Raw genomic sequence first — 57,671 nt, 5'->3', positions numbered from 1 at the left:
GTTGATTTTGAAATTCCCGTACGTGAAGTTCGTCTCTCCGCAGGAGCTGGCTTTATTGTTGTCATTTGTGGAGATGTTATGACCATGCCGGGACTACCCCATTATCCCACGGCTGAAAAAATTCATCTTGACGAAAATGATCAAATACAAGGACTTTCATAAATTTATAACCGTAAATTCTATCATTCATTATAAAAAGCGTTTTATTGCAAAAAGAATAGAATTTTAAAAAGCGATATAGACAAATGTCTTATTTATATGATATAGGTGCTTGTCCTTTTGGATATGCCTTTAAAAGGATGTAGGTTTTTCCTATCATTTATGACACTGAAAAAAGCAGGATAGATAGTGCAAGTACTCGTTCGTGATAATAATGTTGACCAAGCGCTCCGTGCGTTGAAAAAAAAGATGCAGCGTGAAGGTATCTTCCGTGAAATGAAAATGCGTAGTTATTATGAAAAGCCATCTGAGAAGCGTGCTCGTGAAAAAGCTGAGGCTATTCGTCGTACACGTAAGCTTGCTCGTAAGCGTGCGCAAAGAGAAGGTTTTGTTAGTAACGGACGAACTGTTGCGGTAAAGTAATATACTTTATGTAATTGCATAAGTAGTAGATAATAAGCTTCCAGAAAATTTTATCTTCATAGGCGATTGCAATAAATTGCTTGTGTACGGTTTTTTGTGTACAATGTTATCTAATATGTTAGTTATCTGAAAATAATAAGGTTTCTGTCATAGGGGTGTTTTTTTCACTCTTATATTTCAAAAAACAGATAACAAACTACGCTTTAGATATTTAAGCGACTTATTCTTATGTGAATTGAGTGTAAGGTGTTTTATTATCACTTTTCGCTATAATTTTTCTCCTTCCGGATATCTCTTAAATAACTGTTTCTTTATGTACAAATTTCATGATGATTTTCTTTTTTTGTCATTAAATATTCTACATCTTTCGAACATCCTAGATCAGATTGCAAAACAAAAATAACTATCGCAATATGCGATTGTGTATAAAAATATGATATCAAATGCATAATCCTCTTTCCCTTCAGTTATGTAACAAAACGATATAATTCCATAACTTTTTATATCTCTTGACTCTGTCTCTCTAAACGATGACGAATTTCAACCACGGCACTACAGATTCTTTTTTCTTGATAAATTTCTTCTATTCATCACTTATGTAATGCCCCCCATAAGTGTATTGAATAAGCTCCTCTATTTCATTCAACTTTCTTCTATACTGAGTTAGAGAAAAAGAAAATTGACAATAAACAGAGAAAACACTGTATTTTAATATGGATGAATGAATGTACCTTTTATTACCATTTTTGATGGAAATATTTTTACAATTTAAATAACGAGTTAAAGTTTTTAACGCATTGATTTATCGTTATAAGTAATCGTTTTTCATATTAAGTAATAATTCTGAATAACGTGAAGTTTCTCAACACCTTCTTATATTGAATAAATCAAGATTATTTTCTTGTACATCATAAGCAGGGTTAGTATGCAAATAGAATAAAAGCTATTTAAGAAAAAAATAAAAATGCTTCTTATGAACGCCATAAATAATAAGAACTGCATAACATTGAGAGCTGGTAAATGGTATGATGGATCCAGCTTATCTGCCATACGAATAAGCATTATCATGACATAAGATTATAGTATAGCAAATTTTATAAAATGGATTATCACGAAAAACTGTCCTGTTAAAATCAGCCCTTCATATATCAATCTACTCCATAATTTTGCTCATATTTTTAAGCTTAAATGTTTTATTCATCGTATTATTTTGTCCATTCAAAACTTCTTTTCAAGCCACATGATAACCCCTTTACTGAACAGCTCTTTGTTCATAATATGCATACATGTACTTTTACTTCGAGAAACAAACTCAGAAAAGAGATGCAATACTTTAGCCCTAATTTCCTGTACAAAAAATGCTATGCTCCCAGTATACTTTACTGTTTTATCACGCGTACAGCTACATAAAAGTCCAGTGTTTATTTATATTTATCCCCTCATAAACAAGATAAGCACTAAAAAATACAAACTTTTGTTTTCCTTATTTTGCTATTCTCGTAACAATTTTTTCATTGTTTAGATCTCTTTAACGAGCGATATGTCATAATTTTTATCAGTTTCTAGTCTTATCTTTCAGATTTTAAATTTCCAATATATGACGAAATAAAGGAGTTCAGTGTGCAAAATTCTCGTTGGTTTCGCGTTTCAATACTCGCATCATGTATCTTAATAGCAACAGTCATTGTATTGGGTTCACCTCATTTGTTGCACGCACAAACATTTAATCAAAATTTAGGGCCCAGCGGTTTACCACTTCCGCGATTTGCTTCGATTAAACCCACCAGCGTTAATGTACGCGTCGGACCAGGAAGCAACTATTCTATCATTTTTACCTACAAAAAGAAGGGCTTGCCTATTGAAATCATTCAAGAATATGATCAATGGCGCAAAATTCGTGATGCAGAAGGCGATGAGGGGTGGGTGTATCAATCGCTTTTATCGGGAAAGCGAACTGCTATAACTATTCCATGGCAAAAAGATAAAACAAAAAGGCTGATGCTACGAAAAAACCCCACCGACAACGCAGAACTTGTGGCGGAAGTAGAACCTAATGTCATTGGTAATATCCGCCAATGTGATGGACAATGGTGCGAACTAAACATTAATAATACGCGCGGATGGCTTCAGCAACCCCAGTTATGGGGAATCTATCCTGATGAAAAAGTAAAAGGTTGGTGAATACTCAAACTTATCAAGTTTAACTTTTATTCCTCATTGAATATCCTCACTGCCTATCACAAGATTGATTTTTGGGTTTCAATCGTACGATCAAATCAACATGTGAAACTTCCATACCTTCTGGTGGCTTAGGCAAATTTCTAATAATGGGAGCTTCTTCCAAATTGTAAGGAATATCAAGAATACGATTTTCGCCTTCTATATAAAAATGGTAGTGATCAGAGGTATTGGTATCAAACCAAGTTTTTGAGCCTTCTACGGCAATAATCCGTAACAATCCCGCTTCCGTAAATTGATGAAGCGTATTATAAACCGTTGCTAAAGATACAGGTACACCTGCCCTCCCCGCTTCCTCATAGAGCTCTTCAGCAGTAATATGACGATTTCCTTGAGAAAAAATCATATGTGCAAGCTCCAACCGCTGACGTGTTGGACGCAGACCATTTTGACGCAAACGTTTTTCTAACATAGAAATGGAATAATATTGCACAATTTTTCCACACTCTTTTGTGAACTGTTGTTCTTCATTCATATCTAAGTCGTCTGCACTTACTGACATATTACAAACCCAAATATATTCCTGCTAAATAAGATCAAAATACAAAAAAATGGGAATAGTATGGTGTAATCTTGTATTCCATTTTTAAATAATTACCTGTGTAGAATACATAAAAAAGGGCTTTTGTCATTAAAAATGATATAAAATCATTTCCCTCTCTTTGAAATTTGCTCTAAAAGTAGGTTGGGAAAAGCGCAGAAATAAAGATATATGCAAATAAATGGAGTAACAATGACTGAACAAAAGTCTCGCTACACTTATGAAGAGCTTCTAAGCTGCGCTCGCGGCGAAATGTTTGGTAGAGGTAATGCGCAATTGCCAGCACCGCCAATGTTGATGATTCATCGAATCACTCAAATTAGTGAAACTGATGGTAAATACGATAAAGGAATGGTTCGCGCCGAATTTGACATTACACCAGACCTGTGGTTCTTTAATTGTCACTTTATAGGCGATCCCGTCATGCCGGGATGTCTCGGACTAGACGGTATGTGGCAATTAACAGGCTTTTTTCTTGGTTGGCTAGGCGAACCAGGAAAAGGAAGAGCGATATCAACAGGTGAAGTAAAGTTATCAGGGATGGTAACTCCACAAACCAAAATTCTTGAATATGAAATAGATTTTAAGCGTATTCGACGTGGAAATTTAGTCTTAGGAATAGCTGATGGGTGGCTAAAAGCAGATGGAGAGACTATTTATAAGGCGAATGATTTACGCGTTGCTTTATTCAAAGAAGATTGAACGTTATTTCCATCAGAAAGAACTTTTCATTATTCTGTATGGAACGAGGAGGTATGAATGCGTCGAGTTGTTGTAACCGGAATGGGAATTGTCTCCGCGATTGGAAATGGACCTGAAGCTGTTTTAACCAGTTTACGTGAAGCAAAATCCGGAATTTCTTACGCGCCTCAATATGCCGAATTAGGCTTTCGTAGCAGAGTTTACGGCAAACCCGATATTAATATAGAAGAACTCGTAGATCGACGTGCTCTACGTTTTCATGGGCGTGGAACAGCATGGAATCACATTGCTATGGATCAGGCAATTGCTGATGCGGGTCTAGAACCGCATGAAGTATCGAATGAACACACGGGTATTATTATGGGTTCTGGAGGTGCTTCAACTCAGTCAATCGTTGAGGCTGCTGATATTACACGCCAAAAAGGTCCAAAACGCATCGGTCCTTTTGTTGTGCCTAAAGTGATGAGTTCTACGGCATCCGCAACACTTGCAACTTTTTTTAAAATTAAAGGCGTAAACTATTCAATCTCTTCCGCGTGTGCTACATCCAATCATTGTATCGGCAATGCTTATGAAACAATACAATATGGAAAACAAGATCGCATTTTTGCTGGTGGTTGTGAAGATCTGGATTGGACATTATCTGTTTTATTCGATGCTATGGGTGCTATGTCCAGCAAATATAATGATGTACCAGAAAAAGCTTCGCGTGCTTATGACACTAATCGTGATGGATTTGTTATTGCTGGTGGCGCTGGCGTTTTGGTTCTTGAAGAACTAGAAGTCGCTAAAGCACGTGGTGCAAAAATCTATGGAGAAATTGTTGGTTATGGCGCTACATCCGATGGACACGATATGGTCTCTCCATCAGGTGAGGGAGCAGAGCGGTGCATGCGCATGGCACTTGCGACCGTCAAAAATAAGATTGATTATATCAATCCCCATGCAACAGCAACACCTGTTGGTGATCCCCCTGAAATAGAAGCGATCCGCCGTATCTTCGGAGCAGGTGATCAATGCCCACCAATTTCCGCCACAAAATCTCTGACTGGTCATTCCTTGGGTGCAGCTGGTGTTCAGGAAGCAATCTACACACTGTTAATGATGAAGCATAATTTTATTTGTGAAAGTGCTCATATTGAAGAACTTGATCCAGCTTTTGCCGATATGCCAATTGTTCGTAAACGACGCGATCATCAACAACTTAATACCGTATTGTCAAATACTTTTGGCTTTGGCGGTACCAATGCAACGCTTGTTTTCCAACGCTATGAATAAACAAAAGTTCTTAGTAATTGAAAAAAGTACGGTCTTACGGAGAATAATATGAAAGGTTTGATGGAGGGCAAACGTGGCCTTATTATGGGAATTGCAAATGACCATTCAATTGCTTGGGGCATTGCCTGTCAGCTCGCACAAGCAGGAGCTGAATTAGCATTGACTTATCAAGGAAATGCTTTTGGAAAACGTGTTCAACCTCTAGCAGATAAACTTGGCTGCAAATTAGTGCTAGAGTGTGATGTTGAAAATATTGAAAATATTGACTACGTCTTTGGGCAACTTGAAAAAGAATGGAAAACAATTGATTTTATTGTCCATGCCATTGGTTTTTCAGATAAAACTCAGCTAAAAGGGCGTTACGTTGATGTTACAACACGTGAAAACTTTCAACGCACGATGGTTATTTCAGCGTATTCCTTTACTGAAATTGCCCAACGCGCGGGTAAGCTTATGCCCAATGGAGGAACACTTTTAACTCTTACCTATGGTGCTTCACAGCAAGTTGTGCCTAATTATAACATCATGGGTGTTGCTAAAGCAGCTTTAGAAGCTATGGTACGTTATTTAGCAGCAGACTTTGGTCCTCAAAATATCCGTGTCAATGCGATTTCCGCTGGTCCTGTTAGAACTTTAGCAGGTAATGGCATTGCAGCTGCACGTGCAATATTTTCACATCAACGCCGTAATGCCCCATTACGTCGTACCGTAAATATTCATGAAATTGGAAAATCTGCTCTTTATCTACTCTCTGACTTATCATCAGGTGTTACAGGTGAAATCCATTATGTTGATTCAGGCTATAACATCATGTCTATGCCAATACTTGAAGAACTGAAAAAAAGTGACGATACTCAAGAAGAATAAAAATTATCGCACTTAGAAAATATGACGTAAGGCACGTGTGCAGGTCTTTATAAGAATAAGTATAATACAAAACAAGATGCCTTGTTTTGCGAAGTATTTTATAAAAATCCGAATATTTTTTCAATCCATGGTTGAAAAATTTTGTATTTTATGACGTTATTTACCTTACTAAAGCATACCCTTTTGCTGTTGCTTACAAATCAATCCTCAGCCCTCATGCCATCGCAGTTTGAAACAGAGATTAGAGGATTATTAAAATCCTTAGCTTCAGCTTTTGTATACCAGATTGAAAAAAATATTGCCTACCTTTTTATTTATTCTTGAAACGCAAAGACAATCTAATTTAGGAAGAATATGAAGGCGTAAAGAAATCAATCATTAATCTTACTATTATTCTTTAATGAGGCTTTACAGTTTTAAAAGCATCCACATCAATATTTTTTTAATAATGGAGATTACGCTTTACCTCACACCTTTATTTTTCTCGTTCTTTAATGAAAGCATTTCTCTGATATATCAGGTAAAACAGAACGCTCAAAAACACTACGGCTGTTGCTCCTTCATGCATTTTTTTAAAAGATATCCCTCAATACACGCAATTCCATTTCACAATGGTATCTGTAGAACAGATAAAATCCCCGTGAAGTACATAAATCCTTTTTTCTCCACCATTTTAATGTTTATACAAATGACAAATCGACACTATCATTTTACTTGCCATGTTCTAATGTTGAAACACCCCTTGATACTTGAGATGATTCATTAGAAGTATTTTTAATAATTTTTATCAACATACTAACCCGCTTGTGACAAGCAAACACATATTTTTAATTAATTCAATACAAAAATAAAATGAATTATTCATATAAATCAATTTGTTATCTTTATAATCACATTATTTTTTCAATTTAAATGACAGCCACAAACAAGTACGATAACATTTTTTCAATTTTAGATTTTCAAAAGTCATTTCTTGCATATAAAAAACAGAATTGACATGTGAGAAAATAAAAGGCGTAAACATCTCTACTGAACAGCCTCAAGTGCCAAGAGCTGTCTCAAACATTGGAGGCTGGTAGGATGTGTGATGATGCCCGGCTTCCTCCTTCGTAAAGGTAAAGATGGGGATGTGCACAATGGCTTTATCGTTACACTATTCACGGTCACCGTCGCGAATTGGGCTTGGGCGTTTTAAGAGAGGTCTCTTTAAAACAAGCGCGTGAATATACAACAGCAATAGTGTTTTATTTTGGGCGTTCTATTTTACCTGACACATCAAGGTGTGAGGTAATCTCCACTATTTAAAAGATATGCTTTAGATAGCGTAAAACTGAATTTAAAAATGATGGTAGAGATGGGAACTGGTTTTTATCTTTAAAATTTCATCTTCTTCCCAAATTAGATTGTCTTCTTGTTTTAACGAATTACACAAACAGAAACACACAATATCCCTGCCTCTATCGAGATATAAACGCTGTTACACGCAGCAAATAATATTGAAAATTGGATAATAGCAATGATATTTTTAGCTTATACGTTACATAAAAAAAATGCTTCCACCTAATGAGTCTTGTATTATTCTGTTTGCAAATATCATTGTGAGATGAATTTAAGAGAAAATCAAAATATCTTGTTCATTACATTACATAAACATGTGTAAGTGGAAACGATAATTTATTTTCAAAGAGATAGCTCTTAGACAAAAGCCAAAACTTTTATATTTCAGCCATGTTTCATAAATAATCGAATGATATGAATCTATAATTTGCTAGAATATGACTGTCTTATACAACCATCAATACAATCTATTTTATATGTCTTCATAGCATGTTTCTATTTTTTTACGATTGGAATTATTAAAAAACAGGATATCATTGTATTTCATCCTTGAGAGTACGGCTTAGTAATGTGTGCGCCGCTTCAGTTATGTTTTTACCACAATAGAGAATTTGATAAATTTGTTCTACAATGGGCATTTCTACCCCAATACGTTGCGCCAACGTATGTACTTCCTTGGTATTTAAGTACCCTTCCACAACCTGACCAATTTGTTTTTCCGCTTCTTTTATATCTATTCCTTTACCAAGAAGTATTCCAAAACGACGATTACGCGACTGATTATCAGTACATGTCAAAACCAGATCACCTAAGCCTGTCATTCCCATAAATGTGGAAAGCTCAGCACCCATAGCCCCCCCTAAACGACTGATTTCAGCTAGTCCTCGTGTGATGAGAGCTATTCGTGCATTTGCCCCAAACCCCATACCGTCTGATATTCCTGCACCAATAGCAATAACATTTTTGACTGCTCCCCCTAATTGAACACCAATCATGTCTGAACTTTTATAAACTCTAAAACTTTTGTCACAATGAAAAAATTGCTGTAATTCTTTACCAAACTCAACATCAGAAGCTGCTATCGTCATTGCAGTAGGCCAACCAATAGCTAGTTCTTGAGCAAAAGTTGGTCCAGAAAAAACTGCTAAAGGAATTTTTTCACCTAAAATCTCACGAGCAACCTCTTGTAAGAAACGTCCGGTACCATGTTCTAAACCTTTTGTTGCCCAAATAACGCGTGAATGCTGATCTAAATAAGGCTGAATATTATACAAAACTTGATGAAATACATGGCTTGGAACAGCGATTAATATATTGTGACTTGCTGCTATTGCAGTTTCAAGCGAAGCTTCAAGTAATAAATTTTCAGGAAATTGAATATCGGGTAAATATACTTGATTACAACGTTGTTCCTGTAATTCTTTGATATGTTGAGGATTATATCCCCAAAGTAAAACATTATTACCATTACGGGCAAGAGCAATCGCTAATGCAGTACCAAAAGAACCAGCACCAATAATTGTCATTGCAGCGGTTTTCATTAAGTTTTCTGATTATTCTCTAAACTTTTGATTTCAAGTGCATATTATTATCACAAATAACTTTAATGCTATCTTTAATATAAATTCTGTAAATTATAAAAACGTTACCGCTTCGTAGCTCTTATCTCACACAGCATAAAAACTTGTTTCTCACATTCTCTTTCTTTGTAGTAAATTGCATAGACATCACTTTTTGTATATTCTACAAATAGCTATTTGTCTCAAAAATTAAAGCTTGACTCAATACTCCATGGACTTTCTCTTTTAAAATAAAAGTACATTCAAAATCATGATACTCATTCCACTGATATCTTGTACTTAACCCCTCTTTAATATCCTACGAATTTTTTGTAAGAGCTGATACACGCCGCATCAGCTCCACAGGTATTTCTAACAATTACTCCACAGGAGACTGCGTACTTAACCCCTGCTCCATAGGCATTTCTGAACTAGGAACTTGATCTACAGGAGTTTGCGTACTTAGCCCCTGCCCCATGGGCATTTCTGAACTAGGAACTTGATCTACAGGAGTTTGCGTACTTAGCCCCTGCCCCATGGGCATTTCTGAACCAGGAACTTGATCTACAGGAGTTTGCGTACTTAGCCCCTGCTCCATGGGCATTTCTGAACTAGGAACTTGATCTACAGGAGTTTGCGTACTTAGTCCCTGCCCCATGGGCATTTCTGAACTAGGAACTTGATCTACAGGAGTTTGCGTACTTAACCCCTGCCCCATGGGCATTTCTGAACCAAGAACTTGATCTACAGGAGTTTGCGTACTTAACCCCTGCTCCATGGGCATTTCTGAGCCCTGTATCTTTTCTGGCTGTTTTCTTACGGATATATCTTTGTTTGATAACTGCTCAGATACTGAAGAATCATCTCTACTTGATATTTCCGGTTCAATAACACGTCCTGAGCCACCCATCATATTATAATTCAAATGAGAAATAGCCCACCAAGTTCCCCCAATAATAACAAAAACGCAAATAGCAGCAAACCACAACGCGCTTAAATTCCACTTGGCATCTGGACCAGAATTCAAGTGCAAAAAGAAAACAATTTGTACTATAATCTGAATAATCGCCATCCCAATAAGATACGCAACCTTTGTACTAACTGCCCAACTTTCCATCATTCCATACATCACAGGAACAAAAGAACCCAAAGTGAAAAATACAGCCAGAATAAAACCGACTAAATATGAACCAGTACTGGGACCATGTGTTTCATTTTGCATGCTCATCACAACGCTCCTAATAGATAAACCATGGTGAAAACACCAACCCATACAATATCAAGTAAATGCCAAAAAATGGAAAGGCATGCTAAACGTGTCTTATTGTTCTGATCCAAGCCATTACGACGAAGATGAAAAAACATCACAACCATCCAAAGAAGACCAACACTTACGTGAAGTCCATGGGTGCCAACCAAAGCAAAAAATGCTGACCAATAAGCAGAGAGAATCTCCCGACCAAAAAGCTGTAAACCTGTTGCAGAATCAATACCAGCATAAGCATTTGGATCGTAATAAAAGACCTCACCCAAAAGTTCATGAAATTCGTAAAGTTCCATACCAATGAAGCAACAGCCAAATACAAAGGTAATAGCCATCCATAAACGCACACCACTGATGTTATTTTTATGTGCTTGTACCATTGTAAAACCATAAGTGACGGATGAAAACAACAAGAAAGCAGTCTCAACCAAAACAAATTTTAAATCAATAAACTCATTGCCCGCCTTACCACCACCATAAGAAGCAGAAAAAACAGCAAAACTTGAAAAAAGTGTCGAAAACAGGATCAAATCTGAAAGAATATAGACCCAAAAACCAAACGTCATTACCGAACTATTATCGTGGTGATGTTCATCCACAGCACTCACATTATTTATTGTTACTGCACTCATACTGTCACTCCTTGTTCTTTAAGAACAGCTGTAAAGGCATCTTCAGTTTTTTGTACTTCTTCAGCCGGAATATAATAACCATGATGGTCACCTGTTAATGAATGACACACAAGCGTTGCAATAAAACCAATCAAGCCGACCGCAACAAGCCACCAAATATGCCAGACAAGCGCAAAACCAACAACTAACGAGAAGAATCCCGCAATAATTCCAGCCGATGTATTGGACGGCATATGAATTTTTGTAAATCCACTGGTAGGACGTTGATAACCACTTTTCTTCATATTCCAATAAGCGTCATCAGACTGTATTTTCGGAACTATTGCAAAATTGTAAGAAGGAGGCGGTGAAGAGATAGACCATTCAAGAGTCCGTGCATCACCCCAAGAATCATTTAATGTTACAGGTAAACGTCCCTTATGTTTGATACCGTACCAAATCGCCAAAACAACTTGCAGCACAAAACAAAGGATACCAAGCAAAATAATAAAAGCGCCCAATGCAGCAATCATAAACATCGGTTGCCAACTAGGTTCCATATAATGCTGGAGACGACGTGTCCCACCCATTAAACCAAGTGCATAGACTGGGAAAAAGGCAAGGTAAAAACCAATGAACCAACACCAGAAAGATGCAATACCCAATGCCCGATTTGGTTTATAACCAAAAACTTTTGGAAACCAAAATGCAATCCCCGCTAAGTACGCAAAAACGACACCCCCAATAATTGTATGATGGAAATGCGCTACCAAAAACAACGAATTATGAAACTGCCAATCAGCTGGCACAATAGATAACAAAACACCAGTTAATCCACCACCAACAAATGTAAAGATCATTCCCATGCACCAAAGCATTGGAGGCTCAAAGCGAATCCGCCCCTTATACATAGTTAGCAGCCAATTAAAGACTTTTACACCTGTTGGAACGGCAATAATCATTGTCGCAATACCAAAGAAAGTATTCACAGCTTCACCGCCACCCATTGTGAAGAAATGATGTCCCCAAACAAGAAGCGAAAGAATCAAAATAACCAACATGGCCCATATCATCGAAGTATAACCAAAGAGGCGTTTTGAAGAAAAAGTTGATACAACCTCAGAAACAATTCCAAAAGCAGGAACAACCAAAACATAAACCTCAGGATGACCAAAAACCCAAACATAGTTAATCCATACCATCGGATTTCCGCCACCAACATTGGAAAAGAAATTCATGCCCAAATAACGATCGCATGCCAAGAGTGCAAATGCTACAGTTAAGACAGGGTAAATAACTAAAATAAGGACATTGCTAACAAAAGCGCTCCAACAAAAAACAGGCATTCTCATCATCGTCATCCCAGGAGCACGCATCTTAATCAAAGTCGCAACAAAATTGACCGCCCCCATTGTTGTCGCTATACCAGAAAGTTGAAGTGACCATAAATAATAGTCTACCCCTGTATCTGGACTCGTTTGCAATTCTGTAAAAGGTGGATACATCAACCAGCCACCACGACCAAAATTCCCAACACCTAGGGATATGTTAATCAATATTGCCCCTGCAGCCGTAATCCAAAAACCTAGATTATTTGCAAAGGGAAAAGCAACATCACGCGCACCAATTTGAAGCGGTATAAGATAATTAAAAAGGCCAAATAAAATAGGCGTAGCCATGAAAAAAATCATGATAGTGCCATGCGCCGAAAAAATTTGATCAAAATGGTCAGGGGGCAAATAACCTGCACTTTCACTCCCAAGAGCTAAAGCTTGATGTGTTCGCATCATGAGTGCGTCCGCAAAACCGCGAACAAGCATAATAATTCCAAGAACTATGTACATAATGCCTATGCGTTTATGGTCAACAGTTGTAATCCAATTTCGCCATAGAATCCCCCACCACCCAAGTGCTGTTAGAGCAACAACAGCAATTAAACCAACCACAACAATCGCAATACACGTGTATAAAACGATCGGCTCATGTGCAAGTGCATGAAAAGCACCTGCCGTAGGATCTGTAAGTCTTCCAAACATTTCTCAACCCATTTCAAATGAAATTCAAGTTTAAAAGAAACCTTATGTTAAAAGGGCTCTTTCTTTACTGACCCTTTAAATAACATCAGGATCAAATACTGAACATAGTGCACCCCATAGCGTCTGAGCAGCAGCACGTTTCATTAAATCCTCATTACATACCGTATTTTCATCGACACATCGATTAACAACACGATAGTAAAGGCGCTTCTCAACAGGTGCAAAATAACGAACTTCAGCATCTTTTTTCTTCGCAGCAATATCACCCATACGAGGCGCAATAGAAAGTTGACGATAAGATGCACGATCAAGTACTCGACCATTAGCCCGAGCTTTTACAATCCAATCCTCAAAGTCCTGCAAAGACACAGAATGCCACTTAAACCGCATACTCGAAAAACCATCACCACTGTAATTTGCTGAGGTTCCTTTGAATACTCCTTGCTCTTCAGCGACCAAATGCAACTTAGCATTCATCTGCGGCATAGCGTAAAGAACTGTACCCAGTTTGGGGACCCAAAAAGCATTGACAGAATTCTCTGACGTCAATTGCAATAAAACCTGACGTCCTTCAGGCGCATAAATCTCATTAATCGATGCAACACCATATTCAGGATAAATAAAAAGCCATTTCCAATCAAGAGAAACGGCATCAATCTGTAATGGCTTTCCTTCACCTACAACTTCCACTGGGAGAGGATTTGTAGGTTCCAGCTTATAAGTATAATAAGCTGTTAATGAACCTAAAACCATTACAATTACAATTGGAATACCCCACATCAACGCTTCAATTTTATTTGAATGCGCCCAATCAGGAGAATAGTCCGCTTTCATATTCGATGCGCGATATTTTATAGCTAAAAACACCACACTCACCATAACTGGGATGACAACACAAAGCATCACCACCACACAAACAACTATCAAAATGAGCTGTTGACGTGCAACATAACCTGATGGCTGTATAACATCAATTTTACAACCAGATAAAAGCAGTGCTCCCCCTAAAATCACAAGCATTTCTAATTGTCGAACAAAGCTTTTCATCTCCATTTACCCCCGTCATATGCACCAAAAATTGTCATAAATATATATACCTCATATTGTACAGATTTGAAAATAATTATCAAGTGAATTCAATGCCTATATTACTCTTATCAAACGCTTATTCTTTACCTATCACAATTTAATTGTTTTGCTTAATTGTTTTGCAATATATTCAAGTGCAAACCAATATCCATCACCTCCACACCCAGTTATGATAGCGTCTACACCTGCAGATGTATAAGAGTGGTGACGAAAAGCTTCACGCTGGTAAATATGAGATAAATGAACTTCTACTTTCGGCCCTGAAAACATTTTTAGGGCATCAAGAAGTGCAACAGATGTATGACTGTAAGCCGCTGGGTTAATGATCAATCCAGAACTTGCCTCTATTGCTTCTTGTATCCAAGCTACCAACTGCCCTTCACAGTTACTTTGATAAAAATTTATTATGATATCATTTTTTTTTGCCCATTCTCTGCATCTTTTTTCAATATCTTCCAGAGTCTCAGTTCCATAAATTTCTGGCTCACGTTGACCTAGAAAATTTAAATTAGGACCATTTAAAATCGTTATCATCTCAGACATAGCATGCCTTTTCTTTTAGACCTATCACTTATTAAAAAAAAATATTTAGCATGTTTTTACGACAATAAAGCCCCATCCTTAATCTCAAAGAATTCTGCGCGTCCTTTTAAGTCATCAAATAAAAGACGATCTGTTCCTGTCATAAATGTTTGTACAGCTAAATCATCAAGAATATCAAATAAAGCAGCACGTCGATGCGAATCAAGATGAGCAGCCATTTCATCAAGAAGAAGAATAGGAGCTTTTTCCGACATCATACCTGTTAGACGTGCATGACACAAAACTAAACCTGTCAGCAGCGCTTTTTGTTCACCTGTTGAACACGATGCGGCTACCATATTTTTATCAGCATAAAAAACCTGCAAATCTGCGCGATGTGGTCCTTCTAACGTCCGCCCAGCAGCACGGTCCATTGCGCGATTATGCCGCAATCGATCACAAAATTGCTCTTCAACTTCAATTGCTGATATTTCACTAAGAGCTGTTTCCAAAAAACCATCAATTTGCAAAAAAGCTCGTGGAAAAGGTATCTGTGATGGCATTTGTGTAAACATATCATTTAAAAGACGAATAACATCAACACGCGCCGCAGAAATAGCTGTCGCCAGTTCTGCCATCTGCTTTTCTAAAGCATCAAACCAAGCATAATCTTCATTTCCATCTAAAAACAAACGATTACGTGCGCGCATAGCTCTATCATAATCGGCTATACGGCGCCTATGCAAGGGATCAATCGCCAAAACCATACGATCCAAAAAACTACGGCGCTCAAGCGAAGGACCTGTAAAAAGACCATCCATGGATGGTGTTAGGACACTAATATGACAATAATCTGTTAGGCAATCACCCGACTCATTTACACCATTAATATGGACTTTTCGACTGTTATCGCTAACCTCCAAAGCTGTACCAATCTTTACTTCACCATAAAGAGCGCATTCAAGACGCGCAAATACAACAAATCCTCCACCGCCACCATCTACAAAGCTAACGTCAGAATAAGCAGCACGCCGCAAACCACGACCAGGAGAAAGAAAAGATAACGCCTCCAAAAGATTCGTCTTACCAGCACCGTTATGGCCGGTAAAAACCACATGCTGACCAGAAAAATGAATATTGAAAAAAGGATAATTGCGATAACGTAAAAGCTTCAGCTGCCTCACTGCCACTTTGTGCACATGACTGGCCATGCATTGCAAAACAATTGCCCCTAAACGCGAATAGGCATCAGTACATAGAGCACATCCACATCATCATTATCACGAATCAGAGCTGGTGCTCCAGCCTCAGCCAACATAAAAACCATCTCGTCACTTGAAAGCTGCCCAGCAATATCCAAAAGATAACGTGAATTAAATCCTATCTCAAGCGGTTCAGATGCATAAGTTACTGATAATTGATCTTCTGCACTGCCCGAATCTGGGCTATTAACAACAAGCCTTAACTGTCCGTGCTCAATCGTTAATTTAACTGCACGCCCCCGATCACTTGAAATCGTTGAAACACGATCAACTGCAGAAGAAAAGTCCTGCCTATTAACAATTAATTCTTTATCATTTCCAAGAGGGATAACACGTTGATAATCCGGAAATGTTCCATCAATTAATTTTGATGTAAAAATCACAGAACCTACAGAAAAACGAATCTTTGTCTCTGAAAGCTCTATACATACATCGCTATCATTTTCTTCTGAAAGAAGTTTTTGCAATTCTCCTACAGCTTTACGGGGGACAATAACACCGGGCATTCCCTCAACTCCTGAAGGAGCTTCCATCTCAACTTGTGCCAAACGATGACCATCAGTTGCAACCAAACGCAATTTCAAAACACCGTCATTAATAACATGTAAATAAATACCATTAAGATAATAACGGGTTTCTTCAGTAGAAATAGCAAACTGCGTACAATCAAGTAAATGTTTTAAGCTTGATGCCGATAGAGAAAAACGATAACCAAACTGCCCAGGAAGCGACTCTGGAAAATCTGCCTTCGGAAGACATTGAAGCTGAAAATGTGCACAACCCGAAACAACGGACATTGTAGCTGCCTGATTCTCATCGACGGATAATACAACTTCATTGCTATCAGGAAGTTTTCGAATGATATCATAGAGCAAATGTGCTGGAACAGTTGTTGCTCCAGCTTGTTTAACATTAACTGCAAAAGATTCCGTAACCTCTAAATCAAGGTCTGTTGCTTTTAACTGCACAGAACCATTTTCTGCATCAATCAGCACATTCGATAAAATAGGAACAGTATTACGGCGCTCTACCACACGGTGAACCCGACCAAGAGACTTGAGAAATTGACTGCGATCAACTGTAATACGCATAAAAGCCCCGTATGATTTACTAAAAACTATAAGAATTCCTTAGCATTAAAAATAGATCCTCTTCAAAGAATCGCCTGCTAGACTTTATTAAACCTCTCTTAAAATGGCAAGTCACTCCTGCACAAGAAAAAATAAATCTTTTCATTAAATTCTTTAAAGTTTCTCCAAAGAAAGAAACAATAAACACTATACAGCCTGTTCTCCAATCAACCGCTTAAGCAATTCAAGTTCCTTAGCCAAGGTCTGATCACCACAAACCAAATCTTCAATTTTACGCACAGCGTGTAAAACTGTTGTATGATCACGCCCACCAAAACGACGCCCAATTTCTGGCAACGAGCGAGGAGTTAATACTTTTGCTAAATACATTGCAACTTGCCGTGGCTTCACAACCGTACGTGTTCGACGATTAGATAACAAGTCCTGTTTAGAAACATTATAATGACGTGCTACCGTACGCTGAATTTCTTCAATCCGAATGCGCTTAGGTTCACCAGGACGTGTCAAGTGACCTAATAACTCATCAATCCGCTCTAAAGATAAATCAGACTCAAAAGATTGACGAAACAAGAGCTGATTAAATGCACCTTCAATATCACGCCCCGACCCTAAAACCGTTTTCGCAATATATTCCAAGATATCATCAGAAATTGATACCATGCCATCATCTTGTTGTGCCACCTTCAACCGCTGGCGCAACATTTGCAAACGCATTTCATAATCTGGTGCTTCAATTTCAAGAGCTACCCCTCCCTGAAGACGAGAACGAACGCGAAGATCAAGCGATTCTAATTCTGCTGGCGGACGATCTGCAGCGACAACAACTTGTTTTGCACTATCAAGCAACATATTAAGCAAATGGCAAAACTCATGTTGTATCGACTTACCCTGCAAAAACTGCATATCATCAATAATCAAAAGGTCGATATCACGAAGCTGTTCTTTAAAAGAAAGAGCATCATTATCACGAATAGCTGTTGCAAAACGCCACATAAAATATTCAGCAGTTAAATAAATAACGCGCGCAGACGTTAAACGCTTCAATGCAGAAGCAGCAATCGCCTGAAGCAAATGTGTTTTTCCTAAACCAACAGATGCGTGAATAAAAAGAGGATTAAAACGCAAAGCACTTTTATGCCCCTCCGCAATTGAACGCGCAGCTGCTAAAGCAACACGATTAGAAGCCCCCTCAACAAAACTTTCAAAAGTATAGCGCGAATCAAGCGGAGATCCAAAAACTCCCGTTTGAGAACTCTTAACTGAATGCTCTGCACAACTTTCAACAAAAGATGAAGTCGCCTGCTCCTCTAGCACAACAGAAGGAACACTTCTTTTACAAACGACGTCTCTTGAAACGCGTTCCATACCACGAACAATAACTTCAACACGAAGAATTGCTGAATTCTCTTGTTTCCATAAATGAGTCAAAAGAGAACCATAGTGATTATTAATCCATGAACGTAAAAAAGCAGTAGGAACAGAAAGCTTTACAAGAGTATGGCTATATTCAGCAAGCTTCACACGTCCAAACCAACTGGTATAAGCCTCAACACCAACCTGCACCTTTAATTGCGCCATAACACGTATAAAAGCCGCCGCACTTTCCTCCTCTGAAACAATAGAATGCCCTATAGAAGCATTTCTACGAACATCCTCATCACTCTCCGTCATCCTATTCTTTATTATGTTCTCTGCTGACAGGATATTCACCGAAACCCCTTTAAAGGAACTAGCTTTAGAGTTCAATTTATCCACCATCTTCCATCCTGATAAAAATAAAATTTTGTCCTGCCAAACAGCTAAAATAAATCTAGCGAAGGCAAAACGCCCTACCCCAAATAAGATTACTCACCCTCCCCTAGGATAGCCTCATCACAACCCCACTAACAAAGATGACCAATAAGATTTACTTGCACTCATGATATGACCCACCCTTCTAAAATGGTAAACATATCTATTCAGAAAACTAAAAAATCGTCAGAAAACCTTTCCAGTACAAAAGCTTCGAAAAGCCTAAGTCAAAACATCTTGTACTCAACAAAATATAGAACAATGTGCTGGTGTGACCCCTTCATGCTTTTTAGTCTTCATAAGAACCATACAAAACAGCAGAGGTAAAATGCAAGAGGTCAAAATAAAATCAAAAAACCCGAAAAAAATGCTTGTATCAATGAGGAATGAAAAAAATATTGATTCAATTCATTTTTTTTCTCTAAATTTACCAATAATTAAAGAATCTCCTCAGATTTAAAAAAAAAAATAAAATGCTTGACAAAAAAGACTCTGTAAAAATCCACAAAGCTTGTGGATAACCATACTCCCCCTATAAACTTTCTCTCCTTTTTCAAGAGGAGAATCATTATCGATTCTTATTTTCAATAGAAACTTTTTGAAATAATAAACAAAAAGCCAGCATCCTCATGGATACTGGCTTGATTCTCAATAAAGGAGAAAAAGCTTAAACGCTGAGAGCCTTCAAACGTTTAGCTAAACGCGATACCTTCCTCGCAGCAGCATTTTTATGAAAAACCCCTTTAGAAACCGCACGCATAATTTCAGGCTCAAAATTCTTAAATGCAATCTCTGCAGATGCCTTATCGCCACCCGCTAAAGCATCATCAAACTTACGTATAAAGGTACGAACGCGCGAACGGCGGGCCTTATTAACCTGTGTGCGCGTTGCAACCTTGCGCACCGCTTTTCGAGCAGAAGGTGTATTCGCCATAAATATAATCTCTCTTTCAACACCTTGGTAAAATGAGTCTAAATGACAACTCTACCAATATAAATAAATTCAACCCAAGCAAAACTATAAAGCTGCCTATAACTGTGTGGCTTATAGCGCAATCCCAAAGCTAACGTCAATTAGATTTTCAAAGATAGTCATAAAAAAACGAAGCCAAACTCTTTGATCCGCAACTTTATAGCTTAATAATAGATATTCCTTAACAAACAAAAGAATTTAAACAGCTAACTTACGCAAGACATATTGCAAAATTCCCCCATGATGCAAATAATCTAGCTCATCTTCAGTATCGATACGGCATAATAACGGAGCGGTTTTTATCGTACCATCAGAAAAAGTAATTTTCGCTACTGTCTTTTGACGAGGTTTCAAGTTATGAATTCCTTCAATTGTCACCTTTTCATCTCCCTTTAAGCCTAAAGATTTCCAACTTACACCCTCCTCAAAGACAAAGGGAACAATGCCCATACCAACAAGATTAGAGCGATGAATCCTTTCAAAAGACTGTACAATCACTGCTTTTATACCAAGAAGATTGGTACCTTTGGCTGCCCAATCGCGCGATGATCCATTGCCATATTCAATACCAGCAAAAACAACAAGTGGAGTACCTTCTTGTTTATACGCCATTGCTGCATCGTAAATGGCCTGTTCTACCGCTGACGGATAATGAACCGTATAACCTCCTTCCCGACCATTTTCCCCCAACATGAAATTACGAATGCGAATATTGGCAAAGGTCCCACGCACCATAACTTCATGATTCCCACGACGCGTTCCATACTGATTAAAATCAGCCACTTTAACACCATGATCCATTAAATATTTTCCGGCAGGAGAAGCTGCTTTAATAGAACCAGCAGGAGAAATATGATCCGTCGTGATTTTATCACCAAATAAACCCAAAATCCGTGCATCTTTAATATCTGGTAAGATATCAGGTGTTTTCTGCATATCATCGAAATAAGGTGGATTGCGTACATAAGTGGATTGCTCATCCCAAGAATAGGTAGAACCCGTAGGAATCTGAACTTTTTGCCAATTTTCATCTCCCTTAAAAACATCTGCATACTTTTCAGCAAAAACCTTACGCGTGACATTTTTTTCGATGAATTCCTGTATTTCTTGAGAGGTTGGCCAAATATCTCTCAAATAAATGGGTTGGCCATTTGAATCTTCACCAAGAGGTTCCTTGGTTAAATCTTTACACACCGTCCCGATGAGCGCATGTGCAACAACTAACGGTGGTGAAGCTAAATAATTCGCTTGCACATCAGGGGAAACACGCCCTTCAAAATTACGATTTCCCGAAAGAACTGCAGATGCAATTATACCATTGTCATTAATCGTTTTGGAAATAGCTGGATGCAAAGGACCAGAATTTCCAATACATGTTGTGCACCCAAATCCTACTAAGTTAAATCCTAATGCATCTAAATCTTTTTGCAGACCCGAATTTTGAAGGTAAGCTTCAACGACTTGTGAACCTGGTGCAAGAGAAGTTTTTACCCATGGTTTGCTCTTGAGACCTTTTGCCACTGCATTTCTTGCCAAAAGACCCGCTGCAATAAGAACACTTGGATTCGATGTATTCGTACACGACGTAATCGCAGCGATCACCACATCACCGTGACCAAGCGTATATTCTTCACCCTCGACCTGATAACGCTTATTTTGTTCAGAAGTCTTCTTATAGTCTTCGACCAATGCCTTCTCAAAACCCTGCCCAACGTTTTCCAATGCAATACGTCCTTCAGGACGTTTAGGACCAGCCATAGAAGGAACAACAGTTCCCATATCCAATTCAATTGTATCACTAAAAATGGGATGAGCCACCATTTCGTCATGCCACATCCCTTGTGCTTTGGTGTAAGCTTCTACTAAGGCAATCCGATTTTCATCACGCCCTGTCATATTGAGATAACGCACTGTCTCCTTATCAATTGGGAAAAAACCACACGTTGCTCCATATTCAGGTGCCATATTTCCAATCGTTGCCCGATCAGCAAGCGTCATCTGCTCCAAACCAGGACCAAAAAACTCAACAAATTTACCGACAACACCCTTCCGGCGTAGCATTTGAGTCACCGTCAATACGAGATCGGTGGCTGTTACACCTTCTTTAAGTTTACCTGTTAGACGAAAACCAATCACTTCAGGTAACAACATAGAAACAGGTTGGCCTAACATTGCTGCTTCTGCTTCAATACCACCAACACCCCAACCTAAAACCCCTAAACCATTAACCATAGTCGTATGCGAATCAGTTCCCACACAGGTGTCAGGATAAATCGTCTCACACCCCTCTTCATTCTTCATCCATACACATTGTGCTAAATATTCTAGGTTAACCTGATGACAAATCCCTGTTCCTGGAGGAACAACGCGAAAATTTTGAAAGGCTTGCTGCCCCCATTTAAGGAAACGATAGCGTTCACCATTGCGTTCATATTCATGCTCAACGTTTTCCTTAAAAGCCATGGAATTGCCAAAAGCATCAACAATAACTGAGTGATCAATGATGAGATCAACGGGAATGAGAGGATTGATTTTTTCAGCGTTACCGCCAAGTTTAACCATAGCATCACGCATTGCAGAAAGATCAACAACTGCTGGAACACCTGTAAAATCCTGCATAAGAACACGTGCAGGACGGTAAGCAATTTCTGCCCCAGCGCTCCCTTTGTCGTTTAACCACTTAGCAACATTGAGGATATCCTCTTTTTTAACTGTGCGACCATCTTCAAATCGCAATAAATTTTCGAGAATAACTTTCATCGAAAACGGTAAACGAGAAACACCTTCAAGACCATTCTTCTCCGCTTCGATCAAGCTATAATAAGTATATTCTTTGCCACCAACATTTAATACTTTGCGACAATTAAAGCTATCAATTTGAGTCATGACTGTCCACCCTCATACTATAACCACCCAATTTCCAGGAATGAACAACACAAACTACGAGTCAAGGTCGCAGCTTGAGCGCAGACGCAATCACCTCCGCCATCCATTTCCCCCTCCACCCTCTCGTAGGCAAATGCGGAAATCAGCGCCAGAAACCATTTTACACCAGATATTGATGTAAGGTATCTCTTATAGAACTATTTCTAGAACTATTCTAGGTACAATTGCACAAAAAATGTGTTTTTTATTCTATAATGCAATAAAGAATATGAAAATAAAAACAAAATAGGCAATCACATGGTGTTATCAGGCAAAGATTTAGCCGCTTACAGAAACGAGGAAATTCTGTTTAAAGGTCTTTCTTTTTGTTTATTTTCACAGCAACTGATGACAATCACCGGTCCTAATGGTATCGGAAAATCTACATTACTCCGAATCATTGTCGGTCTTCTTGAAGCTGCTGAAGGTCATATAATACTTAAAGACCATAATCAAATATACCCTGTTGCAACTGCGTGTCATTATCTTGGTCCTCAAAATGCTATGAAACCTCTCTTATCTGTCATTGACAATTTGCAATTTTGGGCAGATTTTTACGGTCAACATTTACGCTTTGTGCATGAGGTTCTTGCCGATATTGGTCTTTCTAACCTTGAACATTTACCCTTTAAAGCTCTGTCAACTGGACAACAAAGGCGCGTAGCTATTGCTCGCCTTTTGCTCTCCTATCGTCCTCTTTGGATTTTAGATGAACCAATATCTGGACTTGATAACCATGCTCAAAAACTCCTTGCTCGTATTTTCCAGCGTCATCTCAATCAAGGTGGTATGATTATCGCTGCAACTCATAATTCCCTAGGTATTCCAGAAAACCATAAAATCGCTCTGGAAAAATTTTTACCTCTCTAGGAGAGAATAAAATGAAAGCACTGTTCTGGCGTGACCTTAAACTATTATTAGCGCCACAAGCCTCTTCACTAACAGGACTATTGTTTTTTATCGCTGTTGTTGTCATAACCCCCTTTGCCATTGGACCAAATCCCAAAATTCTTGCACAAATAGGGCCTGGTATATTGTGGTTTGGAGCCCTTCTTGCAGGACTCCTCAATCTGAACAAACTTTTCCAAATCGATCGCGATGATGGTAATCTCGACCAATTTATCCTTTCAGGAAAAAGACAAAGTTTTACACTAATTGTTTTTACCAAATGTCTTGCCCATTGGGTAGGAACAATGCTTCCTCTTATTTTTGCTACACCTATTTTAGCCCTCATGCTCCATTTAGATGCAACAATAACTTTTACAACAATACTTACCCTTTTATGCGGAACACCAGCCATTATTTTTATTGGCGCCATAGGCGCTGCACTCGCAACCTCATTGTTGCACAGTACTCTGCTTATTTTTATCATTATCTTGCCGTGGATCATTCCAATTATGATTTTTGGTGTTTCGGCTGCTACAGCCCCAATAAATCCAAATATTTCTTTTCTCACGTCCTTAGCTCTTCTCAGCGCTTTTTCACTTATTTTGAGTCTCTTTGGCTCTTTTGTTGCTGCAATAACGCTTAAACTTTTATCAGAATAATAAAAGATGATTGCCGCATAGAAAAACTCTGCCTATTATGAATTTCATGAATGAACTATCTCGTCCATATAAAATCAGGTCACTCCCTGCAAGTTTCACCCTTTTCATGAAAATAAGCAGTATCGTCTTACCTTGGTTGGCCGGCATAACATTGTGTTTCCTTATTTTAGGACTTATTCTGGTGATGTATTCCCCTGATGACTATCAACAAGGCATTACTGTTAAGATTATGTACCTTCATGTACCCTTTGCGTGGTTGTCTACATTCTGTTATGTAACGATGAGTGCAGCAGCATTAGGAAATCTGATTTGGAAATATCATCTTGCTGATGTGGCACTTAAATGTGGAGCGCCTATTGGAGCGATTTTTACCGCATTGGCTCTCATGACAGGAGCACTTTGGGGGCGACCTACATGGGGAACATGGTGGGTCTGGGATGCACGGTTAACATCAGTTTTAATTCTGCTTTTTATCTATCTTTCCATTATCCTGCTTGGACGTGCTTTTGACAACCAAGTAAAAGCCGCTCGCGCTACTGCAATTCTTACACTTGTTGGATTTGTTAATATTCCTGTTATTAAATTTTCCGTTAATTGGTGGAATACATTGCATCAACCAGCATCATTGTTACGTGCTGGAGGATCAACAATCGACAATGCTATGTTATGGCCCCTTATAACAATGCTATTTTGTTTTATCTTTATGTTTATTGCACTCTATTTGATGGCTATGCGAAATGAAATCAATAATCATTATATTCGAATACTTCAGATTAAAAAATCCCGTCGTGCACAACAACAGGACTCTTCATCATGCTCGACCTAAACGGCACCCAGGGCGGACTTTTAGGAAATCTATCTCAGAAAATTGATTTTTTCCTTAGCACCCTTAAACACGAGCAAATTGTTATTTTAAGCTATGTGCTTTCTGCAATATCCCTCTTATGTCTTATTGGATATATTCTTTGCAAAGCGCTATACCAAAAAAAAATTCTCCAACAGCTAAACAAAAAAGAGTTGTCACAAAAAGAAAAGTATAATGAAAAACATCCCTCCAAAACTTAGAAAAAATATATCTTTGCCTGTTCTGCTTGTTTTTTTGGGACCATTTGTGCTTTTTCTTCTTCTCGTGGTGCTTTTTTTCAACTTTATGGATAAAAAAAACCTTCAAGATTCTTCTCTTCTCCCAAACGCATTAGCTGAAAAACCTGCTCCCAATATTCATCTTCCTCTTCTTGATAAAGAAAGTTATCTCAATTCAAAACAGTTTAAGGGACGTGTCACGTTGGTCAATTTTTGGGGCTCTTGGTGTTTGCCCTGTCGCGAAGAGCATCCTATTCTTATGAAAATTGCACAAGATAGACGTTTTGATCTGATTGGTATTAATTATAAAGATAACAAAACAAACGCCCTGCGCTTTTTAAACAGTTTTGGTAATCCTTTTAAATTTATTGGCTTTGATGTTTCAGGATATACAGCTATTGATTGGGGAATATATGGACCCCCAGAAACCTTTCTCTTGAATAAAGAGAGCATCATCATTGCCAAACATGTTGGTCCCTTAACATGGCAAATTTATCAAAAAAAAATTCTACCAAAAATTAAACAAGCGATCATGACAGAAGAAAAATAAAATATCAAAATATTGATTTATAAATAGTAATTTACCATTTCTATCTATTAACTGAAAATACCGTATACTATGAGTGTTTTTTAAAATTTCTATATGTTGAATCAAAAAAACATTTAAGATAAAGACTAAAAATACCCCTTATGAATTGTCTAAACGTGAAAATAATTGGCAATATTTTAAGTTGAAAAATACAATAATGCAGGTTTGTAAAAACATAACGTTTTATCATGCTATGTATGCTACTTTATTTATACGGATCCTCATTCTTCTTAGGAAAATTTGACAAGAGCATTACCATTGTTGATTCAAAAACATGTGCAAAGAAATATCTGTAGAGCAAACCTCCCAAATATAACAAAAATTTAAGTAGTTTTCATTTTTTTAGCGATTAACTATCTGTTTTGGAACTTTATTTTTGATTATTTGGACAAAACAATATTGCTATAGAAACATCGTTAGATTAGTGAAAGCAACCAACTATTATTTTCAAAATCATATAGTATTCTGTCTCCGCTTTTTTATCTGAAATGCACATTGTTATGAGGGGACTTCACCACTATTTTCATCTTTATAAAATAACAAATCCATTCCTTCGCAGCGTTATTGGTATATTTATTCCCATTACACTATCTGTTCGTAATAGACTCCATAAAGCCCATATTGAGTCTATACATTCTTATTCTTTCGATAATTTATCTTATGATTACAACTAATAAGCTTTTTTGACTTTTAATAAGATAAATTCGAGTAAGAAAATATGACTACAATCAAAAAATCTCATTTAACAGAGAAGATAAGTTATAAGTACATGATCAATCTATCAATGAATATTATAAAAGAATTCATTGTAAGAAATAAGCTTTTTCGAGAGGAGAAAATATATTTTACACAGAACTCTTTTTTAAGCACTCGGTGACGTGATTACTGATTTCAACAGAAAGATCACTCGTATACATTAAAAAACTCTAAGACAAGAAATATTCTAGAAGTTCATATGAGCTTATAGGTAAACTTTTATGACGCAAATAAAATAGGCTTTTGTTGCAATCATCATTTTTTTATGAAAAATATTTGATTATGTTTTTTCTTCTAAAATTCTTGTGGTGTAAAACAATACGTTTTTGAGCAAAATTCACATGTGACTGAAATATATTTATTTTTAACCATTTTATTGCGTTCATCAATCGAAAATCCTTCTAGGATTCCTTTAATTTTTTCGTGTGAACAAGAACATTGATCGACAAGAGAAAAAGGATTAAAAACTCTAACACCTTGTTCATGAAAAAGACGGAACAAGAGCTGTTTACTACCAACTTGGGGATCTGTTAATTCTGAACTTTCAATCGTTGCCATGAGTATTTTAGCTTCCTGCCATTGGTTATCCAATTGGCTATGGGTTTTCGTTTTTTCTCGCGTTTGATGAGGGGTATCTATTTTATGATGAGACAATTCTTGGGGTAAAAGTTGGATCAAAATACCTCCAGCTCGCCAGCTTTTCTGCGTTTTTCCTTGTTGGTCACGATTAATTAATATAGCAACAGCCAAACGGATATCGGTAGGAATTTGTTCTGATTGATCAAAATAAATACGAGAAGTTTCTTGTAAATTTGATCCATCTAATGCAACTATCCCTTGATAGGGCTGCATATGGGGACCTTGATCAATTGTGAAGGCTAAAGTGCCTTTCCCTAAAAGGGTTTCTGAAGAGATTTGATTATTGTCCATGGCTTGTTTAAGCTGTTCTTTATCAAAACGAGCATATCCACGTAAACTGGAAGGAGGCGAAAAATCGCATACCAACATATTAACCGGTCCATCTGAATGAGTTTGTAAAATAAATTTTCCCGTAAGCTTTAGAGAAGTTCCAAGCAAAACAGTTAAAAGTAAAGCTTCTGCTAGAAGATAGGAAACCGGTTCAGGGTATTGATGTCTGTTAAGAATAGAATTTAAAGTTTCTCCAAGTTGTACGGCACGTCCACGAATATCAAGTTCTTCGACTTGAAAGGGAACAACAGTATCATCTTCATGCAAGAAGTTGTTATTGAGAGAGGCTTCATCTTTAGCTTGTTTACTCATAGCTTTGCCTTTTTTATATAATTTGTTGTAGAGGAGCTATTGTGGAGAGAAAAACGCATCTTGTAAACACCAAGAAAGAATTGCCTTTTGAGCATGAAGACGATTTTCAGCCTCATCGAAAACAACGGAGTGCGGTCCATCAATAATAGAATCAACCACTTCTTCACCACGATGAGCAGGAAGACAATGCATAAAAAGAGCATCAGATTTTGCTAATTTCATGAGAGCTTCATTGACTTGATAAGGCTGAAAAATAGAATGACTGCGAGCACGAAACTCTTGTCCCATGGAGACCCATGTATCGGTCATAATACAATCAGCATCTTGAGCTGCTTTTTGGGGACTATGAGTTAGTGTAAGGTGCGCTCCTCGTTCACGTGCCCAATGTATAAATTTTTCTTGTGGTTCACTGCCCTTTGGAGTAGCAATACGCAAATGAAAATCAAAAAGAGCTGCGGCCTCAATTAAGGAATGGAGCACATTATTACCATCCCCCATCCACGCGAATATTTTTCCAGCAATTGGCCCCCGATGCTCTTCATAGGTTAATATATCTGCTAAAATTTGGCAAGGATGTGTATCATCTGTAAGGGCATTAATGACAGGAATTTGTGCATATTGTGCCAATTCGAGCATACGTTGATGTTTTGTTGTTCGTAATATCACGATATCCACAAAACGGGATAAAACACGAGCCGTGTCAGCTATAGTTTCACTATGACCAAGCTGCATCTCTGACCCCGTGAGCATGATTGTATCTCCCCCAAGCTGGCGCATACTGATATCGAATGAAATACGGGTTCGTGTGGATGGTTTTTCAAAAATCATCGCAAGTGTTTTACCTATAAAAGGTTTTGAACCTTTCCCTGCTTTAAAAGATGCTTTAAGGATTTTTGCATAATCGATCAGTGCGCGTGCTATTGCTGGCGTTAAAATGGATAAGTCCGTGAAATGACGAAGAGCATTTGTCATGTGTGTAATATTTGTCTTTCTTTGTTTACTTGCGAAAGATACGCTATTGCTTTTTCAATACGATGCAAACTTTCATCTATTTCTTCTTCCCTAATGATAAGAGGAGGCAATAAGCGCACAACATTGTTGTTGGCAGCAACACTTAAGAGATATTCATTTTCTAAAGCATTAACGACAAGATTAGAAGACACAACACACTGAATACCCACCATTAGGCCCATCCCCTGAACTGCGCAGATAATATCAGGATAGATATTGAGAATGTGCAAAAGTCCACTTCTTAGTTTATTTCCCATACGCTGAACGTGGTTGAGAAAATTTGGCTCTAACAAAATATCAAGAACACTATTTCCTACAGCCATTCCAAGAAGATTTCCTCCAAAGGTTGAACCATGGGTCCCAAGTGTCATGCTTTTTGCAACTTTATCCGTTGCAAGGCAAGCACCTAATGGAAATCCTCCTCCTAATCCTTTTGCGAGGGTAAGAATATCAGGTGAGACATCACTCCATTCATAAGCAAAAAGCTTCCCTGTTCGTCCTATACCCGTTTGGACTTCATCCAAAATCAATAACAGACCATTATCATCGCATATTTTGCGCAAAAATCTTAAATATTCATGAGAAACCGTTCGTATTCCTCCTTCTCCTTGAATAGGTTCAATAAGAATAGCGGCGGTATTTTTATTAATAGCGTTACGCAAAGCGATTTCATCACAAAAAGGTACTTGAATAAATCCACCAGCTTTAGGTCCAAAGCCTTCAAGATATTTTTCATGCCCAGTCGCAGCAAGTGCTGCAAGTGTACGTCCATGAAATGCCCCTTCAAAAGTAATTATTTCAATGCGTTCTGAATGACCAGCAGCATAGTAATAATGACGTGCCGTTTTGAATGCGCACTCCAATGCTTCAGTGCCTGAATTGCAGAAAAAAACCTTATCCGCAAAACTATTTGCACAAAGCCGCGTGGCAAGAGCTGCTTGTTCAGGGGATTGAAAAATATTAGAAACATGCCAAAGTTTTTCAGCTTGCATTTTAAGCGTATCAACCAATTTTGGATGTGAATACCCTAATGCATTAACAGCAATGCCAGATGTGAAATCAAGATAATGTTCTCCCTTATCGGAAATAAGCCATACACCATGCCCCTGTTCAAAATGCAAATCTCGTCGTGCGAAGCATTCATAAAGTGGTTGTATAGAGACGGCATCCATCATAATTTCCTTTATATTTTAACCTTTTCAATATATATACAAAGCAACACTACAAATAAAACAACATGGTACATTTTGTTACGGTGCTTTCAACATTTCATTACGATTAATGATTACACCTATGGAATAGATCATTACACCAATTGAAAAAAAGTCAATGAAGGTTCTATAAATAAGCATTTTGGGAAAAAGCCTTAAACAAAAGTGAAAGTTTAACCTATGATTGATTTGCAAGTTGGGGAAAACATTCTAAATAAACTCTTCAAGAGGTAAAGACTCTTGTCATAGAGTGAGTGCATATTGTAATTTATAATATAATAAGCAAGATGATGTGTTTTAGTTTGTAAGTCCACAGGTTGGATGATTTTCTTATGCTCGCTTAGAGTGTAAAATTCTTTCATTCAGCGTAGTGAAAATATTATTAAAACATTTGAAGATGCAAAGGGGAGAGCATCTTAGTGACGTAATCGGAATGGAGTGCTGGTATGGGTTGGACATGTGAACGCGTTGAGCTTCTTAAAAAGCTTTGGAGTGAAGGGTTAAGTGCAAGTCAAATTGCTGCTCAATTAGGTGGGGTCAGCAGAAACGCAGTCATCGGCAAGGTACACCGATTAAAGTTACCAGGACGCGGTAAGACAGCACAAGGAAGCGCGCGTACGCAAAAATCCCCCGTGGGAAGCAGCCCATCATCTCCACGTGTGCGTCGCAACACATCCACGGTATCGCCAATGAACACATCATCTGTAAGTATTGAAGAAACAGCTTTAAAGACAGAATTTGTAGCGGAAGATGTAAAAGAAGTTGATATGTCCACAAAATCCAATGTAGTTGTGCCTATATCACGTCAACTTAATCTTTTACAATTGAGTGAAAATACATGTAGATGGCCGGTTGGCGATCCATTATCAGCAGATTTTCATTTTTGTGGTGCAGATTCTGATGAAAATAGCCCCTATTGTGCCTTTCATGCTAAGTTAGCATTTCAACCAATATCTGAAAGACGTCGGATAAGAGTGTAATATCCTCGATTGAATCTCATATTCTACACCTTCTGCGCTTCGTTATGAAATTTTAATTATCGAATTATTATGAGAAAGAAATTTAATAGAGCTTTTAATGAGTGAAAAAATTTCTTCATGAAACTATTCAACGAAATTGTATCTTTTGTGCTATTGCACAATTATGTGTTGTAAAGTTATATTCCTGTTTATTTCCAAGATCCTCTTTAATTTAGTTGTACTACTTTTAACACTATCCATAGCAATATCTTTTGAATAAGACAATTTCTCATGTTTTTATTCTTCGTGTATTTAATAGAGTAATGCTGTGGTTTATAAAAACAATTTATCGCGTTGCAACCTAAATGAGATCCATCAATATCTCTTTCATTTCAAGCCCTCTTATATTGAATCAATCAAAATCTTTCGTTTGGGCGTCACGAATGAGATGAGAACTGGGGAGAGTAAAAACACTTAAAGAAAAGCATGCCTTCTACAAATGCTTTCAAGTGCCAAAGGCTTCAAGAGTTGTTGCAACATTGGGAGCTAGCAAAGTGTGTGATGATGCCAGCTTGCTCTTTTATTAAGCATAAAGATAAGAGTCTTAATGGATTTATCGTTATACCCTTCACGGATGCCGTCGCAAAATAGGCTTGGATGCGTTGAGAAATGTTTCTTTAAAACAAGACTGTGCATATATGCAATCCAATGTCATTCTGTTTTGCGTGAGGGATGTGCCCCATCAAAGAATGCGATAAATAAAAGCGTGAAGCAATACGTAGAATGTAAAATGATATATTTATAATTTTTTATAAAAAATTATAAATAAGGGGATATTGTATTCAAGGCTCTTACGAAATATACGAAAACTATAAATTATTACGTATAAATAAATATTAAACCTAGAACGACCACAATAACATCACTTTCCTTTTCCCGACACGAAACGGCGCAACCAAACATAAAGTGCACCTTCTCCGCCGTGCTGACGCGCTGCTTGCTCAAACGCATGGACATAATATCGAAAAGCTGGTGTTGATAACCAATACGGAACAAATCTATACAAAGCTCCATCGCTCCCAACAGATCGTCCTTTTCCTGTAATCACAAGGACATAACGCAATCCTCTCTGCTGAGAGGATTGTAGAAAATTTTTTAAGAAAAAATAAGCTTCTTCCTGCATATAACCGTGGAGATCAAGGCGCGCCTCAAGAGGATAACGACCTTGGGAAATTTTACGATGTGCAACATGATCAAAGAAATGAATCTTTTGTACTTGTGTAACTGCCCTCTTTTCTTTTTTAATAAATGTCGAGGATTGTTGATTTTCCTGAGACAATGAGGAGATTTGAGTTACAGGCTGTTTTTTATCATTAATATTTGCAATAGTTTCTGAAGCAGAAGAGAGCATCTTACCGTGAAGCGGTGTTATCGTACGACAAACCATCTCCCATAAAAGGCGATCCTGTGAAGCCAATAAATCTCTTTTTTGTCTCCATTTACTTGAGGACATTTTAATTTCTCATAAATCATTGAATACTTATGGAAGAAAAACAAAAAGTATTTTAATTTTCATTTTCTGTAGCAAAAAGCTTCCAGTTTGGATCTGACGATAAACTATTGCGAACGAAAGTCCAAATATCCCTGATTTCTACAATAGCATCAGGATCACCGTCTATACGCTCACCCTGTTCATTATAAGTAACAGAAATCATCTCACTGACAATACGTATCGTTAAAAGTTCATCCTTTTCTTGTATTGCCGCCGCAACAAATTCGATCTTATTAATTCCAACAAAAGTGAACTCTATTCTCTCTTTATTTTTTTCTCGTTGCTCAATAGCCGTACAAAAGCTCTCAAAAACATCCTGACAAAGCAAGCTTTTAAGTTGATTGCGATCACCTTTGGCAAAAGCTGTTACAATCATTTCATAAGCAATTTGTGCACCTTTTATAAAAAATTGAGGAGAAAATTGAGGATCAATTTTATGCAATTCCCGCAAATTTTTATTCAAAATACTCCCCTCCGGTGAAATTTTATCAATTTCACTAAAGTCGTCTTTTTGTGAATTTTTCTGATGAGGGAACGAAACAATATTATCAGCCGTTTCTGCTTCAACCTGTTTTTTAGAACGACGCGAATAAGGATCAAAGGGGGGCTTTTCAAACCCAATTCGTTTCCCTAATACATTACGGAGTTGCACAAAAATAACAACCATAACAACAAGAGCTATGACAAGTATAACGTCAAATTCCATGGGCGCTGTCAATCTCCAAAGCTTAAATCTCTAATAAACATTGCAGTCAATACCATTTATCAATAAATATGTAAAATAAGGAATCCTACCATTCAAATATTTTTATAGATTTTATATTAAATGGAGTGCTCTTAAGAATTTCTCCCCACCTCATCCAGAAGGAAATTTGCATGTGATAAAACTTTATTCTATAAGTCCTCGTTTTTTTGTTGTTATCTTTCTTTGCATTCTTTTAATCGAGATCGCTGGTTTTATCTTTGTTGGTCAAGAAATTGGTATTTTGGCAACTTTGAGTTTGGTTATTCTCACAACCATAGTTGGGGTCGTTTTATTGCGAGTTCAAGGGTTTTGCCTTTTAAAAAACATACAAACTGAACTTATCCAAGGGCGTACATTAGAGAATAATATTATTAATGATGTTTTCATCATGTTTAGTGCAATTTTACTTATTCTTCCTGGCTTTGTAAGTGATCTCTTGGGAATATTACTTCTTATTAAACCAATTCGCTCTATTGTTTGGCATTTCTTTACATCATTACAAAACAAAATGAATCCCAATACTAAAAGAAAAAATGATGCTGAAAAAATAATTGATCTTAACGCAGAAGATTACACAATTCATGATACGACAGAATCTCCATGGCGCAAAAATGATGATAACCATTGAAATGCCTAAAAAATCTGTAACAAACTAAAAAAATATTCAAGATAAAGAGCGCATTTCTTGCAACCTTTTTCAAGGCGTGATAACCAATTTGGTCTTTAGATCTAAAATAAATATACATATTATAATGAGAGAGGTTCGTCGTATGGCCGAAGGTGAAATGAATAACAGTGGTGGAGAGCCGGTTTTTGCTGTATTAACTCAATATTTAAAAGATTTATCATTCGAAAACCCAGGTGCTCCTCGTTCATTGCGTACGCATGAAAAATCACCACAAATTGATATCAATATTAACGTCAATGCTAACCCAATTGGTGATGACAATTATGATGTCGTTTTGTCTCTCTCCGTCAAAGCCAATGATAATACTGAAATCTTATTTCATGTGGAACTGATTTACGGTGGTGTTTTCCACCTTGAAAACATTCCACAAGAACATGTTATGCCATTGGTCTTTATTGAATGTCCCCGTCTTTTATTTCCATTTGCTCGCCAAATTATATCTGATGCTACTCAAAATGGTGGTTTTCCACCTTTATGGATTGATCCTATTGATTTTGCAGCCCTCTTCCAAAAGCGTCTCGCCGAAGAACAAAAAGACAATCAAATACAGCCCTCTTAAAAAATTTATTCTTTTGCTATCATAAAGCCCCTTGATATATTATTGGTATATTAGGGGCTTTTTTCCTTTAGACGGCTTTTGCGGCATGATAAGCCGCGAGCATTGCAATATTGACCACATCTGTATCGTTTCCACTAAACGGTACAATTTGGACAGATTTTTCCAATCCAATTAAAATAGGACCAATGATGGTTGCTCCACCAAGTTCTTGTAACATTTTGCTTGCAATGGAAGACGCGTGATATCCAGGCATAACCAAAATGTTAGCGGGCTCTGTTAATCCCATAAATGGATATTGCTGCATCAATTTGGAATTGAGTGCTACATCAGCACTTATTTCTCCATCAAACTCAAAATCAACCTTGCGTTCATGCAAAATATTAATCGCATCCTGAATTTGCTGTGTGATTTGCCCTTTCATATAACCAAACGTAGAAAATGCTAAAAATGCTACCCGTGGTTGATATCCAAATCCACGTACAAACGAAGCGGTTTGTTCCGCTATATCCGCAAGTTCTTCAGCATTAGGATTTTCATAAACAGCTGTATCCGTAATAAACACAGTTCGTCCTCGGCAAATGGCCATTGAGATACCAATCAATCGTTCTTTTGGTTTTTCATCAATTGCACGACGTATATCGATCAGCGCTGTTTCATAATTGCGTGTCACCCCTGTAACCATTGCATCAGCATCTCCTAGTGCCACCATACACGCAGCAAAATAATTGCGATCATTATTGATACGACGATGACAATCACGCAACAGCCAGCCTTGACGCTGCATCTTTTTATAAAGATAATTCGCATAATCATCTGTACGGCAAGAAAGCTTAGCATTCATAATAGAAATACCTTCACGCTCCAGATCAATTCCAGCGATAACAGCTGTTTCTCTTACTTGCTCTTCACGACCGACCAAAATCGCTTGTCCTAATTTTTGATGAACATAGGAAACGGCTGCCCGCATAACTTGCTCTTCTTCACCTTCTGCAAAGACAATTTGTTTTGGCGCTTGACGAACATGGTTATAAACCCCACGCATCATCGAAGAAGTAGGATCACGTCTCGCATTCAAATCGCGCTCATAGGCCTCTAAATCATCTATGTTCTTTTGCGCAACACCGCTTTCCATTGCTGCTTTTGCTACCGCTATTGAAACAACCGTCAATAAACGTGGATCAAAAGGAACAGGGATGATATAATTAGGACCAAATTTTAATCGCTTTCCACGATAAGCTTCTGCAACGCTGTCAGGCACTTCTTCATGCGCTAAATTGGCAAGAGCCTTTGCCGCAGCAATCTTCATTTCTTCATTAATAACTCTTGCACGCACATCAAGTGCACCACGAAATATATAAGGAAAGCAGAGAACATTATTAATCTGATTTGGATAATCGGAACGCCCTGTTGCGACAATGGCATCATGACGCACTTGCATAACCTCTTCCGGCGTAATTTCTGGATCAGGATTAGCCATAGCAAAAATGATCGGCTGTGGTGCCATAGATCTTACCATTTCAGGAGTAAGAGCACCTTTAGCAGAAACCCCAAAAAATATATCTGCACCTTCCATTGCTTCTATAAGCGTACGTTTATCTGTTGGAATAGCATGCGCAGATTTCCACTGATTCATTCCCTCTTTGCGGCCTTCATAGACCACACCCTTTGTATCACATAATATGATATTTTCAGAACGAAAGCCCATCGCTTTAATCAGTTCAATACAAGCAATTCCTGCAGAACCAGCACCATTACAGACTAACCGCGTATTTTGCATATCACGCCCTGTTAAAGTCAAAGCATTGAGAACACCAGCAGCAACAATAATTGCTGTACCATGTTGATCGTCGTGAAAAACAGGTATATTCATCACCTCGCGTAGGCGGCTTTCAATCATAAAGCACTCTGGCGCCTTAATGTCTTCAAGATTAATTCCACCAAAAGAAGGTTCTAAATGACGCACCAAATTGATAAAACTTTCTGTATCGTTTATATCAATTTCTAAATCAATGGAATCAATATCCGCAAAACGCTTAAACAGCACTGCTTTGCCTTCCATGACCGGCTTAGAGGCAAGAGCTCCTAAGTTGCCTAACCCTAAAATAGCTGTACCATTTGAAATAACAGCAACAAGATTGCCTTTTGCTGTATAATCATAAGCTAGCGCTGGATTTTGAGCAATTGCCTTAACTGGAACTGCAACACCTGGTGAATAAGCAAGTGCTAAATCATGCTGTGTTGCCATAGACTTTGTTGCAACAATCTCAAGCTTTCCTGGTCGACCACGACTATGAAAATCTAGAGCTTCTCTTTCGCTCGCACTGTAAACAGTTTGAGACATTTTCTGATCCTGCTCGCTCTTTTTCATCTCACTTTATTTTCTCCAAAAACAGTGTAAATTTTGCTTGATAATGCGTATAGTCATTAAATTTGATTCATGTATTAGAACTCGCTATTCTTGCCTTAGCAAATCTGATGATGCGTTGCAATTTAGAGATAAATAGATATTGAAGTAAACAAAAAAGAGTAAAAACTTCACTTAAAGGAAACAGGCCTCGTACAAATGGATAAAAAAGACAACCATAAAAATAATTTAATTCCACAGCCTGCCTCCTCATCTGCTTCCTCTCAAGAACGTCTGACACCTATGATGGAGCAGTACATAGAAATCAAAGCCGTACATCATGATTCTCTTCTCTTTTACCGAATGGGGGATTTTTATGAATTATTTTTTAATGATGCGATTGAAGCTGCTCAGGCTTTAGGAATCACACTCACAGCACGCGGAAAACATTTAGGACAAGATATTCCTATGTGCGGTGTTCCCGTTCATGCTGCTGATGATTATTTACAAAAACTGATTGCTTGTGGTTACCGAGTTGCTGTTTGTGAACAAATAGAAGATCCTGCTGAAGCAAAAAAACGTGGCTCAAAATCTGTTGTTCGGCGTGATGTTGTTCGCCTTGTAACACCTGGAACGATAACAGAAGAAAAACTCCTTGATCCAACACGCGCAAATTATTTGATGACACTTTCCCGTATAAAAACAAGCGATGGAGAGGAATTTGCTCTTTCTTGGATTGATATCTCAACAGGCATATTTCGTGTAACAGAAAGCCGCCAAGAAAAACTTTTGGCAGATATTATGCGTGTGGATCCACAAGAAATCATTGTTGCTGATTCATTCTTTCATGATAAATCTCACAAATCACTTTTTAATGTTCTTGATCGTATCGTTTCACCTCAACCTGCTTGTCTCTTTGATGCACTGACCGCTGAACGCGATATTTGCAATTATTTTAAACTCTCAACTCTTGAAGGCGTTGCCGATTATTCACGTTCCGAACTCTCTGCAATTGTAGCTGCTATTCGTTATATCGAAAAAACACAAATCACGCATCGTCCTCCCCTCATGCAGCCTGAGCGCCAAAATGAAAGTGCGACTCTTTTTATTGATGCCGCAACCAGATTAAGCCTTGAACTTATTCGTACGACATCAGGTCAACGGGATGGAAGTTTATTAAAAGCTATTGATCGCACTGTAACAGGAGGAGGATCACGCCTTCTCATCGATCGCCTTATTGCTCCCCTCACCACTCCTTCGGCTATTGATACACGTTTGGATTCTATCGATTTTTTTCTACGTAATCCTTCTCTTGCAGAAGCGATAAAGCTTATTTTAAAAGGGGGACCAGATATGCCCCGCGCCGTTTCACGTTTGGCTCTTGGACGAGGAGGTCCCCGTGATATGGCGACAATCCAGCGCGGCTTTGAAATCATTCGTGAATTGCATCAACTTCTTAATAATGAGCTTCTGCCTCAAGAAATAAGTGATGTACAACAGGTGTTCTCAAACTTACCCACAGCGTTATACTTTCATTTAGAACAAGCATTAGCTGATGATCTCCCACTCCTTAAACGTGATGGTGGTTTTATTCGTTCAAATTATCATAAAGAGCTCGATGAAATGCGTGCTTTACGTGATGAATCGCGCCGTGTCATTGCTGAACTTCAAGCGCAATATGCCCAAGAAACAGATATTAAAACGCTTAAAATAAAGCATAATAATATTCTAGGTTATTTCATTGAAGTAACCAGTATACAAGCATCTGCTCTTACAAATAATCCACAAGCTAAAGCACGTTTTATTCATCGGCAAACAATGGCAAACGCTATGCGTTTTACGACAACAGAGCTTGTTGACCTTGAAAGCCGTATTGCCCATGCTGCCAATCACGCATTGACACTTGAACTAGAGATTTTTGATATTCTCGTTCAGGAAATTACCGAACAAGTTGATTTTATTCGTAAAGCCTCTGAAGCACTTGCTATTTTAGATGTCTCTGTCGCCTTAGCATATCTTGCTGAAGAACAAGGCTATTGCCGACCTAAAATTGATCTTTCACTTACCTTCCATATCACAGCAGGACGCCATCCTGTCGTCGAGCAAGCACTCCGCAAACAAGCAGCAGAACCTTTTATTGCCAATAATTGTGATCTCTCTGTGCAAGAAAATCAGCAATATGCAGCAATCTGGCTGTTGACAGGGCCTAATATGGGAGGAAAATCAACTTTTTTGCGGCAAAATGCTCTTATTGCTATTATGGCGCAAATGGGGTCCTTCGTTCCAGCGACTTCAGCACATATTGGTGTTGTTGACCGCCTATTTAGTCGTGTTGGGGCTTCCGATGATCTTGCACGGGGGCGCTCAACCTTTATGATGGAAATGGTTGAAACAGCAACAATTCTCAATCATGCTAGCCACCATTCCCTTGTTATTCTTGATGAAATAGGACGTGGGACATCAACCTTTGATGGACTTTCTATTGCTTGGGCTGCTGTTGAATATCTCCATGAAGTTAACCATTGTCGTGCTATTCTCGCTACCCATTTTCATGAAATGACTGCACTTACCGAAAAACTTGACAGACTGCATAATGTAACCATGAAAGTCAAAAATTGGGATGGTGATGTAGTTTTTCTTCATGAGGTCACACTAGGAGCTGCTGACCGTTCCTATGGTGTACAAGTCGCAAAGCTTGCTGGACTTCCCCCAGCCGTTATTACACGAGCAACAGATGTACTCCATCAATTAGAACAAGGTGAAATGGCTGGAAAAGGGCATAAACTCATTGATGATTTACCACTCTTTTCTCTTAAAGCAACATCTCCCGTCAATGAAGCAAGAAACAAACATTGTGTACTTCACGAAGCTTTAAAAAATATCCATCCCGATGAACTCTCTCCTAAACAAGCTTTAGAAGCAATTTACCACCTCAAACAGCTTGAAAAGAATAACCTCTTATAGAAAACGGATGTTATTTTTTATTAAAAAGCTTTCTTAAGAGGAGATAAAGTATCACTTTTTGATATGCCACAGCACAAACTGTTGTTTACCGTATTCCCATCGCTTTTCTACACAATATATTTTGATAAGTGTAATGCATATAGAGGCAAAATCCTATGCATTATATTCCATATTTCCTTAGATCAATATTGGCCCGTAGACAAAAAATTAGTCAATATCGACTATTTTTACAAGATAGTCGTTTTTTGTGAAGATTGTCATGAAATCTCCTCCACCTTGCAAATACGCAATATTTAATGAATTATGCTTTTTCACAATCAATATTATTGTTATCATAGCAACAGTTTTAGTTTAAAGCTGTCGGTGTTGGGATGCCACCCCATTTTGCATAATAAATTCATGGATGATGGGTCTCGTATTTTCTTCACATTTTAAGTTATAAAAAGCTCTTTTACTGTTTTCATATGAACCATATAATCAGATATATCACAGCAGCATTTTATTTTCCTAAACATCCTTTGAACTCCTTCCCACACCTCAAAGGATAAAGATTTTCATTCACATCAAGTCTGCAAACAGTCTAGATTCTAAGGGATTTACCTTGACTTCCTTCATGTGATTCACTTAAACCCAAAGCTTGATAAACAAGTCTAAGAATATTCACCACACACTTAAAAAACACTTAATATATTAAGGAAGATGCCGTATATCACAGCCCTAAATGACAGTGTTTTTACGGTACAAAAAGATAATGCCACCAGTACAATAAATATCTTTCATAAATATAAGAACAGGAAATCGTAATTTCGTATAAAATTGAAATATGATATGAAGCGTAATCATACCATATCTATCTTTATCTGTCTTACATAGCTGCTGAAATAAGCAATCCGCAGCAGCTTTTAGTTGTATTGATAGCTTTTTAATCATACTTATCATGGCTCGAAATATTCTGATAAGTTCATAAACTCATAAAATAATTAGCTTAGAATATCGTGTAAAAGATGCAAAAAATCAGAATACTATCTCTCTTTTATAAGACGCGTCATTCATCTCATCAAATATTACGTACTGCACCCTTTGCAGCAGATGTGGTCATCGCTGCATAGGTTTTGAGAGCCTTTGAAACTTTACGCTGACGCTTCTCAATCGGTTGCCAAGCACCTTTTCCTTTTGCTTCCATCTTAGCACGGCGCTGCTTCATCTCAACGTCATCCACCAACATATGAATTCTACGATTTGGAATATCAATTTCTATGATATCCCCCTCCTCCACCAACGCAATTTCTCCTCCTTCAGCAGCTTCTGGTGAAATATGTCCTATCGAGAGCCCTGAACTTCCCCCTGAAAAACGTCCATCCGTAACAAGTGCACAAACCTTGCCCAATCCTTTAGATTTGAGATAACTTGTTGGATAAAGCATTTCTTGCATTCCAGGTCCACCACGTGGACCTTCATAACGGATTAAAACAATTTCACCTATTTTAATCTTATCAGTTAATATAGCTGAAACAGCTGAATCTTGGCTTTCAAAAATTCTTGCCGGACCTTTAAAAGTTAAAATTGATTGATCAACGCCTGCTGTTTTTACAATACAGCCATCTTTTGCAAGATTTCCATAAAGAACTGCCAATCCTCCATCTTGTGAATATGCATGTTCCCTATCGCGAATCACACCTTTTTCACGATCAAGATCAAGGGTCTCATAGCGACAAGATTGGCTAAAAGCTGTCTGTGTTGGAATACCACCAGGAGCAGCACGATAAAATGTACGGACTGTTGGTTCATTAGTTTGTTTCACATCCCAACGGTAAAGAGCTTCTTTCATTGTTTTTGCATGAACCGTATAAGTTGACGTATCAATGAGTCCCGCCGCATCCAGTTCGCCTAAAAGCCCCATAATACCACCAGCGCGATGAACATCTTCCATATGTACATTCGCAACAGCAGGAGCAACCTTACATAAAACAGGAACACGACGTGAAAGATGATCAATATCCGTCATGGTAAAATCCACCTCACCTTCTTGCGCCGCGGCTAAAAGATGCAGTACCGTATTGGTTGATCCCCCCATAGCAATATCAACGGTCATTGCATTTTCAAAAGCCTTGCGTGAAGCAATAGAGCGGGGCAAAACTGTTTCATCATCTTTTTCATAATAACGTTTAACCAATGCAACAATCTGTTTTCCAGCTTCTTCAAAAAGCATCCGTCGATCTGCATGTGTTGCTAACATTGATCCATTTCCGGGAAGCGAAAGCCCCAATGCTTCCGTTAAGCAATTCATGGAGTTGGCTGTAAACATTCCTGAACAAGAACCACATGTAGGACAAGCAGCACGCTCCATTTCAGCAACTTCTTCTTCTGAATTCTGTTCTGAAGCTGCTGCAACCATGGCATCGACCAAATCAACCCTTAGATCTTGATCCTTCCATTTAATCTTACCTGCTTCCATAGGACCGCCTGAAACAAAGATTGTCGGAATATTCAACCGTAAAGCAGCCATTAACATACCAGGCGTAATTTTGTCACAATTAGAAATACAGACAAGTGCATCCGCACAATGTGCATTAACCATGTACTCTACAGAATCAGCAATGATTTCACGTGAGGGCAAAGAATAGAGCATTCCATCGTGCCCCATCGCAATTCCATCATCTACAGCAATGGTATTAAATTCTTTCGCAACACCACCGGCAACCGCTATCTGTTGTGCGACTAATTGCCCAAGATCTTTTAAATGGACATGCCCTGGTACAAATTGTGTAAAAGAATTCGCAATCGCAATAATGGGTTTACCAAAATCAGTATCTTTCATCCCTGTTGCACGCCAAAGTCCGCGGGCTCCTGCCATATTACGCCCGTGGGTCGATATTCTTGAACGGTAAGAAGGCATTATTTTTTTCCCCTCAAATAATTCCATTTTGCTTGTTGTGCTGTAACTTCATTATAAAAACAAGAGCTTTAATATTCAAAAGAGAAAAATACCTTGTACTGAGGCATTTGAAGCACAAAATTAAAAGCTCTGCATAAACTTTTTCATAAGGCCTTTGTTTTTTTATTACCTGTTAATCAACATCTAATCCCTGTGCAATTCCACGTTTGAGACAAATATCAAAACGCTTCAGTGTGGCACGAACTGTACCAGATTTTTGTATGCCAGATTTGATAAGTATATTTCATCTATCTGTTTGCGTAATTTCTGGAACAAGAAGACAGCCTAATTTGGAAAGAATATAAAGGCATCATGGTAAAAATCTATCATCTCCTTACAATTCAGCTTTACATCTTTCAAAAGCATTCATAGCAATATCTTTTAAATAACGATGACGCATTATATCATGCTTTTGTTTTTATACTCTTCAATGGAGTTACTCTCCTCACGAAGAACAGAAAACCCCAAACAAAATACACTTGTATAGCCTTCATGTACTCATTTTAAAGAAACATCTTTCAATGCACACTCGAGCCTATTTCACGATAGCGCCTATGAATAGTATAAAAGTTCCCGTGAATAATATAAATCTATAGGGGACATCTTCACACTTATGAAGAAGCAAACTGACACCATCATACATTTTTCTCATCCCCAATATTGCCAACATCCTTGCTAATTAAGACAATTCACAAGAGATATTTTTATTCCTTTCTTTAAGTGTTTTTATCCACACGGCTCTCCCTGCGTGTGACATACAAGCAAGTGACTTTAATTGTTTTAATACAAGAGGATTTCAAATGAGAGAACCTTATGATATTCGGGACTCTCATTCCAGTTGTAAAAATTAATTATGAATATAAACCTATACTTATCTCATTATAACTCACATTACACCCTTTACGAAAAAATAGATAGAATTTATAAAGAGTACAGCGTTTTCTCGTAAGGTAATCTAGTGCAGAGTTACAATTTGTAGTTCATGCTCATTGGCTCCAGCAAGGGCGATAGAACGCTCATCGGATAAAATGATAGGATAACCTGTTTCACCAAAGAGAGCCCATATCGTAATTCCTGGGGTCATTGGTGGAAGATCTGGAAAGTTTTTAGCCAGATCATCTGTACAAACTTTTTTTAAATAGGCAATCTGTCCCGCATCAGAGTAGGATGTGTTCTGAAACGACAAGTTTTGTTTATGTTCTCCCATTTCACTGTTCCTTTACGCCTTAACTTTTATGACTCACCACTACTGACTTTAATTGGAATCTGTTTTATTTCTTTTTTTAATTTTGGTTGATACAGATTAATTGATAAAAGACCATTTTTCAACTCTGCATTTGTAACATGCATCCCTTCCGCGAGAACAAAGGTTCGCTGGAATTGTCGCGCAGCTATACCGCGATATAAATATTGATGATTTTGGTTGTCCGTTTGTTTACCATGAATAACCAATTGATTATCATCGAGCAAAATATTAAGATGGTTAATCTTAAATCCAGCAACAGCCAAAGTTATCCGGATATGATTTGCATCATCATTTTTATGCAAACGTTCAATGTTATAGGCTGGGTAAGCCTCATCAGCTTTACCGATACGTTGCAATATTTTTTCTACGGTTTCAAACCCTAAAAGAAAGGGATTGGAGAAAGGCGTCACATGTGTCATTCATGAGTATCCTCTTTAAAACGGCTTTACTTGACCAAACTCTATAAAAGTGTTCGCTGCATTCCTCTCATATGGCGAGCGTGAATGATAACTTCAAGAGAGAAGATTTAAGAGAGTTCAATGCCTCAAGGTACCATAAAATTGTCAAAAGTGCGAAATTTATCTGGTATATTATATAATGAAAATGAAATTGCAGAAATATTTCGCCGTTTTTCTGTGCAACGCCCAGCGCCTAAGAGTGATCTTATCTATACAAATATTTTTACGCTTTTGGTTGCCGTTGTGCTTTCGGCTCAAGCGACAGATGTAAGCGTTAATAAAGCGACAAAAGAATTATTTCGCCTTGCTGATCAACCGGAAAAAATGGTTGCATTAGGAGAAGAAGAAATAGCACATCATATCCGTTCAATTGGTCTTTGGCGAGCAAAAGCACGCAATGTTTATGCACTTTGTAACTGTTTAATTGATTGTTATGGCGGTCAAGTACCTGATACGCGTGAAGCACTTATGTCCCTTCCTGGAGTGGGGCGCAAAACGGCTAATGTTGTTTTGAATGTTGCTTTTGGTCAGCCTACATTGGCAGTAGATACACATATTTTTCGCTTAAGCAATCGTCTTGGTTTAGCGCCTGGCAAAACACCAGAGATTGTTGAGAAAAAATTATTAAAGATTATACCAATCCATTATCTTCGTCATGCGCATCATTGGCTGATTTTACATGGACGCTATGTTTGCCAAGCACGTAAAGCACAATGTAGGCAATGCATTATTGCTGATCTATGTAAAGCAGCTATCAAAACAAATGCTATTCCGGCACCTTTAGTTGAGCTTCAAGGCAATGGAGCTCCGATTTTTTTGTAATACGGTCTTGCTATTTTGTGTATAGTGGCTTATGGAAACACTATTAGAACTGCCCGGCAGGGCATGCCGTGGCTGTTTAAATGCTTGTTCAAGCGTTGGTCCGCTTGAGTGAATAAAATGTTTGATTGAATAAATTAATGTACGGAGTAGCAAAATGCCCAAGATGAAGACCAAATCATCCGCTAAAAAGCGGTTTAAAATCACTGCGTCAGGCAAAATTAAAGTAGCAGCTGCCGGTAAGCGCCACGGTATGATTAAGCGTTCGAATAAATTTATTCGCGATGCACGTGGAACAATGGTTTTGTGTGAACAAGATGCTAAAAAAGTCATTCAGCATTATTTGCCGAATGGTGTTTAAACCTTACGCTTTTGATTTTGAGGAGATTATAATATGGCACGTGTGAAAAGAGGTGTGACAGCACACGCTAAGCACAAAAAAGTTCTTAAACAGGCTGAAGGTTTTTACGGTCGTCGTAAAAATACCATTCGTGCAGCTAAAGCAGCAGTTGATCGTTCAAAGCAATACGCTTATCGTGATCGCAAAAATAGGAAACGTACTTTCCGTTCTTTGTGGATTCAGAGAATTAATGCAGCTGTTCGCGCAGAAGGTTTAACTTATGGACGTTTTATTGATGGCTTATCAAAAGCCGGTATTGAGGTTGATCGTAAGGTTCTTTCAGACATAGCAATCCACGAAGCAGAAGCATTTTCTGCTTTAGTAGCTTCGGCAAAAAAGGCTTTGGAATATTTAAAAGATACGACACCTAATGCTTTTGAAGGCGCTGTCAAGTAAGCCAGTCGTGTTCTCTTAAAGCATTTATTTATTCGAGGTCCCGTGCTGGCTGTTGCGAGTGCGGGTTTTTTTTTATTAAAAAATAGGCAAAAATATGAACGATATTGAGCGTCTGGAACAAGAAATTTGTTTAGCCTTAGAGGCAGCGGGTGATGAACAGGCACTTGAAGCAGTGCGTATTGCAGCATTGGGTAAAAAAGGTAGCATCTCTGAAAAATTAAAAGCATTAGGGAAGATGGATGCTAGCGAGCGCCATAAAGTTGGACCAGTTCTTAATGGATTTAAAAATCGTATTTTAGAATTATGGGCGCAAAAGCGTGATATTCTGAAAAGACAGGCAATGGATACCCGTCTTTCTCGTGAAACGGTTGATGTTACCTTGCCTGTTCGCTCTTCACCTATAGAACGGGGACGCATTCATCCTATTTCACAGGTTATTGAGGAAATTATTGCCATTTATACGAAGTTGGGTTTTTCTCTTGCAGAGGGACCTGATATTGAAACAGATTATTACAATTTTACGGCATTGAATTTTCCTGAAGGGCATCCCGCACGCGAAATGCATGATACCTTCTTTTTTGATGTCAATAAAATGGGAGAACGAAAGTTGTTGCGGACCCATACATCACCCGTACAAATTCGCACACTAGAAAAACAAAAAGCACCGATACGGATCATTATTCCTGGAAAAACTTACCGCATGGATTCGGATGCGACGCATTCGCCCATGTTCCATCAGGTAGAAGGTCTTGTCATTGATAAAACCTCCACCATTGCCCATATGATGTGGCTACATGAAACCTTTTGTAAAGCATTTTTTGAAGTTCCCTCTGTAAAAATGCGTTTTCGTCCTTCTTTTTTCCCTTTTACCGAACCATCTATGGAAGTGGATATTCAATGTGATCGCTCTGGTTCAGAAGTAAAATTCGGAGAAGGACAGGATTGGTTGGAAATTTTAGGATGCGGAATGGTGCATCCTCATGTGTTGAAAAATGTTGGTTTAGATCCCGATGAATATCAAGGCTTTGCATGGGGAATGGGCATTGACCGTATTGCCATGTTGAAATACGGTATGCCTGATTTACGAGCTTTTTTTGATGCTGATCTGCGTTGGTTAGACCATTATGGCTTTCGTTGCTTTGATATGCCTGCTTTTTTTCCTAATAGAAATATGTGATCTTAGTCATCGCTTTCATGTGAGGTTTTAAAATGAAATTTACATTGTCGTGGTTAAAAGATCACTTAGAGACAAGTGCATCTTTGGATGAAATTTGTGAGAAACTAACAGCTATAGGTCTTGAGGTTGATTACGTTGATGATCGGTCTTCTTTAAAAGGTTTTGTGATTGCAAAAGTTTTAACAGCAATAAAGCATCCTGATGCAGATAAACTCCAGATTCTGTCCGTCGATACAGGGACTTCTACACCTGTTCAAGTTGTCTGTGGAGCACCAAATGCGCGTGCAGGTCTTGTTGGTGTTCTGGCACTACCAGGCACTTATATTTCAGGACTCGATGCGACATTATCTGTAGGAAAAATCCGCGGTGTTGAAAGTTTTGGGATGATGTGTTCGCAAGCGGAGCTTGAATTATCAAATGAACATGACGGGATTATAGAACTTCCAGAAGATGCACCTATTGGAGATTCATTTGCAACTTATGCTGGTTTAGATGATCCGATCATTGATATTGGTTTGACCCCCAATCGCTCTGATTGTACAGGTGTTCGTGGTATTGCCCGTGATCTTGCTGCCGCTGGAATGGGAAAATTAAAAGAATTATCCTTGTCAAAATTTGAGCCTTCCTTTGAAACACCTCTCGATGTTTCATTAGATTTTTCGCAAGATTCATCATTATGTTTAGGTTTTGCTTGGCGTGAAGTGCGCAATGTTCAAAATGGTGCATCACCTCAGTGGATGCAACAGCGTTTGAATGCAATTGGTTTGAGACCGATTAATGCGCTTGTTGATATGACCAATTACATAAGTTTTGACCTTGGTCGTCCACTCCATGTTTTTGATGCGGATAAAATTAAAGGTAATTTGTGTGTACGTTGTGCTCGTGAGGGAGAACAGCTTCAAGCACTGAACGGAAAAATCTATCATTTGGGCGCTAAGAATTGTGCCATTTCAGATGAAGAGGGGATTGTTTCGATTGCCGGTATCATGGGCGGTGAAAGAACGAGTTGTGATGAGACAACACGTCGCGTTATTATTGAATCAGCGCTTTGGGATGCGCAAAGCATTGCACAAACAGGAAGAGCATTAGGTCTTATCAGTGATGCACGTTATCGATTTGAACGAGGTGTTGATCCGGCTTTTATAGAAACAGGGCTTGAGATTGCAACAGAATTGGTCTTACGTCTTTGTGGTGGTGAAGTATCTAAGAAGAGGATCGTTGGCTATCAGCAACAAGAAATCAAACAGATCGCTTTTCCTTTTTCTGAAATTAAACGTTTAACAAATTTGGAAATAGAACCTGAAAAAGTCATCTCTATTTTAACAAAACTTGGATTTTTCGTTGAAGGAAAAGGAGATGTCGTTACAGTAAAAGTACCATCATGGCGCCCTGATATTATGGGGAAAGCCGATTTGGTGGAAGAAGTCATGAGGATTTATGGGCTAGATAAAATTAAACCTATTCCTTTGGAAAACTTCGCAGAAGGAAAAGATCAAACTTTAACATGCGCACAAATTCGTTCACGTGCTACACGTTTGGCTTTAGTGCAACGTGGTATGAAAGAAGCGGTAACATGGTCTTTTATTTCTGAAAATCAAGCTCTTGCTTTTGGAGGAGGTCAAGAAGAGCTTAAATTGGTTAATCCTATTGCTGCTGATATGTCAATGATGCGTCCTTCCCTTTTACCTGGTTTGATTATGGCGGCACAGAGAAATGCTGATCGTGGTTTTTCCGATCTTGCTTTGTTTGAAGTTTCCAATATTTATGAAGGCGATACCCCTGATAAACAACACCGTGTTGTTAGTGGGATTCGTCGCGGAACAGAGCAATTTAAAGGGGCTGGTCGTTTTTGGAATGGAAATGCAACCGTCGTTGATGTTTTTGATGCCAAAGCAGATGCTTTAGCTATTTTAGAAGCATGCGATATGGATGTTGGAAAAGTGCAGATTGAAGTAGGAGCACCCGATTGGTATCATCCTGGTCGTTCAGGTGTCATAAAACTTGGATCAAAGATTATTCTTGGTTTTTTTGGTGTTTTTCATCCTGCTACATTAGAAAAGTTAGATGTCAGTGGCCCTTTATGCGGCTTTGAAATTTTTCTAGACAGAATTCCAGAATCAAAGAAAAAAACGACCAAAAGCCGTCCTCCTTTGAAACTCTCACCTTTTCAAATGGTGCGGCGTGATTTTGCCTTTATAGCGGATAAAACTGTTGCCTCTTCTCTTATTATTCGTGCGGCAAGTGGAGCCGATAAAAAACTTATTCATTCAGTGCAGATTTTTGATATTTTTGAAGATTTAAGCTTTGGCGAAGATAAAAAATCTGTTGCAATTGAAGTAACTATTCAGCCCATAGAACGGACTCTAACAGATGAAGATTTAGAAAAGCTTGCCTTAAAGATCGTGGATAATGTTACCAAAATGACAGGTGCATATTTGCGCTACTGAGTATTTTCATTTTTTATGAGATATTTTACATGAAGTGGGAGCATTTTTAAGTGCTCCCTTTTTGTTTGGCATTCAAGAGCTATAGAGCTTCTTGAAAGCGGATCTCCTTACCAAAACAAGCTGCTTAAATCATCAATTTTTTCAATATGAAAAAAGCTGTTTTTAAACATCTTGAAAAGTTATTTTTTCTCTTAATCCTTCATTGCAAATGTAAAAGATAACTGCTATTGCTAAATGATAATGCAAATTATTTGCAATAAAAAGAAGGCATATAAAGGAAAGAGAGAATCAATGAACGTAAGAACGTTTTTCAGCATAGTTTTAGGAAGTGTTATTTTTTTTACACCCAATTTTGCTTTGTGTGCTGGTAAATTTAAAGCTGTTACGACATTCACTATCATTGCTGATATGGCACGCAATGTAGCAGGTGATGCTGCTGATGTTGAATCCATTACAAAACCAGGTGCGGAAATTCATGAATATCAACCCACCCCTCGCGATCTTATGCGTGCTCAGGGAGCTAACCTTGTATTGTGGAATGGATTAGAGTTAGAGCTTTGGTTTGAAAAGTTTTTTCAAAATATCAAGGATGTTCCAAGTGTTGTTGTTTCAAAAGGTATTGTACCCATTAAAATTGGTGAGGGCCCCTTTAGCGGTAAACCCAATCCTCATGCGTGGATGTCACCAACCTCTGCTTTGATTTACGTTGATAATATTCGCGATGCTTTTGTAAAATATGATCCTGAACATGCTGCTATTTATAAAGAGAATGCTGAAATTTATAAACAGAAAATTCGTGCAACGATTGATCCAATTAAGGCTGAATTAGAAGCCGTACCGCAAGATAAGCGTTGGCTTGTGACCAGTGAGGGGGCATTTAGCTATTTGGCGCGTGATTTTAATCTAAAAGAGCTTTATTTATGGCCCATCAATGCTGACCAGCAAGGAACACCACAGCAGGTCAAGCATGTTATTGATATGGTTCGCAAATACAATATTCATGCAGTTTTTTCTGAAAGCACTATTTCCCCTGCGCCTGCTAAGCAGGTTGCTAAAGAAACAGGGGCTAAATACGGTGGAGTTCTTTATGTTGATTCTTTAAGTGAGAAAAATGGTGAGGTACCCACTTATATTGATTTATTACGTGTCACGAGTGGGCGTATTAGCAATGCTTTATTAGAGGGAGTAAAAAGCCAATGACGGAATCTGGAATATTTGCCCAAGGAGTAACGGTAACTTATCGTAATGGACATACGGCTTTACGCGAAGTGAATTTTGAAAGTCCAAAGGGTTCTATTACGGCATTAGTTGGTGTTAATGGATCCGGTAAGTCAACGTTATTTAAAGCGATTATGGGGTTTGTACGCCCCTCAAAGGGAAAAATTCGCATGTTTGATTTGCCCGTTGATATAGCTTTGAAAAAAAACCTTATTGCTTATGTTCCTCAAAGTGAAGATGTTGATTGGAATTTTCCTGTCTTGGTCGAAGATGTTGTATTGATGGGGCGGTACGGTCATATGAATTTCTTTCGCTATGCCCGTACACAAGATTATGAAGCCGTTCGTATTGCCTTAGAGCGCGTTGATATGTTGGCTTTTGCCAAGCGCCAGATTGGAGAACTTTCTGGTGGACAGAAAAAGCGTGTTTTCCTAGCGCGCGCTCTTGCACAGAAAGCAAAAGCTATTTTATTAGATGAGCCGTTTACAGGGGTTGACGTTACAACAGAAGATAAAATCATTGCTTTGTTACAAGATCTTCGTAAAGAAGGAGCAGTGATCTTGGTTTCAACTCACAATTTGGGTTCTGTTCGCGAATTTTGTGATCATACAGTTTTAATAAAAGGAACCGTTTTAGCTTCTGGGTTAACAGAAAAAATCTTTACAAAAGAAAATCTAGAAAAAACTTTTGGAGGATCTTTGCACCACCATATTTTTGATCTTCCTAGCACAAAAAAAAATGATGGTTTCATGGGAAGAAAGCAGTCTGCAGTTTGTGAAGATATTGAAAGAGTGGAGCACGTTGCATGATTTCTTGGTTGCTTGAGCCACTGAGCTATCAATATATGGTGAATGCAATGTGGGTTTCTGGGTTAGTTGGGTGTGTTTGTGCCTTTCTTTCGGCTTTTTTGATGTTAAAAGGTTGGTCATTGATTGGTGATGCTCTTTCCCATTCGATTGTTCCTGGTGTAGCAGGAGCTTACCTTTTAGGGTTACCTTTTTCACTCGGCGCTTTTTTTTCTGGTGGTCTTGCAGCAGCAGCAATGCTCTTTTTTAACCACCGGACAAAGCTTAAAGAAGATACCATTATTGGGCTCATTTTTTCCTCCTTTTTTGCCTTTGGGTTGTTTCTCAAATCGTTAAAACCAATGGCTGTTAATATTGATACGATTGTTTTGGGAAATATTTTAGCCGTTAGTTCATCAGATATTCTACAATTGGCTTTTATCGGCTTTTTTTCGTTGCTTATATTGCTTTTGAAATGGAAGGATCTTCTTGTTTCGTTATTTGATGAAACACATGCGCATGCCATTGGATTAAATGTAAAGTTTTTAAAGATTCTCTTTTTCACATTACTTGCCGCTTGTACTGTTGCTGCTATGCAAACCGTTGGAGCGTTCTTAGTCATTTGTCTTGTTGTGACACCTGGGGCAACAGCCTATCTTTTAAGTGATCGTTTCGTGAATATCTTGGTTATTGCAGTTGTAATTGGAACATTCACAAGTGTCTTGGGTGTTTATGTGAGTTATTTTTTAAATGCACAAACGGGGGGGGTTGTTGTGCTTTTTCAAGCATCTTTATTTGTTTTGGCTTTTATTTTTGCTCCTAAACATGGGTATATTGCTGCGCGCTTACGCATAAATGCGGCAAAAAAGGGTGTAATATTATCATGATTGATCAATTACTACTTCCGTTTCAGTTTTCTTTTATGCTTAAGGGTATGCTTATTGTCATGATTCTTTCTATTCCCATGGCGATGCTTTCCTGTTTTCTTATTTTGAAAGGATGGGCGCTGTTAGGCGATGCCATTTCTCATGCAGTTTTTCCAGGTGTTGTTGTTGGTTATATGACAACACCATGGGTAATCGCATTTTTGACTTCTTTGCCATTTGCTTGGTTTCAACATATGCGTCCAGAGAATATTACAATGACTCTGATTACTTGCGGTGCTTTTGTTGCAGGAATGGTGTGTGCACTATTAACGGGTTTTTTAGGAAGCAATAGCCGTATCAAACAGGACACGGTGATGGGTGTGGTCTTTTCTTCGATGTTTGGTTTGGGGCTTGTTTTAGCCACGTCTATTTATAGTAGCTTAGATTTGAATCATATTCTATTTGGTAATCTTTTAGGTGTTAACTGGCTTGATATAACACAAACGGCGATCATTTCTGCTGTTGTCACTTTCATTTTAGCAGCAAAATGGCGCGACTTTATGTTGTATATTTTTGATACAGTTCAAGGACATGCAATGGGGTTACCAATATCTCTACTTCACTATACCCTTCTAACGATGATTTCTCTTACAATTGTTGCGGCTTTGAAAGCTGTAGGTATCGTGCTCGTTATTTCTTTACTGATAGCACCAGGAGCAATTGCCTATCTTGTTACAAAGCGGTTTTCTTTTATGTTAATGATCGCGATACTTGTTGCAGCTTTTTCTGGTTTTTTAGGGATTTATCTCAGCTTATTTATCGGCTCTGATTCTGCTTCCACAATTGTGTTGATCTTGACGTTGATTTTTATGGCTATTTTCATGATGATTTTTTTTCGTCAAAACACAGTTCAAGAAACTTAAAAGTGTTAAAATTCATGCATATCAGCCATGCATTTTTATATATTGTTTCTCATTTCTATTTTAATTAGAGTTCGAGGTGCTAGGTTATTTTTCCTCCTAATGTCTAGCAAGTGAATGCGGTACATTTTCTCCCCCCCAACGCTGCATTCTTAATTAAGAGGCTGCATTGATTTATTCTGCAGCCTTTTTATTTTTTTTGATTTTCTAAAATCTCTTCTCTTTTCTTGAAATCAGTTAAAATGATTATCATATTGCGTGAGCTATTTGGTATTTTCAAGGAACTTATAACAGCAAAGACGCTTACGCATGAAGGGGTAGAAAGTAATTGTGCACTCAGACATGTAAACAGAAAAAAACAGATATAATGTTTTTGTAGAGGGTTTTGCGTAGAGGAAAAAAATACAAGAAAATGAAAAAAGATTTGAAGATATCTCACCCTTTGCGTATCTGCTATTATATAGCAGGGTGGACAATGGTTATATTAGGTATTATCGGTGTAGTATTACCTATTATGCCAACTGTGCCTTTTTTGTTAGTTGCCTCATGGTGTTTTACGCGTTCTTCTCCACGTTTTCATCAATGGTTGAATAATCATCGCATTTTTGGTCCCCCTATTAAGCGATGGGAAGAAAAAAAAGCAATCTCTCCATTCATTAAAATTTTTGCAATAATGAGTATGACAGGAGGATTTTTATCCTTTTTCGTAATGGTACACCCTCCTTCATGGATTTCCTTACTTGTTGCGGTTATATTATTGCTGATTGCCCTTTATATTTTAACACGTCCATCTTCATAATGATAGAAAAGGCTTTATGAGATACTCTTTTTAGCTTCGACTTATTTGTAAAAACTATGAGGACTTTTAAGTTTTGAATATAAGCTCTCCATATCCAAAATGCATATGAAATAGCAAGCTTTTTGAAAGAACTTAATTAATAATATGTTTGTGAAATAATTTTTATGAACAAAGAAGACTGTTTACGCACACTCAAAATGTTCTCACTTGGATAAACCACATTCATGGAAGAGAGTCATTATTTTTATAAGACATGTTTGTATGAATCTCTATATATACGTCATTGAAAAGTCATTGATATGATAGCCATTTCTTTCTAAAAAGACGTTTCGTTTGTTTTCATATCTCTTAATGAGGATATAATACAAAGCTTATTAAACATCATCATTTTATACTTATACAGTTAAGAAGCCGGTCTATTATATCAATCTTTAATGTTACATCTGTTCTTAGCTTAAGAATAATTCATAAGAAACAACAGAGTTTTTCAAATGGTTTTATGCATACACGCATTCTTATTATAATATGTGAATAAATAAATTCTCTGTCTTTGTATAAAGCTTATTCGAAATAAAAATATTATTGCATTCTCTGTTTTTTAATGAGGTCATGCCCCTCATGTAAAACAAAAGGGCTCCCCAATCATGTTATTTACACATTTATTTTAATGAACATTTCTCAACGCTTTACGCATTTCATGATGGCAGACCATACATGGATAAAGTAAAATCTCCTGTAAAGTGTATAAAATTCATTTGAGCACCATCATCCTTGCCTTACAAAATGCACACCGATAGTCACCGTGCTATTTGTCATCCTCCAATGTTGCCTTAGCAATTCCTAATGTTACAACTGTAGCTTTTCATTGGGTTTTGTATATTTTTACACTAGATTTTGTACCAATTTATTTTTTTTCAAAGAGTTTTAAAGATGTTCTCAAAGGGGGGAAAAGCCTTTTCTCATTTTTACTATGGAAACGCATTTTTTTCTGATTTTCGGTAATTTTTGCAATTTTAGGCGTCAAAATCTATTTTGATAAAACGCGCATTTAATGGTCAAAATTGTACATAAAAACAACAAATTACCACGTATTCCTACTTAATCCTATCTCTTCCCACTTAGTACAAACCTACTGTCGAGCTACAACAATAACCCTTAAAACTTGAAAACCTTCATACATGTAAGGAGATGAGTGTGCTTGATTTAAAAGGGTTGAAATGAAAAAAATTTATGATATTCACGCACGCTCTTTCAACATGCAAAACAACAGTATCTTGTCGTGCCGTATAACACCGTTATTTATGACAATGATATAAGGAAGCCTCCTTGGCTAAACTTCCCTAGCAAGTTAAGTATTTTTTTAATGCGTAGTGAATATTTTTAAGTCTGATCTGTCGAATCCTTATGTAAGTGAAGCGTATGCGTGGTAGGCCAAGTAGAATCTGCTCAAAAAACAACCGAACTATTTACAGACCAGCAAAGGTTAAGACCCCTCATCCTTAGGGCAGGACAAAAATCAATCTTATAAACAATATGATGAGTCAATATACTCGTTTAAAGAACCGGAAACTACGTCTTTATAGGTCTAGCAATTCGCTTTTTATTACCAAAAAAATTGAGATAACGTTGTACTTCTTTTGAATCACCGATCGTTTTTTCAGGATTATCTGAAAGCTTTACGGCTGGTCGACCATTGGCATAGGTCACCTTACAAACAAGGGAAAGAGCATCAAGAGTTTCGATTTCCTGAGGTGCACAGCCTGTAAAGTCATTGGTAAGATCCGTGCCCCATCCAAAACTCATGCGCACTCTGCCATGGAAATGATGATAGGTTTTTTCAATTGTATTGACATCAAGAGCATCAGAAAAAATTAAAAGTTTTTCGCGTGGATCTTTTCCTTTTTCTTTCCACCATTGAATAATACGTTCGCCACCTTCAATAGGGGGCGCACTATCGGGTCTGAAACCTGTCCAATCAGCGACCCAATCTGGTGCATTGCGTAAAAATGCTTCTGTACCAAAGGTATCAGGTAAAACAATGAGAAGATTTCCACCATAATAACGGTTCCAATCTTGCAAGACTTGATATGGAGCTCTGCGTAATTCATCATCGTTGTTGCTGAGAGCCGCAATAACCATGGGCAATTCGTGTGCATTGGTTCCAAGAGCTTCTAAATCCGTATCCATGGCAAGAAGAACATTAGAAGTTCCAGTAAAAGAATTACCAATGCCTTCTTTTAATGCTTCCACACACCAGCGCTGCCATAAAAAAGAATGGCGACGCCTTGTCCCAAAGTCAGATATTTTAATATCAGGCAATTTTTTGAGACGTTCAACTTTACTCCACATTTTTGCTTTAGCACGCGCATAAAGTACATCAAGAGCAAAACGATCTAGTTTTTTGAGAGCTGCACGTGAACGTAATTCACTGATAATAGCAAGGGCTGGAATTTCCCACATAGAGCTATGAGCCCACGAACCATAAAAATGAAGCATATATTGGCCATCTTTGCGGGTTAGTTCATATTCTGGGAGTTGAAAATTCTCAAGCCACTGAAGAAAATCCGGTTCAAAAATTTGTTTGCGTCCATAAAATGTATTACCAGCAAGCCAGATCATTTCTTTTTTTGTAAAGCGCAAACTAAGAGCATGATCAAGTTGAGCACGTAATTCACTCTCATCAATATCATCGGCAAGACGTATTGTTTTAGAGCGATTTATGAGGGAAAAAGTAACATTAACATTAGGATACAACCCCCAAATCATCTGTACCATAAGAAGCTTATAAAAATCCGTATCGAGAAGTGAACGAATAATGGGATCAAGTTTCCAAGTATGATTGTAAACACGTCTAGCAATATCCGGATGATTCATAACCTTTTTCTTTCAGTTTCATAAAATCTAAAATATTATGCACCAACACGGACAATATAGGCGGTGCAATATAACAACTCTACAGTTTTGGGCAAGAATAAAAAAGTCTGCTCTCTTTTTCATCTTTCATCTCTAAGATTTAACAATACGTATAATTTCATGCTGACCTGTTTTGTGTAACTTTATCCCCGCATGAACTTCGGTATATTTTTTGCCATTAACATGGAGCATATTTTTAGGTCCCCATTTTACTTTAATGGTATAAACGGCATCATAAAACTTCATTGTTGCTTCATATTTTGGCCAAATAGAGGGTAAATGTGGCTGTAAAAACAACAGATCTCCCTGACGCTGTATTCCAAGAATAGCTTGT

The 57,671-nt window shown here is 37.9% G+C and carries 48 protein-coding genes (2 of these 48 only partly in view); 25 read left to right on the top strand and 23 right to left on the bottom strand.

The window, feature by feature from the left end; all coding sequences use genetic code 11:
• From ACFIJ7_RS01135 to ACFIJ7_RS01125, 3 genes are all read left to right on the top strand, one after another.
• Positions 1 to 162, top strand: partial view of a formate--tetrahydrofolate ligase gene (locus tag ACFIJ7_RS01135; protein WP_375644401.1) — the 3' portion only. Its footprint begins 1,512 nt before the window's first position; the window shows 162 of its 1,674 coding nt (coding positions 1,513-1,674); its start codon lies off the left edge, out of view; it ends in the stop codon at positions 160 to 162.
• 186 nt (positions 163 to 348) lie between these two features.
• On the top strand, positions 349 to 582 hold the full coding sequence (gene rpsU, locus ACFIJ7_RS01130) for a 30S ribosomal protein S21 (RefSeq protein WP_012754552.1): 234 nt from the start codon (positions 349 to 351) through the stop codon (positions 580 to 582).
• 1,620 nt (positions 583 to 2,202) lie between these two features.
• A complete protein-coding gene (locus tag ACFIJ7_RS01125; RefSeq protein WP_026500127.1) occupies positions 2,203 to 2,763 on the top strand; it encodes an SH3 domain-containing protein in 561 nt (186 codons plus the stop codon).
• Between the two features lie 46 nt (positions 2,764 to 2,809).
• Here the strand turns inward: ACFIJ7_RS01125 and irrA are convergent, their stop codons facing one another.
• On the bottom strand, positions 2,810 to 3,322 hold the full coding sequence (gene irrA / locus ACFIJ7_RS01120) for an iron response transcriptional regulator IrrA (RefSeq protein WP_375644400.1): 513 nt from the start codon (positions 3,320 to 3,322) through the stop codon (positions 2,810 to 2,812).
• 231 nt (positions 3,323 to 3,553) lie between these two features.
• On the opposite strand from irrA, the gene fabA reads away from it, so the two are divergent.
• Genes fabA through fabI form a run of 3 tightly spaced genes read left to right on the top strand, consistent with a single transcriptional unit; the run spans position 3,554 to position 6,208 of the window.
• Entirely contained in the window at positions 3,554 to 4,063 is a 510-nt protein-coding gene (gene fabA / locus ACFIJ7_RS01115) for a 3-hydroxyacyl-[acyl-carrier-protein] dehydratase FabA (RefSeq protein ID WP_375644399.1), read from the top strand.
• Between the two features lie 57 nt (positions 4,064 to 4,120).
• The gene (fabB, locus tag ACFIJ7_RS01110) at positions 4,121 to 5,341 is read left to right on the top strand and encodes a beta-ketoacyl-ACP synthase I (protein ID WP_375644398.1); all 1,221 of its coding nucleotides are present in this window, start codon (positions 4,121 to 4,123) and stop codon (positions 5,339 to 5,341) included.
• A 48-nt stretch (positions 5,342 to 5,389) separates the two neighbouring features.
• The gene (gene fabI / locus ACFIJ7_RS01105) at positions 5,390 to 6,208 is read left to right on the top strand and encodes an enoyl-ACP reductase FabI (protein WP_375635442.1); all 819 of its coding nucleotides are present in this window, start codon (positions 5,390 to 5,392) and stop codon (positions 6,206 to 6,208) included.
• A gap of 1,871 nt (positions 6,209 to 8,079) precedes the next feature.
• On the opposite strand, the gene gpsA is transcribed toward fabI, so the two are convergent.
• The 11 genes from gpsA to acnA form a co-directional block, all read right to left on the bottom strand.
• Entirely contained in the window at positions 8,080 to 9,087 is a 1,008-nt protein-coding gene (gene gpsA / locus ACFIJ7_RS01100; RefSeq protein ID WP_375644397.1) for an NAD(P)H-dependent glycerol-3-phosphate dehydrogenase, read from the bottom strand.
• Positions 9,088 to 9,484: 397 nt separating this feature from the next.
• Complete coding sequence (gene cyoD / locus ACFIJ7_RS01095; protein ID WP_375644396.1) at positions 9,485 to 10,327, bottom strand: cytochrome o ubiquinol oxidase subunit IV; 843 nt, start codon at positions 10,325 to 10,327, stop codon at positions 9,485 to 9,487.
• 5 nt (positions 10,328 to 10,332) lie between these two features.
• Positions 10,333 to 11,001: a cytochrome (ubi)quinol oxidase subunit III gene (locus ACFIJ7_RS01090; protein WP_375635439.1), complete on the bottom strand. Its 669-nt coding sequence runs from the start codon at positions 10,999 to 11,001 to the stop codon at positions 10,333 to 10,335.
• Complete coding sequence (cyoB, locus tag ACFIJ7_RS01085; protein ID WP_375619283.1) at positions 10,998 to 13,016, bottom strand: cytochrome o ubiquinol oxidase subunit I; 2,019 nt, start codon at positions 13,014 to 13,016, stop codon at positions 10,998 to 11,000. Before cyoB ends, ACFIJ7_RS01090 begins: the two co-directional genes overlap by 4 nt.
• 75 nt (positions 13,017 to 13,091) lie before the next feature.
• The gene (gene cyoA / locus ACFIJ7_RS01080; protein WP_273787465.1) at positions 13,092 to 14,063 is read right to left on the bottom strand and encodes a ubiquinol oxidase subunit II; all 972 of its coding nucleotides are present in this window, start codon (positions 14,061 to 14,063) and stop codon (positions 13,092 to 13,094) included.
• 132 nt (positions 14,064 to 14,195) lie between these two features.
• Complete coding sequence (aroQ, locus tag ACFIJ7_RS01075; protein WP_026500128.1) at positions 14,196 to 14,648, bottom strand: type II 3-dehydroquinate dehydratase; 453 nt, start codon at positions 14,646 to 14,648, stop codon at positions 14,196 to 14,198.
• Between the two features lie 56 nt (positions 14,649 to 14,704).
• The gene (gene recF / locus ACFIJ7_RS01070) at positions 14,705 to 15,838 is read right to left on the bottom strand and encodes a DNA replication/repair protein RecF (protein WP_375644395.1); all 1,134 of its coding nucleotides are present in this window, start codon (positions 15,836 to 15,838) and stop codon (positions 14,705 to 14,707) included.
• Positions 15,839 to 15,858: 20 nt separating this feature from the next.
• Positions 15,859 to 16,980 carry a DNA polymerase III subunit beta gene (dnaN, locus tag ACFIJ7_RS01065; RefSeq protein WP_375635436.1) on the bottom strand — a complete coding sequence of 374 codons (1,122 nt, stop codon included), beginning with the start codon at positions 16,978 to 16,980 and terminating at the stop codon, positions 15,859 to 15,861.
• 186 nt (positions 16,981 to 17,166) lie between these two features.
• The gene (gene dnaA / locus ACFIJ7_RS01060; RefSeq protein WP_375644394.1) at positions 17,167 to 18,738 is read right to left on the bottom strand and encodes a chromosomal replication initiator protein DnaA; all 1,572 of its coding nucleotides are present in this window, start codon (positions 18,736 to 18,738) and stop codon (positions 17,167 to 17,169) included.
• Between the two features lie 700 nt (positions 18,739 to 19,438).
• Positions 19,439 to 19,705 carry a 30S ribosomal protein S20 gene (gene rpsT / locus ACFIJ7_RS01055; RefSeq protein ID WP_375644393.1) on the bottom strand — a complete coding sequence of 89 codons (267 nt, stop codon included), beginning with the start codon at positions 19,703 to 19,705 and terminating at the stop codon, positions 19,439 to 19,441.
• Between the two features lie 237 nt (positions 19,706 to 19,942).
• The gene (gene acnA / locus ACFIJ7_RS01050; protein WP_375644392.1) at positions 19,943 to 22,630 is read right to left on the bottom strand and encodes an aconitate hydratase AcnA; all 2,688 of its coding nucleotides are present in this window, start codon (positions 22,628 to 22,630) and stop codon (positions 19,943 to 19,945) included.
• A gap of 297 nt (positions 22,631 to 22,927) precedes the next feature.
• Between acnA and ccmA the strand changes: the two genes are divergently transcribed.
• The 5 genes from ccmA to ACFIJ7_RS01025 are packed head-to-tail and all read left to right on the top strand — an operon-like array spanning position 22,928 to position 25,849.
• Entirely contained in the window at positions 22,928 to 23,539 is a 612-nt protein-coding gene (gene ccmA, locus ACFIJ7_RS01045; protein WP_375635432.1) for a heme ABC exporter ATP-binding protein CcmA, read from the top strand.
• A gap of 11 nt (positions 23,540 to 23,550) precedes the next feature.
• Entirely contained in the window at positions 23,551 to 24,216 is a 666-nt protein-coding gene (gene ccmB / locus ACFIJ7_RS01040; RefSeq protein ID WP_012754534.1) for a heme exporter protein CcmB, read from the top strand.
• A gap of 46 nt (positions 24,217 to 24,262) precedes the next feature.
• Positions 24,263 to 25,042, top strand: a complete 780-nt coding sequence (locus ACFIJ7_RS01035) for a heme ABC transporter permease (protein ID WP_375644391.1) — start codon at positions 24,263 to 24,265, stop codon at positions 25,040 to 25,042.
• On the top strand, positions 25,030 to 25,281 hold the full coding sequence (locus tag ACFIJ7_RS01030; protein ID WP_375644390.1) for a hypothetical protein: 252 nt from the start codon (positions 25,030 to 25,032) through the stop codon (positions 25,279 to 25,281). Before ACFIJ7_RS01035 ends, ACFIJ7_RS01030 begins: the two co-directional genes overlap by 13 nt.
• Positions 25,256 to 25,849, top strand: coding sequence for a DsbE family thiol:disulfide interchange protein (locus ACFIJ7_RS01025; protein ID WP_375644389.1), 594 nt, complete (start codon positions 25,256 to 25,258; stop codon positions 25,847 to 25,849). The genes ACFIJ7_RS01030 and ACFIJ7_RS01025 overlap by 26 nt, the downstream gene beginning before the upstream one ends.
• A 1,089-nt stretch (positions 25,850 to 26,938) precedes the next feature.
• Here the strand turns inward: ACFIJ7_RS01025 and ACFIJ7_RS01020 are convergent.
• Genes ACFIJ7_RS01020 through ACFIJ7_RS01010 form a run of 3 tightly spaced genes read right to left on the bottom strand, consistent with a single transcriptional unit; the run spans position 26,939 to position 30,108 of the window.
• The gene (locus tag ACFIJ7_RS01020) at positions 26,939 to 27,925 is read right to left on the bottom strand and encodes an Hsp33 family molecular chaperone (RefSeq protein ID WP_375635427.1); all 987 of its coding nucleotides are present in this window, start codon (positions 27,923 to 27,925) and stop codon (positions 26,939 to 26,941) included.
• Positions 27,926 to 27,961: 36 nt separating this feature from the next.
• Positions 27,962 to 28,897, bottom strand: coding sequence for an ornithine carbamoyltransferase (gene argF, locus ACFIJ7_RS01015; RefSeq protein WP_375635426.1), 936 nt, complete (start codon positions 28,895 to 28,897; stop codon positions 27,962 to 27,964).
• Positions 28,894 to 30,108: an aspartate aminotransferase family protein gene (locus ACFIJ7_RS01010; RefSeq protein WP_012754528.1), complete on the bottom strand. Its 1,215-nt coding sequence runs from the start codon at positions 30,106 to 30,108 to the stop codon at positions 28,894 to 28,896. Before ACFIJ7_RS01010 ends, argF begins: the two co-directional genes overlap by 4 nt.
• A gap of 485 nt (positions 30,109 to 30,593) precedes the next feature.
• On the opposite strand from ACFIJ7_RS01010, the gene ACFIJ7_RS01005 reads away from it, so the two are divergent.
• Complete coding sequence (locus ACFIJ7_RS01005) at positions 30,594 to 31,127, top strand: GcrA family cell cycle regulator (protein ID WP_375644388.1); 534 nt, start codon at positions 30,594 to 30,596, stop codon at positions 31,125 to 31,127.
• Between the two features lie 901 nt (positions 31,128 to 32,028).
• Here the strand turns inward: ACFIJ7_RS01005 and ACFIJ7_RS01000 are convergent.
• Both ACFIJ7_RS01000 and ACFIJ7_RS00995 read right to left on the bottom strand, forming a co-directional pair.
• Entirely contained in the window at positions 32,029 to 32,619 is a 591-nt protein-coding gene (locus ACFIJ7_RS01000) for a Smr/MutS family protein (protein WP_012754526.1), read from the bottom strand.
• 52 nt (positions 32,620 to 32,671) lie between these two features.
• Positions 32,672 to 33,364, bottom strand: a complete 693-nt coding sequence (locus ACFIJ7_RS00995; RefSeq protein WP_012754525.1) for a Tim44/TimA family putative adaptor protein — start codon at positions 33,362 to 33,364, stop codon at positions 32,672 to 32,674.
• Between the two features lie 172 nt (positions 33,365 to 33,536).
• On the opposite strand from ACFIJ7_RS00995, the gene ACFIJ7_RS00990 reads away from it, so the two are divergent.
• The gene (locus tag ACFIJ7_RS00990; RefSeq protein WP_375635424.1) at positions 33,537 to 34,031 is read left to right on the top strand and encodes an FxsA family protein; all 495 of its coding nucleotides are present in this window, start codon (positions 33,537 to 33,539) and stop codon (positions 34,029 to 34,031) included.
• A gap of 142 nt (positions 34,032 to 34,173) precedes the next feature.
• Positions 34,174 to 34,650 (top strand): protein-export chaperone SecB, encoded by a 477-nt coding sequence (gene secB / locus ACFIJ7_RS00985; RefSeq protein ID WP_375635423.1) that lies wholly within the window; start codon positions 34,174 to 34,176, stop codon positions 34,648 to 34,650.
• 67 nt (positions 34,651 to 34,717) lie between these two features.
• Here secB and ACFIJ7_RS00980 read toward each other — a convergent pair whose 3' ends face one another.
• Positions 34,718 to 37,018, bottom strand: a complete 2,301-nt coding sequence (locus ACFIJ7_RS00980; protein ID WP_375635422.1) for an NADP-dependent malic enzyme — start codon at positions 37,016 to 37,018, stop codon at positions 34,718 to 34,720.
• Between the two features lie 195 nt (positions 37,019 to 37,213).
• Here ACFIJ7_RS00980 and mutS point away from each other — a divergent pair, with 195 nt between their 5' ends.
• The gene (gene mutS, locus ACFIJ7_RS00975) at positions 37,214 to 39,958 is read left to right on the top strand and encodes a DNA mismatch repair protein MutS (RefSeq protein WP_375644387.1); all 2,745 of its coding nucleotides are present in this window, start codon (positions 37,214 to 37,216) and stop codon (positions 39,956 to 39,958) included.
• 1,057 nt (positions 39,959 to 41,015) lie between these two features.
• Here mutS and ilvD read toward each other — a convergent pair.
• The 3 genes from ilvD to ACFIJ7_RS00960 form a co-directional block, all read right to left on the bottom strand.
• Positions 41,016 to 42,854, bottom strand: coding sequence for a dihydroxy-acid dehydratase (gene ilvD, locus ACFIJ7_RS00970; RefSeq protein ID WP_375644386.1), 1,839 nt, complete (start codon positions 42,852 to 42,854; stop codon positions 41,016 to 41,018).
• A 994-nt stretch (positions 42,855 to 43,848) separates the two neighbouring features.
• Positions 43,849 to 44,100, bottom strand: coding sequence for a DUF1150 domain-containing protein (locus ACFIJ7_RS00965; RefSeq protein WP_012754519.1), 252 nt, complete (start codon positions 44,098 to 44,100; stop codon positions 43,849 to 43,851).
• Positions 44,101 to 44,126: 26 nt separating this feature from the next.
• The gene (locus tag ACFIJ7_RS00960) at positions 44,127 to 44,558 is read right to left on the bottom strand and encodes an Hsp20 family protein (protein ID WP_012754518.1); all 432 of its coding nucleotides are present in this window, start codon (positions 44,556 to 44,558) and stop codon (positions 44,127 to 44,129) included.
• Positions 44,559 to 44,678: 120 nt separating this feature from the next.
• Between ACFIJ7_RS00960 and nth the strand changes: the two genes are divergently transcribed.
• From nth to ACFIJ7_RS00910, 10 genes are all read left to right on the top strand, one after another.
• A complete protein-coding gene (nth, locus tag ACFIJ7_RS00955; protein WP_375635420.1) occupies positions 44,679 to 45,419 on the top strand; it encodes an endonuclease III in 741 nt (246 codons plus the stop codon).
• A gap of 154 nt (positions 45,420 to 45,573) precedes the next feature.
• Entirely contained in the window at positions 45,574 to 45,777 is a 204-nt protein-coding gene (gene rpmI, locus ACFIJ7_RS00950; protein WP_273722445.1) for a 50S ribosomal protein L35, read from the top strand.
• A gap of 33 nt (positions 45,778 to 45,810) precedes the next feature.
• Complete coding sequence (gene rplT / locus ACFIJ7_RS00945; protein ID WP_375635419.1) at positions 45,811 to 46,212, top strand: 50S ribosomal protein L20; 402 nt, start codon at positions 45,811 to 45,813, stop codon at positions 46,210 to 46,212.
• Between the two features lie 94 nt (positions 46,213 to 46,306).
• Entirely contained in the window at positions 46,307 to 47,389 is a 1,083-nt protein-coding gene (pheS, locus tag ACFIJ7_RS00940) for a phenylalanine--tRNA ligase subunit alpha (RefSeq protein ID WP_375644385.1), read from the top strand.
• A gap of 32 nt (positions 47,390 to 47,421) precedes the next feature.
• Complete coding sequence (gene pheT / locus ACFIJ7_RS00935) at positions 47,422 to 49,836, top strand: phenylalanine--tRNA ligase subunit beta (RefSeq protein WP_375644384.1); 2,415 nt, start codon at positions 47,422 to 47,424, stop codon at positions 49,834 to 49,836.
• A gap of 291 nt (positions 49,837 to 50,127) precedes the next feature.
• A complete protein-coding gene (locus ACFIJ7_RS00930; protein ID WP_375635417.1) occupies positions 50,128 to 51,036 on the top strand; it encodes a metal ABC transporter substrate-binding protein in 909 nt (302 codons plus the stop codon).
• Complete coding sequence (locus ACFIJ7_RS00925; RefSeq protein ID WP_375635416.1) at positions 51,033 to 51,863, top strand: manganese/iron ABC transporter ATP-binding protein; 831 nt, start codon at positions 51,033 to 51,035, stop codon at positions 51,861 to 51,863. The genes ACFIJ7_RS00930 and ACFIJ7_RS00925 overlap by 4 nt, the downstream gene beginning before the upstream one ends.
• Entirely contained in the window at positions 51,860 to 52,726 is an 867-nt protein-coding gene (locus tag ACFIJ7_RS00920) for a metal ABC transporter permease (RefSeq protein ID WP_012754510.1), read from the top strand. The genes ACFIJ7_RS00925 and ACFIJ7_RS00920 overlap by 4 nt, the downstream gene beginning before the upstream one ends.
• Positions 52,723 to 53,628 (top strand): metal ABC transporter permease, encoded by a 906-nt coding sequence (locus tag ACFIJ7_RS00915; protein ID WP_012754509.1) that lies wholly within the window; start codon positions 52,723 to 52,725, stop codon positions 53,626 to 53,628. Before ACFIJ7_RS00920 ends, ACFIJ7_RS00915 begins: the two co-directional genes overlap by 4 nt.
• Before the next feature lie 409 nt (positions 53,629 to 54,037).
• Positions 54,038 to 54,424: a YbaN family protein gene (locus ACFIJ7_RS00910; protein ID WP_375635415.1), complete on the top strand. Its 387-nt coding sequence runs from the start codon at positions 54,038 to 54,040 to the stop codon at positions 54,422 to 54,424.
• 1,569 nt (positions 54,425 to 55,993) lie between these two features.
• Here ACFIJ7_RS00910 and pncB read toward each other — a convergent pair.
• Both pncB and ACFIJ7_RS00900 read right to left on the bottom strand, forming a co-directional pair.
• The gene (gene pncB / locus ACFIJ7_RS00905; RefSeq protein WP_375632143.1) at positions 55,994 to 57,298 is read right to left on the bottom strand and encodes a nicotinate phosphoribosyltransferase; all 1,305 of its coding nucleotides are present in this window, start codon (positions 57,296 to 57,298) and stop codon (positions 55,994 to 55,996) included.
• Positions 57,299 to 57,430: 132 nt separating this feature from the next.
• Positions 57,431 to 57,671, bottom strand: the 3' end of a protein-coding gene (locus ACFIJ7_RS00900) for a GH36-type glycosyl hydrolase domain-containing protein (protein ID WP_375644383.1). It continues 8,330 nt past the right edge of the window; the window shows 241 of its 8,571 coding nt (coding positions 8,331-8,571); the start codon falls outside the window, past its right edge — the gene reads right to left on this strand; its stop codon occupies positions 57,431 to 57,433.

Origin of the sequence: Bartonella sp. MR100HLJHH, assembly GCF_042194215.1 — a bacterium.
Taxonomy (GTDB): Bacteria; Pseudomonadota; Alphaproteobacteria; order Rhizobiales; family Rhizobiaceae; genus Bartonella; species Bartonella grahamii.
The sequence above is the reverse complement of the archived record's forward strand: the minus strand, read 5'-3'. Positions and strand labels throughout refer to the sequence as shown.

Bases quoted from the DNA above. Each gene is read 5' to 3' on its own strand.
- dnaA (WP_375644394.1), bottom strand. From the start codon at position 18,738: ATGGTGGATAAATTGAACTCTAAAGCTAGTTCCTTTAAAGGGGTTTCG.
- pncB (WP_375632143.1), bottom strand. From the start codon at position 57,298: ATGAATCATCCGGATATTGCTAGACGTGTTTACAATCATACTTGGAAA.
- ACFIJ7_RS01030 (WP_375644390.1), top strand. From the start codon at position 25,030: ATGCTCGACCTAAACGGCACCCAGGGCGGACTTTTAGGAAATCTATCT.
- secB (WP_375635423.1), top strand. From the start codon at position 34,174: ATGGCCGAAGGTGAAATGAATAACAGTGGTGGAGAGCCGGTTTTTGCT.
- argF (WP_375635426.1), bottom strand. From the start codon at position 28,897: ATGACAAATGCTCTTCGTCATTTCACGGACTTATCCATTTTAACGCCA.
- ACFIJ7_RS01010 (WP_012754528.1), bottom strand. From the start codon at position 30,108: ATGGATGCCGTCTCTATACAACCACTTTATGAATGCTTCGCACGACGA.
- pheS (WP_375644385.1), top strand. From the start codon at position 46,307: ATGAACGATATTGAGCGTCTGGAACAAGAAATTTGTTTAGCCTTAGAG.
- gpsA (WP_375644397.1), bottom strand. From the start codon at position 9,087: ATGAAAACCGCTGCAATGACAATTATTGGTGCTGGTTCTTTTGGTACT.
- ccmA (WP_375635432.1), top strand. From the start codon at position 22,928: ATGGTGTTATCAGGCAAAGATTTAGCCGCTTACAGAAACGAGGAAATT.
- ACFIJ7_RS00925 (WP_375635416.1), top strand. From the start codon at position 51,033: ATGACGGAATCTGGAATATTTGCCCAAGGAGTAACGGTAACTTATCGT.
- ccmB (WP_012754534.1), top strand. From the start codon at position 23,551: ATGAAAGCACTGTTCTGGCGTGACCTTAAACTATTATTAGCGCCACAA.
- rpsT (WP_375644393.1), bottom strand. From the start codon at position 19,705: ATGGCGAATACACCTTCTGCTCGAAAAGCGGTGCGCAAGGTTGCAACG.
- ACFIJ7_RS01000 (WP_012754526.1), bottom strand. From the start codon at position 32,619: ATGTCCTCAAGTAAATGGAGACAAAAAAGAGATTTATTGGCTTCACAG.
- ACFIJ7_RS00920 (WP_012754510.1), top strand. From the start codon at position 51,860: ATGATTTCTTGGTTGCTTGAGCCACTGAGCTATCAATATATGGTGAAT.
- ACFIJ7_RS00980 (WP_375635422.1), bottom strand. From the start codon at position 37,018: ATGAAAAAGAGCGAGCAGGATCAGAAAATGTCTCAAACTGTTTACAGT.
- ACFIJ7_RS01090 (WP_375635439.1), bottom strand. From the start codon at position 11,001: ATGAGTGCAGTAACAATAAATAATGTGAGTGCTGTGGATGAACATCAC.
- rplT (WP_375635419.1), top strand. From the start codon at position 45,811: ATGGCACGTGTGAAAAGAGGTGTGACAGCACACGCTAAGCACAAAAAA.
- ACFIJ7_RS00965 (WP_012754519.1), bottom strand. From the start codon at position 44,100: ATGGGAGAACATAAACAAAACTTGTCGTTTCAGAACACATCCTACTCT.
- ilvD (WP_375644386.1), bottom strand. From the start codon at position 42,854: ATGCCTTCTTACCGTTCAAGAATATCGACCCACGGGCGTAATATGGCA.
- acnA (WP_375644392.1), bottom strand. From the start codon at position 22,630: ATGACTCAAATTGATAGCTTTAATTGTCGCAAAGTATTAAATGTTGGT.
- rpmI (WP_273722445.1), top strand. From the start codon at position 45,574: ATGCCCAAGATGAAGACCAAATCATCCGCTAAAAAGCGGTTTAAAATC.
- pheT (WP_375644384.1), top strand. From the start codon at position 47,422: ATGAAATTTACATTGTCGTGGTTAAAAGATCACTTAGAGACAAGTGCA.
- dnaN (WP_375635436.1), bottom strand. From the start codon at position 16,980: ATGCGTATTACAGTTGATCGCAGTCAATTTCTCAAGTCTCTTGGTCGG.
- ACFIJ7_RS00930 (WP_375635417.1), top strand. From the start codon at position 50,128: ATGAACGTAAGAACGTTTTTCAGCATAGTTTTAGGAAGTGTTATTTTT.
- fabB (WP_375644398.1), top strand. From the start codon at position 4,121: ATGCGTCGAGTTGTTGTAACCGGAATGGGAATTGTCTCCGCGATTGGA.
- fabI (WP_375635442.1), top strand. From the start codon at position 5,390: ATGAAAGGTTTGATGGAGGGCAAACGTGGCCTTATTATGGGAATTGCA.
- ACFIJ7_RS01025 (WP_375644389.1), top strand. From the start codon at position 25,256: ATGAAAAACATCCCTCCAAAACTTAGAAAAAATATATCTTTGCCTGTT.
- ACFIJ7_RS01035 (WP_375644391.1), top strand. From the start codon at position 24,263: ATGAATGAACTATCTCGTCCATATAAAATCAGGTCACTCCCTGCAAGT.
- aroQ (WP_026500128.1), bottom strand. From the start codon at position 14,648: ATGTCTGAGATGATAACGATTTTAAATGGTCCTAATTTAAATTTTCTA.
- fabA (WP_375644399.1), top strand. From the start codon at position 3,554: ATGACTGAACAAAAGTCTCGCTACACTTATGAAGAGCTTCTAAGCTGC.
- ACFIJ7_RS01020 (WP_375635427.1), bottom strand. From the start codon at position 27,925: ATGAGTAAACAAGCTAAAGATGAAGCCTCTCTCAATAACAACTTCTTG.
- irrA (WP_375644400.1), bottom strand. From the start codon at position 3,322: ATGTCAGTAAGTGCAGACGACTTAGATATGAATGAAGAACAACAGTTC.
- ACFIJ7_RS00995 (WP_012754525.1), bottom strand. From the start codon at position 33,364: ATGGAATTTGACGTTATACTTGTCATAGCTCTTGTTGTTATGGTTGTT.
- cyoD (WP_375644396.1), bottom strand. From the start codon at position 10,327: ATGCAAAATGAAACACATGGTCCCAGTACTGGTTCATATTTAGTCGGT.
- ACFIJ7_RS00960 (WP_012754518.1), bottom strand. From the start codon at position 44,558: ATGACACATGTGACGCCTTTCTCCAATCCCTTTCTTTTAGGGTTTGAA.
- recF (WP_375644395.1), bottom strand. From the start codon at position 15,838: ATGGCCAGTCATGTGCACAAAGTGGCAGTGAGGCAGCTGAAGCTTTTA.
- ACFIJ7_RS00915 (WP_012754509.1), top strand. From the start codon at position 52,723: ATGATTGATCAATTACTACTTCCGTTTCAGTTTTCTTTTATGCTTAAG.
- ACFIJ7_RS01005 (WP_375644388.1), top strand. From the start codon at position 30,594: ATGGGTTGGACATGTGAACGCGTTGAGCTTCTTAAAAAGCTTTGGAGT.
- mutS (WP_375644387.1), top strand. From the start codon at position 37,214: ATGGATAAAAAAGACAACCATAAAAATAATTTAATTCCACAGCCTGCC.
- cyoA (WP_273787465.1), bottom strand. From the start codon at position 14,063: ATGAAAAGCTTTGTTCGACAATTAGAAATGCTTGTGATTTTAGGGGGA.
- ACFIJ7_RS00910 (WP_375635415.1), top strand. From the start codon at position 54,038: ATGAAAAAAGATTTGAAGATATCTCACCCTTTGCGTATCTGCTATTAT.
- cyoB (WP_375619283.1), bottom strand. From the start codon at position 13,016: ATGTTTGGAAGACTTACAGATCCTACGGCAGGTGCTTTTCATGCACTT.
- nth (WP_375635420.1), top strand. From the start codon at position 44,679: ATGCCTCAAGGTACCATAAAATTGTCAAAAGTGCGAAATTTATCTGGT.